We start from the raw sequence: 54,989 nt of genomic DNA, 5'->3' as shown, positions 1-54,989 counted from the left end.
CCTTGCGCTGTCGGCGGTCGCAAGCGGCCGGCTGGTCGGTACCGTTCGGTTGTGGCACGTCAGCGCCGGGGGCAACCCCGCGCTGATGCTGGGGCCGCTGGCGGTGGATTCCACCTGCCGCGGCCTCGGTGTCGGCGCCGCGCTGATGGACCGCGCGATTTCGATCGCGCGGACGCGCGGCCATGGCGCGGTGATCCTGCTCGGCGATGCGCCCTATTACGCCCGCTTCGGCTTCTCGCCGGAGAGGATGAGCGAACTCGTGCTGCCCGGCCCGTTCGAGCGCGACCGGCTGCTCGGCCTCGAACTTGCCGAGGGCGCGCTCGACGGCGCCAGCGGCATGGTCACCGCGACCGGCGCATTGCTGCTCAAACGCAAGGCACGCGCATTGCGCGCCGTGCCGCAGGCCGCGTGACGGTTGCGATCATGGCCGAAAACCTTCCCACAACCAGCGACGTCGCGCGTCCAGTTCTGCGCAGCATCATCACCACCATCGTCCTGATCCTGATCTCGGTCATGATCGTCAGGGACATCTTCGTGCGACGCTGGAGCTCGCCGTCCGCTCCGGCAGCAGATACGACCCAGCACTCCCGCTGATCGCAAAACCGGAACCAAAGGTTGCGTGGGCGGGAAAATCCCGTAAACCCGCGCAAGTACCCGTATGTCCCGGAACGCTGAGAATAGGAGGTCCTGAATGTCCCGACGCCTGATTTCGACCGGCTCGCCTTTCGAGAAGACCGCCGGCTACAGCCGCGCCGTGATCGACGGCGATTTCGCCTTCGTCGCCGGAACCACCGGCTATGACTACACGACGATGACAATGCCTGAAGATGTCACGAGCCAGTCACGGAACTGTTTCAAGACCATCGAGGCCGCCCTGAAGGAAGGCGGCTTCGCGCTGGCCGACATCGTCCGCGCGACCTACTACCTGACGGATGCCAAGGACGCGGACGCCCACTTCGCGGTCTGCGGCGAGTTTCTCGGCGACATCCGCCCGGCCGCGACGCTCTTGATCGTCGCGGGACTCTTGAAGCCTGAGATGAAGGTCGAGATCGAAGTCACCGCGAAACGACGTACCGCCTGAACCACCAAACCTGTCCACCCGCTCGAGCCAATCTCCTGGAGATATTAGATGAGCCCCTCCTCGCAGATCCACGCCAAGATTTCCGGCCCCATTGTCATGATCGGCTTCGGCTCGATCGGCAAAGGCACGCTGCCTCTGATCGAGCGGCATTTCGATTATGACAAGTCGCGCTTCGTCATCATCGATCCGCATGAGGACGGCGAGCTCGCCAAGAAGCACGGCGTGCGCTTCATCAAGGATGGCGTCACCCGCGACAATTACCGCGAACTGCTGGTGCCACTGCTCACCGCCGGCGGCGGCCAGGGCTTCTGCGTCAATCTCTCGGTCGACACCTCCTCGGTCGACATCATGACGCTGTGCCGCGAGATCGGCGCGCTCTATGTCGACACCGTCATCGAGCCGTGGGCCGGCTTCTATTTCGACAAGAACATCGGCACCGAAGGGCGCTCGAACTACGCACTGCGCGAGACCCTGCTGGCCGCCAAGCGCAAGAACCCGGGCGGCGCCACAGCGGTCTCGACCTGCGGCGCCAATCCCGGCATGGTATCCTGGTTCGTCAAGCAGGCGCTGCTCGACATCGCCCGCGACACCGGCGTCGAATTCAACGAGCCGAAGAGCCGCGAGGGCTGGGGCCAGCTCGCCCATAAGCTCGGCGTCAAGGGCATCCATATCGCCGAGCGCGACACCCAGCGTTCGAAGAAGCCGAAGCCGATGAACGTCTTCGTCAACACCTGGTCGGTCGAGGGCTTCGTCTCCGAGGGCCTGCAGCCGGCCGAGCTCGGCTGGGGCACCCATGAGAAGTGGATGCCGGAGAACGGCCGCACGCACGCGCATGGCTGCCAGGCCGCGATCTATCTGCTGCAGCCCGGCGCCAACACTCGCGTGCGCTCCTGGTGCCCGACTCCAGGCGCGCAATACGGCTTCCTCGTCACCCATAACGAGTCGATCTCGATCGCGGATTACTTCACCGTGCGCGACGGCGAGAAGGTGATCTATCGCCCGACCTGCCACTACGCCTACCACCCGGCCAACGACGCCGTGCTGTCGCTGCACGAGATGTTCGGCGCTGCGGGGCGGATGCAGCCGAAATGGCACATCCTCGACGAGAACGAGATCGAGGACGGCATCGACGAGCTCGGCGTCCTGCTCTATGGCCACGCCAAGAACGCCTATTGGTACGGCTCGCAGCTCTCGATCGAGGAGACCCGCCGGATTGCACCCTACCAGAATGCAACCGGCATGCAGGTGTCCTCGGCAGTGCTCGCCGGCATGGTCTGGGCGTTGGAAAATCCGGAAGCCGGCATCGTCGAAGCCGACGAGCTGGATTTTCACCGCTGCCTGGAAATCCAGCGGCCGTATCTCGGCCCGGTGAAGGGTTTCTACACCGACTGGACCCCGCTGAACGACAGGCCGGGCCTGTTTGCCGAAGACATCGACACGTCCGATCCCTGGCAGTTCCGGAACGTGCTGGTGCGCTGACGCGCGCGCTCCTCTCGTCATTCCGGGGCGCGCGTAAGCGCGAGCTATGATGTGCAATTGCACATCAGAGAATCCATCGGGCCGCGGGCGCAGGCGGAGAAATCGATTCCGGGTTCGGCGCTGCGCGCCGCCCCGGAATGACGGAGGCTACTTTTGCGAGGCCGGAATTTATCTGCGGCCTTCAACGACCTCGCCATCTTCCTTCACGAAACGTCCGACCGGATTGTCCAAGAGGTCGATGACCGCCTCGGACGGCCGGCAAAGCCGCACGCCCTTCGGGGTAACCACGATGGGACGGTTGATCAGGATGGGATGCGCCAGCATGAAATCCAGCAATTCGTCGTCCGACCATTTGGGATCATCGAGGCCACGTTCCTTGTAGGGCGTGCCCTTCTCACGCAGCAGGGCGCGCGCCGGGATACCCATCGCAGCGATCAGCTCCTTGAGCTTCTCGCGCGACGGCGGCGTCTTGAGATATTCGACGATCGTGGGCTCGATGCCGCTCTGCCGGATCATGGCAAGCGTGTTGCGGGACGTGCCGCAATCCGGGTTGTGATAAATGGTGACGCTCATCTGGTTGTCTCCGCAATTGGGACCGGGCCGCGCGCCTGAGGTCGCCCGAGCAGCCAAATCATCAACAGCATGCCGGCGAACGCTCCGCACAGCTCGGCAAGTATGAAGCCGGGCAAATCTAGCGGGCGAATCCCTGCAAACGTGTTCGTCAGCGAACGCGCGATTGCCACGGCCGGATTGGCGAACGATGTCGAGGCGGTAAACCAGTACGCGGCCGTAATGTACAGGCCCACCAGCCAGGGAACGGCGGCGCGCTGAAAACGGATGCCGGCCAGTATCGTTGTGATCAGGCCAAAAGCTGCGACGGCCTCCGCGAACCATTGCGGTCCACCTGTCCGCGTTTTGGTGGAGAAATCAATCAACGGTAGGGCGAACATCAAATGCGCGGCCATCGTTCCGGCGATACCGCCTGCAATCTGCGCCATCACATACAGTGCAGCCTCGTTCGCCGGCAGTTCGCGTTTGCCGGTGAAGACAAGTGTTACGGCCGGGTTGAAGTGCGCTCCGGAGATCGGTCCGAGCACGCTGATCAGCACAACCAGGATTGCGCCGGTCGGCAACGTATTGCAGAGCAGCGCGAGAGCGACGTCCTTGGTCAGCGCCTCGGCCATGATGCCGGACCCGACCACGGTGGCGACGAGAATTCCGGTGCCCAACGCCTCAGCCCCAAGGCGCCGTGAAAGGTCGAAGGCCTCCATCAGCAGGCCCTTGGCGTTTGATGCATCGCGCCCGAGCGCACCGAGTTGCCGGTGCAGAGGAACAGAACCTTGTAGAGGTTGTCAGCCACGGGTTCGCTCCTTTCGCTTTGGAGAACAACAGGACTGCAGACTTTCGACGACCGGCGCGCAGACCTCCGGTCGTCCGTCGCAGCAATCCCGGAGGAGAAACACGGCGACGTCGCGAAACTCACCCAGGTTGGCGCGGTAGACGATTGAGCGACTATGCCGCTCGGAAGTCACGAGGCGCGCTCGGGTCAAAATCGACAGATGCGCCGACAGGGTGTTCGGCGGAACTTCCAGCAGGCGGGCAAGATCGCCAGCCGCGAGGCCGTCAGGCTCATGCCTGACCAACGTACGGAAGGCCTCCAGGCGGGTGGATTGCGAGAGCGCCGCAAGAGCCAAAACTGCTTGTTCCGTTTCCATATGTCCAGACTTATGGAAATATCAGACCAAGTCAACCTGATTCAGAACCCTGGAGACCGGAGGGTTGCTCGCTATTTCGAATGTACTAGAAATATAGTTTGACAAAGAGGCCAGTCGCGCTCATCCTTCCCGCCATGAAGCTCGACGACGCAGCAGCTCGCCTCGAAGCGCTGGGCAACCCGACCAGGTTGAAAATCTATCGCGCGCTGGTCCGCGCGGGACGTGCAGGCATGCCGGTCGGGCGCTTGCAGGAGCGGCTCAAGATTCCGGCGTCGACACTGTCGCACCACATCAAGGCGCTGGTCTCCGTCGGTCTGATCTCGCAGGTGCGCGAGGGCACGACACTGGCTTGCCACGCCGAATACGACACGATGCAGGGCTTGGTGGATTTCCTCGTTGCTGAATGCTGCATCGACGAGACCCAATGCAAAGACGCTCAGACGGCGGCCTGATTTTTTTGTCCGATTATTCGGTAATTCTAGAAGGTTGGGAGAAGCAAAATGAGCGCAGCAAAGACCGTCGCGATCATAGGAGCCGGACCCGTCGGCCTGGCGGCAGCCGCGCACGTGTTGGAGCGCGGCATGACGCCCGTCGTGCTCGAGTCCGGGCCAGAAGCGGGACATGCGGTCCGTCAATGGCAACACGTCCAGCTCTTTTCACCGTGGGAATACAACGTCGACCGGGCGGCCGCGCGGTTGCTGGCGCCAACAGGCTGGAATTCGCCGGACCCGCAGGTCTATCCGACCGGCGGCGAGCTCCTGGCGCAGTACCTGGTCCCACTCGCGACGCGCACACCCCTGAAAGACGTGATCCGCACATCGAGCCGCGTCACCGCCGTTTCCCGTGTCGGCTTCGACAAGGTGAGGACGAAAGGCCGGGAGGCGGCTCCGTTCGAGATACGCTACCAGAACGGCAAAGAACCCGAGACACTGCGCGCCGATGCCGTCATCGACGCCTCCGGAACGTGGGCCGCGCCGAATCCCGCCGGCGCCAATGGCCTGCCGGCGATCGGCGAACGCGAGGCACAAGCGAAGATCGCTTACGGCATGCCGGATGTCCTCGGGAGAGACCGTGAGCGCTACGCGGGCAAGACGATCGCCGTGCTGGGCGCCGGACACTCGGCGATCGGTACCCTGACCGAGCTGGCGACGCTGGCCCGTCAGGTGCCGGGCACCCGCCCGATCTGGCTGCTCCGGGGCAATGATCCGGCCAAGGCATTCGGGGGCGGCGCGAACGACAAGCTCGCTGCGCGCGGCGAGCTCGGCACCCACTTCGCATCGCTGGTCGCATCTGGTGAGGTACAGGTTGAGGCCGAATTTTCCGTCTCGGCGATCTCGCCGAGCGACGGCCGGCTTCGGATCGCGACGTCGTCAGCCTGCTGCGGACGCAGCGTCGTCGCCGACGAGCTGGTCATCGCAACCGGCTTCCGTCCGGACCTCTCCTTCCTCGGCGAGATTCGGCTCCGGCTCGATCCTGCGATCGAGGCGCCCGTCGCGCTCGCACCGCTGATCGATCCCAACGAGCACTCCTGCGGCACCGTGCGCCCGCATGGCGCGCGCGAACTGCAGCAGGACGATCCGGGCTTCTACCTCGCCGGCATGAAATCCTACGGCCGGGCGCCAACCTTCCTCATGATCACCGGCTACGAACAGGTGCGCTCGATCGCTGCCGACGTCGCCGGCGACAAGGAAGCCGCCGAGCACGTCGAACTCGAACTCCCCGAAACCGGCGTCTGCACACGCGGCGGCGTGGAGAGCGGTATCGCCGCATCCGGCTGCTGCGGAGGGCCGGCACCCAGCGGCATCGACGCCTGCTGCTCCGACGATGCGATCGCGAAGGTCGCCGGCAAGCCCGGCTGCGGCTGCTAGGGCCGCCGGCGTGAACGGACAACGCTTGCGGGTGGTTGCCGCGCTGGGGACCGCCCAGACGCTGGCCTGGGGATCGAGCTACTATCTGCCGGCGATCCTGGCAGACCCCATTGCCCACGATCTCGGAATTTCGACCAACTGGTTCTTCGCCGCCTTCTCGGCCTCGCTTGTGATCTCCGGATTATTGGGTCCACGCGTCGGCCGCCAGATCGACCGCGTCGGAGGGAGGCAGGTCCTCTGTATCTCGAACGTGGTTTTTGCAGGCGGGCTCGCATTGCTCGGCGGATCGGCCTCGGTGTGGATGATGTCGGTGGCCTGGCTCCTGCTGGGCATTGGCATGGGCCTCGGACTCTACGACGCGGCGTTCGGCGCGCTGGGGCGTATCTACGGCAGCGACGCGCGCGCCTCGATCACCGGCATCACGCTGATTGCCGGCTTTGCCAGCACGGTCGGCTGGCCGCTGAGTTCATTCGGGCTCGAGACGATCGGTTGGCGGGAAACCTGCTACGCCTGGGCGATCGCGCACATAGTGATCGGTCCCCCCCTCAATCTCGCGCTGCCCAGCACGGCAAAGCCGGTCCGCTCAGAAGGACCCGTGGCGAAGCCGCATATTACGATCGACCGCACCATGGTTCTGCTCTCATTCGCGTTCGCGGCCGCCTGGACGGTGACATCGGCGATGGCGGCGCATCTGCCGCGGATCGTCGAAGCATTCGGCGCGACGCCAGCGCAGGCAGTGTTTGCCGGCATGATGATCGGACCCGCGCAGGTCGCAGCCCGTGTGATGGAAGCGAGCCTTCTTAACCGTTTCCACCCGCTCGTCTCGACACGGCTTGCCTGCATCACTCATCCCATCGGAGCGTGCGTAATCGGTATTTTCGGCGGTGGTGCTGCCGGCGTCTTCGCTCTGCTACATGGGGCCGGCAATGGTATTCTGACCATTGCACGAGGAACGCTCCCATTGGCGGTTTTCGGACCGGAGAACTACGCCTATCGACTTGGATTGATCGGCGCACCATCCCGCATTTGCCAAGCATTGGCGCCCCTTGGATTCGGACTGCTCATAGATACCCTGGGCCGATCGATCGTGATCGTATCGGCCGGATTGAGTCTTTCGGCACTGATAGCGCTCTTGTCGCTCTCGCAATCTTCGGCGGTCAAAGCGTGATGATTTTTGTTCGAATCGGCGTGACCGCAGTCGTTCACCTCTCCCATAGGGAGAGGTCGGCGCGCAGCGCCGGGTGAGGGGTTACGGTTCCTCGATGAAGCTCATCCCCCTCACCCGGATCGCATCTCACGATGCTATCCGACCTCTCCCCGATGGGGAGAGGTAAGGCACTTCCAGCGTGGCGCCAACTCGACCTGATCTCATCACGCCTAAAGCGACAGCGCAGTCGCCCGTGGATAGCGCCACCTGATCGGTGATCCGTGACGCATTCCGGGCTGGCGCTGCGGCCAACGAGGTCATGCGCGGCCTTGCGCCGCGCATGCACGCTTCGCCTCGGTTGGCCAAGACGTGGATGGCCGGGTCAAGCCCGGCCATGACGAAGCCGAGGGTCTGGCGCGGTCTCCGGTCATTTCGCCATATAATCGAACGCCACCGTGCCGAGCCCGAGCGTCAGGTCCGCCTTGAAATGCAGGGCGGAGACGACCTCGCGGACCGGAAGCCGCGCGACGTCGCAAAGCGCGTGTGGAAACAGACCGAGGGCGGCGGGGCCGGTCCAGGCTTCCTTCAGCGTGATCTCTTCGAGATGGAAGCGCACGAGTTCGCAAATGCGCGGGCTGCCGTCGACATGCGGGATGATCTTCAGGATGAAGTTCGGCGCCTTCATGCCACTCAGCACGGCGTCATGATCGACCGGACGGTGCTTGTAGCCCATCGTGGCGGAAGCGCAGAGCACCGAGCCGTAGTGCAGCGTGCCGACCAGCACGTCGCTCTCGACCTCGATCTTTGGCCTCGCGAGCTTCTTCGGAAATCCCCAGAGCTCGCGCCCGCCGGCGATCGGCCCTTCGTCGTCCAGATACATCGCGTGGGTGTAAGCCCCCTCCTCCCCTTTGAAGCGAACCGGGATCACTTGGCCGGTCTCGGTGTAGTCGCCAAAGCCGGTGGAGTCGGGCATCCGGATGAATTCGTATTTCACCACGGGCTCGGCGACCTCGAGCGGCTCGGGCACCACGGCGGCGAGCGCTTCGGGATCGGTTCTGTAGGTGATGACGAAATATTCTCGGTTGAAGAAGCGATAGGGCCCCGGCGGAAACGCGGGGCTGGTGAGCGGCATCGAATAGGCACTTCGCCTGACATCGTCGATCTTCATCTGCTGGCCCCAAAGGTTGTTGGCGTGTCGTTGGCAGACCGCGATTATGCGGCGACAGAGCGACGCAGGCGAGACCGTAAAATCGGCAGGATCCGTTCAGGCCGATCCCGGGGAATGAGAGGACATCACTTTTTCTGGACCGGCGGAGCGGTCTTTTCCGCAGGCGCCGGTGGCAGCGCGGGCTGTGCACCGGTCTTCTGCGCGTCCGGGTCGGGACGTGCGGGTTCGGGCGCCGGCGTGGTCGGCCGCTCGCCGCCGGGCTTTGATTCGGCTGGCTTCGTCTGCGGCTCGGGCGGGGAAGGCTGCACTGGCGGCGTTGCCTGCGCCACCTCCTCGGATTGACGCGCTGCGATCTCCACCAGCGAAGCGACGGAAATCACAAGTCCGCCCACAAACAGGGCGGATGCGATCAGAATATCCTTCCGGTAGCTGCGCTGCCTGTCGGTCGCCATCTCGTTCTACCCGCGTCATTGTCTGCGGGTTCAACGATTCCAGCGAGACCTGGTTCCGCGCACGGGGCAACGGGAACTGTACCGACCTGGGGCGCGGGTGGCCCGAGCCACCGGACCCGGAAAAGAACGGCCTATTTTCCGAGCGACGGCGGCGGTGTTGCATCCGTGCGCGTGGGCAATATGGGATATTCGATCCTTGGCAATTGCCCGGTCAGCGAATTCAGGAACGCCACGATATCGTTCTCTTCCTTGTCAGTTAGCTTGGCACCAAGCTGAACTTCGCCCATCACGCCGACGGCTTGCTTCAAGCTCCAGACCTGGCCCGAGTGAAAGTACGGTGCTCGCAGGGCGACGTTGCGGAGAGGCGCGGCGCGAAACACGTACTCGTCACTCGCCGTCTTGGTGACCGCGAACCGGCCTTTGTCGCCGCTGGGCAACACGTCCGAACCCGGCTTTTCGATCACGCCGAACGGGAAGTAGTCCTGGCCGCCGATGTTGATGCCGTTGTGACAGGACGAGCACCCCTTGTCCATGAACAGCTTCAATCCCGCCTTCTGCTGCGCGCCGAGGGCGTTGGCATCCCCTTCAAGGTACTGATCGAAGGCCGCGGCCGGCGTAATCAGAGTCGCCTCAAACGCCTCGATCGCCTTGGCAAAGTTGTCGAAGGTAACTGGGGATGCTTCGTTGGGGAACGCCTTCCTGAACATCGCGACATAGTCGGGCATGGACGTCAGCGTCCTGATCACGTGATCGGGTGTCGCGTTCATTTCGACGCTCGCCTGCACAGGACCCTTCGCTTGCGCCTTGAGGTCTGCCGCGCGTCCGTCCCAGAACTGCGCCACATTGAACACCGCGTTATAGACCGTTGGCGCCCGGCGCGGACCCTTTTGCCAGCCGTGACCGACGGAGGTCGGACCGGCGTCGACGCCGCCGGTGCCAACGTTATGGCAGGTGTTACAACTGATGATCTCGCTTGCCGACAGGCGCGGATCAAAGAACAGCATCTTGCCGAGCTCGATCTTGTCGCGCGTGACGGCGTTGTTTTTGACAGCGGGGAGCACCGAAGGGATTGGTGTGAAGAGCTGCTTGGCAGCCTTCATGAGATCGTCATCAGCGACAGCTTGTGAAGAGGCCAGCATCGCAACAGCGACAGATAAGAACTTGCGCATAGTATCGAGCTCCCAACCACGACCAATGTTGGAATAGGTCCAAATGCACTCGCTCCTCATTGATCGGGATCAAACGGCTTGCTTCAGGTCGAAACCTGCAATGCTGCCGCTGTTCGCGGACGCTATTGCATGCTGTCGATCGACCGACCTACGCAACCAAGGCTGATCACAAGGGCCGGGGATCGCTGAGATCCACGACATTGTCCGCGTCGCCAAGGACGGATCTTCGGTGCGTGATGGCCAGCACCGTGACATCGCGAACCAGGGTACGAACGTGGTTCATGATGTCCCGCTCCGTCGCGTCATCGAGCGCGGAGCTCGCTTCGTCGAGGAAAAGAACGGACGGATTGCCATACAAAGCGCGGGCGATCGCGATGCGCTGGCGCTCCCCGCCCGACAGCTTCAGACCGCGTTCGCCGACCTTGGTCTCGAAGCCCTCCGGGAGCGCATCGATGAAAGACAGGATAGCCGCCTTATCCGAGACGTCGCGAAGCCGGGCCTCATCTCGCGGGCGACCCAGAATGATGTTGTCCGCAAGGCTTTCGTTGAGCAGCGCGACGTCCTGAGGCACGACCGCTATGGCGCAGTACCAGTCGGCGCGTGCGATGCGCAGGAGGTCGATGTCGTCGACCAGAATGCGACCTGAATGAGGCTCGATGGATTTCAGCGCGAGCTTGAAGATGGTTGACTTTCCGGAGCCGGTCTCGCCTACGATAAAGGTGATGGAGCCGCGGCTTGCCGTGAAGCTGATGCCATCGACCCCACGACCATTGCCGTAATCGTACCTGATATCGTCGAAGGTGATGCGTCCCTCTCGGGGGACAAAGGTCTCTGCATGCGGCGATTCATTCTCTTCCGGAGCCCGCCACATGTCCGCGAGCGGAATGAGTTGCGCTCGGGAACGCGCGAAAACGTCCATCGTCTGGGCGATCATCTCGAACGGCAGGTTGAGCTGGAGCAACAGGGCGTTGAACAGCACGATATCGCCGACCGTCATCGCTCCGGCCTGATGGCGAGGCAGCAACAGCAGGAAATTGACGGCGAATTGGATCGAGAGACCCAGGCCCAGCAGGGCCGACGAGCCGGCGCGACGGAATGTGTAAGCCCGCCAGCCATCCTTTACCGCGCGAGCCTTCTCGGTGAAGCGGCGGCTCATCCACGCATGACTGCCGAGATGACGCAACGTCTCCATCGCGTTCATCGCGTTGCCGACGAATCGAGCATTTTCCTGCGCAGCCGAGACGGCAGCGTCGAGAAGGGTCTGCGATCGACGCGTCGAGACGAATGTCATCCCGATCACGGCGGCGCCGTAGGCGGCGACGATCGCCACAACCTCGATGCTCAAGAGAGCGCCGAGGGTGACGAGCGTGAGCGCGATCTGCGTTGCGCCCGGAATGAACACGATCAGCGCGATGTGCATGATCGTCGTCAGCGCGCCACGCCCCTGGGCGCCGGCAGTCTGGATCTCGGCCGGGTTATGCTCGACGAAGAAGTCGGATCTTTTCCTCAAAATGCGTTCGAAGAACCGCGTGCTCACGATGAAGCCGAGGTTTTCGGCCGTCATCACCGACAGGTGTTGCACCGCGCGCTGCAGCGCCGAGGCAACGCCCACCAGCGCGGCGTAGAGCAGGAACGCCCACAGAAGGTCCGAGACAACAGTCTCTTTGGTCAGCCGGTCCACAAGGCGCGAGAACAGGTACGGCGCAGCGATGCCGCTGGCGCTCGACAGGAAGACGACCGCCGCCACCAGCGACAGCGCCCGCCAGTCGGATTTCCAGTAGGCATGGAAGATTTCGGCGATAGGGGCGTTGCTCGCGGGCTTGGTCATAAGTTTCTGATTTGCAGCGATTCACGCAAATTGCGGTTGGCCAATTCTGTCTCAGAGGCCATGACCGATCAACGATAGCGGCGACGGCTTTAGGAAAAAACGTAAACCCTCTACTCAATGGGAGCATGGTCGGGTACCCCAGTCCGCACTGAACACCCGCGAACGGTGTGAAGCTGCTCACATTGCTCGTGGGAGTTTCCTGCTAAATTGACGATGATCCATCCGATGCCGGAGGGCACGGCCATGCAAAGCACAGCTTGTTTGGAATGGATACAGCGTTGGCGTAAGCGGGGATCGCTTGTTGCTTTTGTGGCCTGCTGCAGCATCTGCCTGATCTCGGCCTCTGCCACGTGCGCTGCCCAGGCAACCTTCAAACCCGCCGATCAGCCTAACGGCACGCCATCGGAAGACCTGGCAGCAACCGCTGTCTTCATTGTCGACGCAAAAAAGTGCGAGAGGATGGCTTCCGACGCCTGGTCGGAACCTGAGGTATGGGCATGGCAACAAATCTGCCGGCATCTCAACGTCGATTTCGACGAGAAGGAAGCGAACGACTACGCGGACAGACAGGAGAAAAATTCACCCAAGCGCGATGCGGTGTACCGGCAGAAGCTTGAAGCTCTTCGAACGGAGAACAATAAGAACCCCGAGAAGCTGGCCACCGACGAATCGCGAACGCTGAGCGGCAAATTTCTGGCAATGATTTTCGGCGACCCTGAATTGAGGCGTCACACCTGGAACGTACCGCTCAGGTTGTTTGGGTTCAGTACCGACCGACTTGTTATCGACACCGCGGCGCTGAAATCGCTGGACATACGAAACGCATATGTCGAGAGGCTCGCAATCCAGAATACGACCATTGATGGCGATCTCAGGTTGGAGAACTCCCACTTGGCAAGCATCAAGATGCAATTGGTGGCGGCCAAGCATTTCCTGCTGAACAAGGTATCGGTTACCGCGAAGAAGGTCGGACCGGGCCATGCGGTTCCCGATCCGCCGCCATTGGATGTAGAGAAGCCGGATGGAGCACTGACGATTCATACGGCCCGGATCGACGACCGGATATCGATCCTGGAAGGGTCCTACGACGCGATCGACTTGAAGCGCGTGAAAGTTGGCGACCTGTTCATCCTTCAGCCTGACTGGAACCGCTCCAGGGACACCGATAGACCAGAGCTGAGCATCACCGAGTCCGTGGACCACGGGGTCTTCACCATTCAGACCAGCCCTACGGGGGCATCGCCTCAGCAGATCAAGCTCGACCAGTTCATCTTCGCCAATGCCTATTTCGGTCCGGACCCGATGCCGGTCATCCGCGCCATGGATGCATAGGCCGAAATCCGCACTCACGGTCGTCCCGACCTGGAACCGTATACGCTGATCGCCAAGTCATACGCGCAACGCGGCGAAACCCATAACTCAGACAAGATCCTGATTGCCAAGAACAACCAAGACTGGCACTGGGCGGACTTGGTATCGCTGGATTTTGTTGGCCTCACTTTCACATGGCTTGTCGCCGATTACGGCTTCCATCCGGAAGTGGGTTTCTTGTGGATCGCCGGATTCGTGCTGCTTGGCTGGGGGATCTTCTGGCACGCCTCCACTCGTCTGGCTGCAGGCTCGTACCAACCGAAGAGTCCTTTCCTGTTAGCTCTGGATTCAGTGATCCCGGGCATCCACTTGGACAAGAACCACCAAGATGTGCGCTATAATGGGTGGCCTCAGGGCATGCTCTATCTGCTCCGGATCCTTGGCGCCGTGCTGGTCTTCGTTGCCTTCAGCTATCTGCAGAAGAAGGTGCTAGGCTGACCGCGGGAAGTCGCTTCTTCCGTTCAAATCCACATCGTACATGCCTGCTTCGTTGGTGGCATGGAAGCACAGCCGTAGCCAAGTGAGACGCGCGCCTGCAGGTATCGAAGCGCGATTGTTTAGTTGAATTCTCGTGGATGACGGCAGCTTCCAAAGAACGAACGAAAGTCGAAGGTCAGACGCAATCGCTGTGGTCACATCGCGCCGTGCGCGGAGTTGTGTGCAGCCTTTCGCTTCTCAATCTGCGTGAAAAGCTAGATGGAATCTAAGCCCGCCGCATTGTGACCGCACCACGACCTCCTGTAGGTCGCGATCCCGGTAGCCGACAGAAGTCGGCTGGGGATTTTTGGGGCGACTGATCTGATGACGTGCGGGACTACACTTCACAAGAAAACCCTTCTGGCTGCAGCGAGCGCACTTGCGTTGCTGATTGATGGCGGAGACACAGCCGTTGCGCAGACGTCGCACGAGCTGCCGGCCGTGCAGGTGCATGCGCCAACGCCGCGCGCGGCGCGTCGTGTCGCACCGCGCCAAAATGCCGCAACTGCGCCGCGTGCGGCGGCTCCGCGCCCTGTCGAGCCTCGTGCGCGGACGACACCGCCGACCGGCATAATCGGCAGCCTGCCGCCATCTTATGCGGGCGGGCAGGTGGCTTCGGGCAGCCAGGTCGGCATGCTCGGCAATCGCAACGTGATGGACACGCCGTTCAACCAGACCAGCTACACCGCGCAGACAATCCAGGATCAGCAGGCGCGAAAGCTCGATGACGTGCTCGCCAACGATCCGTCGATCCGTTCCAACGTGCCGCGCGCCTACGGCTTCGACTTTGTGTCGATCCGCGGCTTCAATGTGCCGAGTTCGGCCTACGGCATCAACGGACTGTACGGCATCGCATCGGCTTTCTCGTTCTCGTCGCTGGCCGCGATCGAACGCGTCGAGGTGCTGAAGGGGCCGGGCGCGCTGCTGAGCGGCATGCCGCCGGACGGCGGCGTCGGCGGCAGCATCAATCTCGTTACCAAGCGCGCTGGCGATGATCCGATCGCGCAGCTCACCAACACCTATGCCTCGCGCTCGCAGTTCGGCACGCATTTCGACGTCGGTCGCCGGTTCGGCGAAGCGAGCGAATTCGGCGTCCGGTTCAACGGCAGCTATCGCAACGGCGATACCGAACTCGCCAACCAGAGCCAGGAGCTCGGGACCGCAGCGCTAGGCCTCGACTACCGCGGCGAGCGCGTCCGCCTATCCGCGGATGTCGGTTACGAGAAGAACAACGTCGACGCCATGACGCGCTTCGTGGTGTTAGGTCCGACGCTGACCGGCGTGCCGGTGCCGCCGGATGCACGCGCGAGCTTCATGCCAAGCTGGGGCTATTGGAACGGCGAAGGCAAATTCGGCCTCGTGCAGGGTGAGGTCGACATCACCGAGAACCTGACGGCCTATGCCCAGGCCGGCGTGGTGAAGGGCGAGACCAAGTATCTTTATTCGGATATCAGGGTCACCAACCTCAACGGCAATTTCGACGGTTCGCCACGACTGAACAGCCAGACCCGCGACCAGGCGGCGGTGCAGGCGGGCTTCCGTGCCTCGGTGGATACCGGGCCAATCCATCACGCGATCAATTTCAACGCGACGGGATCCGAAGGTGACGTCGGCATCATCAACACGACGGGCACGGCCTTCACGTCCAATCTCTATAGCCCGCGTCCGAGCCCGACGCCGCTGATCTCGGTGGGAGCACCGCCGAAAATCTCGTATACGCATCTGTCGAGCTTCGGCATTGCCGACATCATGTCGGTGGCAAACGGTCGCGTCCAGTTCACCGCGGGCGTGCGCCAGCAATATGTCGAGAGCCGCTCGTTCAGTGCAACGACCGGGCTGCAGACGTCCGGCTATGACACTTCGGCGACGACGCCGGCCTATGCGGTGGTGATCAAGCCGCTGGAGAACGTCTCCATCTATGCCAACTACATCGAAGGGCTCGAGGCCGGCACCGTGGTCGGCGCTCAGTATGCCAATGCCGGCCAGGTCCTGCCACCCTATCGGACCCGGCAATATGAAGTCGGCGCCAAGGTCGATTGGGGCCGGATAACGACGACCGTCAGCGCCTTCGACATCAACCGGCCGCTGCAGCTCGTCGATTTCGTCACCAACACGCTGACGCAATCCGGCGAGAGCCGCAACCGCGGCGTCGAGCTGAATGTCTTCGGTGAGGTCACGCCAGGCGTGCGGCTGCTGGGCGGCGTGATGTTCATCGATGCGCGTCAGGACAAGACCGAGCGCGGGCAGTTTGACGGCTACCGGACTTTCAGCGTGCCCGACACACAGCTCAATCTCGGCGGTGAGTGGGACGTGCCGTTCCTGCACGGCCTGACGCTGACGGGACGCGCGATCTATACCGGCAGCTTCTTCGCCGATCAGGCCAATACGCTGCTGGTCTCGGACTGGGCACGCTACGACGCGGGTGCGCGCTACACCTTTACGGCGCCGTGGAACAACAAGCCGGTGGTGGTGCGCTTCCAGGTCGAGAACCTGTTCGACAAGAACTACTGGCAGGGTGCGAACACCAACAGATACGTCTATCTCGGTGCGCCCAGAACCTATCTGGTCTCGACAACTTTCAACTTCTAGCGATGGCTGAACCAAATCATGTCTAACCGACGAACCGGAAAGCAGCTTGCCGTTGGTGCTCTGCTGATCGTCTTGCCCATGCTGTCTCATTGGGGAGCCGCGAGCGCGCAGACCGTCAACTCGTTCGAGGGCGACCGCGGACCAGGTCAGGCGGTGTGCAAATCGAACGGGGGGCCGATCCATTGTGATCGGGCGGAGATGGACGTTGCCGCGAGCGGCAAGCAGATCGTGCAGGTCACCTGGCAGAACATCAACGTGTATGACACTACGGGCAAGCTGTTGAAATCCACGCCGCTGGCCGCACTGATCCGCAGCGCCGGGCTCGACCCGAACCCGGCGAAAGGCGGCGGACCGTTCGAGCCGCATATCGTCTACAACGAGTTCATCGAGCGCTGGATCATCACCGTGACCTGCGCCAACGACTGCACGCTTGTGAGCGCCAGCGCCGACGCGACGGATTCGTGGGGCGGCACCTACCTGTCCTGCCTGCAGGGCGGCCCCTGCCTCGACCGCAATCCCGGCATCAAGCTGGGCTACGACAAGAACGGTGTGTACATCTGCGGAGGCCACGTCGGCGACGACAATCCGAGCACGGTGCCGGGCGTGTCCTACGACTGCTTTGCAGTGCCGCCGGATGAGATCAAGGCGATCGCGCAAGGCACAGCGCCAACCCATATCAACCGTGGCCACAACCTGCCGCTCGACATCGTCCCTGCGGTTGACCACGATCGATCGAAGGCACCATCGGCTCCGGCGTTCTTTGCCAACAAGAGCTGCGACCACGCGGCGCAATACTCCTGCCAGCGCTCGACCAATTTCTCGTTTCACTGGATCGTGAACACCTTCAGGTGGAATGGCGCCACCGGCACCTACAATGCCGGCGGCGCCCAGCAGGTGATCAAGACCGATATCGGCTCGAAGGAGAACAAGTGGGTCTACAACACGCCGTGCTGCGGCCAGACCATGTCGATCCCGCAGGCCGGCAGCGACGTCACCCTTCGCGCCGCAACCAGCCACCGCCTGATGAATGTCGTCCAGCACGGCTCGCACCTGTATGGCGTCCTCGGGTCCGGGCCATGCACTGACTCCTGCGGGGCGCAGGGCGCTGATGCCAACAATTTGCTGATCTGGGTGGACCTCGATTGCTCGCAGCCGGCCGCCTGCGTGGTCAGCCAGACGGCAAAGATTGCCAGCCCTGACAATCACCTGGAGTTTGGCACGATTGGCGTGGACGATGCAGGGAACCTGGGCATCGTCGGCACGTCCTCAAGCGCGCGCGCAAACCTGTCGGTCCTGCTCTGGACCCGCCGCCAGGACGATCCGGCCAACACGTTCACCGGCCCGACGACGATCGTCGCGGGCACGCATCCCTACACTTGCGCGAATGAGAGGAACGTGAGCCCGATGGGGAATTCGGTCGGCATCCTGACCGCGCTCGACCCGGTGGACCGCAAGACATTGTGGGCGACCCAGCAGTGGGCCAATGATGCCACTCCCTGCGTCTGGAACACACGCATCGTCGGCTACAAGGTCGCGCCGGAGAAGCGCTGACGACCGAGGCTCCCATCGGCTGTGTTGACTTTCCAGATGGCGTGGCGCACCCCGCCACCTGGCGCTGCGGCTCCCATTGGAACTTTCTCCCGCGCGGCCGTTTTTAGTGGTCCGGCGTGGTGGGTTAGTGCGCATGGCACTAAGTGCACCTCGCCTCCGTCTCTGGGAAGGAGCTTTCCCGCGATGGAGCATGAGACCAGGATTGAAAATCGACTGCTGGCCGCGCTGCCGCAAGCGGACTTGGATTTGCTTGCGCCCCATTTCCGGAACGTGTCGCTCAAACGCGACGCCGTCCTGGCGCGATCGGGCGATCTGATTGAACAGATCTATTTCCCTTCCAGCGGGCTGGTCGCGCACGTTATGGACATGCCGAACGGACAAACGGTCACCACCGCGATCGTCGGCAAAGAGGGCGCGGTAAACATCCTCACGGCGCTCGGGCCGGCCCGCTCGCCGATGACGATGGTGGTTCGGATCGCCGGAACTGCTTTGCAGCTCTCTCCGGCACGCTTCCATGCGGCGCTCGAGCACAGCCACGCCCTCAAGGCCGCCGTCAATAGGCTCAACAGGGCCCTGATAGTGCAGCTCCAGCATGTTGCGGCTTGCAATGCGCTGCACTCAGTCGAAGCCCGGTTGGCCCATTGGCTGCTGCACATCCACGACCGGACCGAAAGCGACATGCTGCCGCTGACGCAGGAGACGCTTTCGGAGTTGCTGGGCGTGCGACGAACGACGGTGACCCATGTCGTATCCAAGCTCCGCGCGTCGGGAGCGATCAGGTCCAATCGGCGAAGCTCGATCGAAATCGACAGGCCGCGGCTCGAAGCAGCGGCATGCGACTGCTACCAGATCATGCGCAGCAGGATCGAGCGTATCGTTTCGACAAACGAGATGACGCCGCGCGGTCACTCCTGGCCAGTGCATGAAAGGCCGCGCGCGCACACCCCGCTACCGACCGCCGAGAACGGAGCGCAGCACCGCGCGCACGCCCACGGAGCGGCCGCTCACCGTGCAAGGCACCGTTGAGGAACGGTTAGCTAGTGGCCAGCCTTAGCACACGCTCCTCACTCTTTCGTCCGTCTCGTAAACCCACGCTTCCTTGGCAAACCATTCATGGTTGGTCTGGCAGATCGAGCAATAGGTGCGCGCGAAGAACACCGTACTGCATCGAAACTTCTCGCGATCGGCTTTCATGCCCGTAGGGATCGCGCGTCCCGTCTGCGGGCATTTGATCATGACGATACCCATCTTGGTCCTCCCTCAATGTCCCGAGTTGCTGCATCAGCAGCATTCCGCGGGCCATCGGCTGGACTCCGCCTCTTCTCGTGGGAGGCGCTTTTCGTCCAGCCGATTCTCGGTGGTGCTTAAGAGAAGTTCGATCTAGGGACCTGTCCGCAGCACCCTGGCAAGACTCTTCCTGATAGGCTCGGCAGTCTCCTTCGCCACTTCCTGAGTGAGCTCCCACAGTTCCTTGTTCTGAGCGGAGGTGACCTCAAAATTCTTGCGGCCATGCGTGGCCGATAGCTGGATGATCTCCGGCAGCGACTTCGTCCCCATCAGATGTGTGAGAAATTCAAGAGCGGAGCTGGTGTTCGCGCCCGAGATCTCGATCAACTTGGCCACGTAGTCGGCGGCGCCTTTCGCGTTGGTCGAGCAGGCTTCCTTGAGGATGTCGGCGATCTCGCCAGAAGCGGCCTTCATCTTTTCGCAATTTTCCTTCGCCCGCAGCATGCTTTGCTCGGCGATGTTCTGATACACTCCCGGTATCGCGAACAGCGGCATGTCGAATCCGCGTTTCGCGTCAGCACCGGCAGTCGGATTGGCATTCATTTCATTCGAGTATGCATCATTCACGGGTTGTAATCCTTTCAAGCGAGACTGGAACCAGCGGCAGTTCGATACGCAATCCCGGCTCTCTCGAAGCGAGCGTGCCACGAACGAGCCGGGAAGGATTTCCCAGATGTCGGACCGGACGGAGTTGTCGCGCCGTGCCCCCATCTACCGGACTATGCTCGACCAGCGCCGAGACTTCGGTTCGCTTTCTGACTCTCGAAACGTTTTTCGTAGGTAGCGACCGCCTCGCTCCGTAGGTCCATACGGCGCAAGTCTCCGGCGTATGAAGCGCGCCGCCTGACGGGGATTGTGTTCACGGCAAAAGAGCGGCCGAGCAACCAGCCGCTCCCTCCTTTTTTTGCGCCGAGTGACCCGGTGGTACGCAATCGCTGCTACCGCCCCGAGCCCATCGCGCTTGTCCTCAGCGACTGACAGGTGCAGCCTAACCCAGGACCAATGTCCTTACTCGGGCATCCAATGATTGGATTCACACGGCCGCCGTGCGACGCCGGGGTCATCGAGGCGACACCGGCTTTTGACGCTGCCCTGTCACAGAGACGCAAGTGGCTGACGCTCGCGGCGGCCGTCATTGGGTCCAGCATGGCTCTCCTCGACGGTTCTGTCGTGAACATCGCGTTACCCGCGATCCAACAGGCGCTGAATGCAGATGCGGCTGCGACACAGTGGATCGTCAACGCCTACCTGCTGCTGCTTGGTGCGCTCGTGCTGATCGGAGGCTCAGCGGCCGATCTCTACGGCCGACGCCGGATTTTTGTTATCGGCATCGCGGTCTTCACCGCCGCCTCCATCGTCTGCGGGCTCTCACCGAATATCATGGTGCTTATCGTCAGCCGTGCGGTTCAAGGTCTTGGCGCCGCGCTGTTAACGCCGGCCAGTCTGGCGATGTTAGGAGCGACGTTCGGCAAGGATGAACGGATCCGGGCAATCGGGATATGGGCGGGCGCAGGTGCACTGATGATGGCGGCCGGTCCGATGTTGGGCGGCTGGCTGGTCGACCAGGTATCGTGGCGGGCGATCTTTCTCCTCAATGTCCCGCTCGCCATTGCCGCGGCCGGACTTGCGCTTCGCTTCGGCTGCGAAAGCAGCGATCCCCGGGCGAAGCAACTCGACTGGAGCGGCGCCGCCTCAGTCGCGATTGGCCTTGCTGCGATGACATGGTCCCTCAGCGCCATTCCGGCGTCGGGATTTCGCGACAAGACAGTGCTGGTTGCCCTGGGAGTGGGAGCCGGTTTCCTGGCTTCGTTCGTCGTGATTGAAGCCCGTCTCCATGAGCGGGCGATGATGCCGTTGTCGCTCTATCAATCTCGCGATTTTTCAGCAACTAATGCGTTGACGCTGTTGCTCTACTTCGCGCTCGGAGGTGCGCTCTATTATCTGCCGTTCGGCCTGATCCGCGTCGGTGGCTACTCGGCGACCCAGGCCGGCGCGGCGTTGCTGCCTTTTGCCCTGATCATGGGATTCGGGGCGTCATTCGCCGGGACCATTGCTGACCGTTGGGGGCCGCGGCTGTTGCTCACTGTCGGGCCCATCGTCGCAGCCTGCGGATTTACGATACTTGCCTTTGTCGATCTCAGGCAGCCTTATTGGATTAGCGTATTTCCGTCGATGGTCCTGCTGGGCGTGGGGATGTCGATCACGGTTCCACCGCTGACGTCGACTGTGATGGCAGCCGCCGGCGAAGCCCACGCCGGGATTGCTTCGGGCATCAACAACGCGGTCGCTCGCGTTGGCGGCCTGCTCGCGGTTGCGGCACTCGGGGTGGTGTTCTTTGCAAACTTCTTGCATGATCTTGTCGGAGCAACGCCCGCGCAAGCCAACGAGGCCCTGAATGCCGTGATGTCCGGACAGGCGGACGCTCATGCAGGGGCAATAGCCGCATTCGAGCGGGCGCTGAGCACGATCATGCTGGTGCCCGCAAGCTGCGCCGCACTTGCCGGCCTCGCCGGTTGGGTGTGGATCGCGCCGCGCCCCGAGCGTGCAGGCACCTGACACAACCCCGCAGCCAGGCTGCAGTTCGACGCCCTAATCGGCTGTGTTGACTTCCCAGGTGGCGTGGCGGACGCCGGCCTGACGCTGCAGGTCCACCGCGACGGCATTGAGCTCATTGGGATTGACTGACGTGCTGACCAGCGTCGCCACGATCTCCAGGAGATCGTCACCGATCTCCTGGAGATCGATATCAGCAACCGGGTAGCTGGCGGCCTCGAGCTTCTCGACCAATTGGTCGCGCATGGCCGGCAAGGCGTCGCTGGAGACCGCGAGCTTGAAATAGTAGGTCGCCTCCGATGCCTGCTCGTCGAGCGGGATGCGGTTGATGGCATTCACCAGCGGCCGCAGCAGCGTGTTGCCGGCGAGGATGAAGAAGGTGAGCGCTGCGGCCTGCGCCTCCATGTCGGCGCCGGCGCAAGAGCCGACCGCGGCTGATGTCCACAAGGTCGCCGCCGTGTTGAGCCCGCGCACATCCATGCCCTGCTTCATGATGACACCGGCGCCGAGGAAGCCGATGCCCGACACGACATAGGCGATCACCCGCACGGCGCCGTCTGCGCCCGCCAGCCGCATCGCGAGGTCGACGAACGCGGCCGCTCCGACCGCGACCAGCACATTGGTGCGCAGGCCCGCGGTGCGCTGGCGATATTGCCGCTCGGCGCCGATCAGCGTGCCCAGCACAAAGGCTGTGGTCAGGCTTATCAGCGTGTCGAAGAAATCAGCGAGTTGGAAGGTCGTCAGAAACCGCATAGCCCCTCAATACGGCTTGGACACGACAGGTGATTAAAACTCCAACAGACCCCCGTCGCCGTCTTCGTCCGCGAATGCCAATAGCGTACCTTTGGCGTTCCACGCCACCGCGGAGATTGGCACGCCCTTGTTTTGGCGGAGCAGGATTTCGGCCCCGTCCTCCATCCGCACCATCAATACGGTGCCGTCGCTATAGCCGGCCGCCAGTATGTCGTCCTTCGGGTGGCAGGCGACGACCGCGACGCGCGCCTGCAACGGCGCCAGCATCGCCGGCTGCTTGCCCATCGGGCCATCCTTGCTGTTGAAGGGCCAGATGATGACGGTGTCGGCCCCTGAGGTAGCAAGCCCCTTGCCGCCGGCGCTCCACGACATCGACCGCACCCGGCCGGGATAGCCGCTCATCCGCATGTGCCTGTTGTCGGCGAGCCGCCAGCCATGCAGCGCCGGCTCATGCATCGCGGTGACCAGGAATTTGTTGTCAGGGCTGAAGGTGACGGCGTGATGCGAGCCCGCCCATTCCAGGAATTCCGGCTTGGCCGCCATGTTGGGAAACCACAGCGTCGCGCCGCCATAATGGGCGATTGCGAGCCGGAGGCCCTTTGGCGCAAAGGCAAGACCGCCGACGGTGGACGGCGCATCGAAGGATTTTTCCTCGCCCTTGGCCGGACGCACGAACGCGGTCTTGCCCACCGACCACGCCACCGCGCCATCGGAATGCAGCGCCACGGCATCGATCCAGCGCCGCTTCTGGTCGGTCGCCAAGGTCGAGACCTCGCCTTTGGCATTGAGCGCGACCAGCTTGCCATCGTCACCGCCCATGACGATCCGCTCGCCATCCGAGACAGAGCAGAGGATCGCGCCGCCATGCACCGGCGTCTGCGAGACTTCGCCCTCCCCGCCGACGACGGCGACATTCTCCTCGGCGCCGATGAAGTGGGCGGTGTCGCCAAGGAAATGCACTGATGTGACGGCCATGCCGAGCGGCACTGGCCGTACCTGATCGGTCATCGAAGCGATGGAGGGCACCTCGCCCGGGTCGAACTCGCTCATCACGAGACGATGCAGCGCTCAAAGCCGTCGCGGATCGCCTGCTCCGGCAATTCGCGGCCGATGAAGACCAGCCGGCTCTCGCGCAGCTCGTCCTCCTTCCACTTCCGCTGATGGTCGCCTTCCAGCATCATGTGGACGCCCTGGAACACGTAACGGTCGTCGTCGCCGGCGAAGGCGAGGATGCCCTTGGAGCGCAGGATCTTCTGGCCCTCGGTCGCCACCAGGTTCTGCAGCCACGGCATGAATTTCGTGGGGTCGAGCGCCTTGTCGGTGCGCAGCGACAGCGATTGCATCTCCTCGTCGTGGTAGTGCTTCATGCCATGGCCATGATCATGGTGGTGATGATGGTCGTGGCCATGGTGATGATGATCATGGTCATGATCGTCGGCTTCCAGGAAATCCGGTTCGATGTCGAGGATGCGGTCGAGATCGAAGGCGCCCCGCTCTAGCACGTCGGCCAGTTCCACCTTGCAGCGCTCGGTCCGATGCAGCTTGGCGTAAGGGTTGATACCGCGGATGCGGGCCTCGACCTCGGCGAGCTCGGGCTTTGAGACGAGGTCGGTCTTATTCAGCACGATGACGTCGGCGAACGCGATCTGGTTCTTGGCCTCGGGCGCATCCTTCAGCCGGTCGCTGAGCCATTTGGCATCGGCCACGGTGACGACGGCATCGAGCCGGGCGTTCTTCTGCACGTCCTCGTCGACGAAGAAGGTCTGCGCCACCGGCGCCGGGTCGGCGAGGCCCGTGGTCTCGACGATGATGGCGTCGAACTTGCCTTTGCGCTTCATCAGGCCGTCCATGATGCGGACGAGGTCGCCGCGAACGGTGCAGCAGATGCAACCGTTGTTCATCTCGAACACTTCCTCGTCGGCCCCGATGATCAGGTCGTTGTCGATGCCGATCTCGCCGAATTCGTTGACGATGACCGCGTATTTCTTGCCGTGGTTCTCGGACAGGATGCGGTTGAGCAGCGTGGTCTTGCCGGCGCCGAGATAGCCCGTCAGCACGGTCACAGGGATCTTTAGCGAAGAAGGTTCTGGCATGGCGACTCCGGGGGCGGAACTAAAGATCGCGCTGCCCGGGCCGGCAGGGAGGGCCCCCGCCCTAGTGGCCGAGCGCGCTGGTCAGGGCCTTTATATTGTGCCTTACCATGGCAATGTAAGTGGGGGCCTCGCCCTTTTCGGCAGTGAGACTGTCCGAATAGAGGGTCCCGCCGATCCTGGCCCCGGTCTCCTCAGCGATCCGCTGGATCAGGCGGGGATCGCTGACATTTTCGAGAAAAATCGCCGGAATTTTCGCCTTTTTGATCTGGGTGATGATCCCTGCGATATCGCGGGCGCTGGGCTCGGATTCGGTCGAGACCCCTACGGGGGCAATGAACTCGATACCGTAGGCGGCCGCAAAATAGCCGAAGGCGCGGTGGGTCGAGATCACCTTACGGCGCGCCTCCGGGATGGTGGCGACCGCCTGCCGCGCTTCTCTGTCCAGCGCGTCGAGCTCTGCCAGATAGCTTTCCGCATTGGTGCGGAAGGCGGCGGCGTTCGCAGGCGCAGCGGCCACAAGCGCGTCGCGGATATTGGCGACATAGATCTTTGCATTAGCAACGGACTGCCAGGCATGAGGATCGGGCGCCGAGCCGAGCTTGAGCGGCGCAATGCCGTCCGTCACGGTGATGATGGCCGCTTTGCCGCCGGCGGATTGCACCAGCCGCGGCAGCCAGCCCTCCATCCCGAGCCCGTTGATGAAGAGCAGCTTCGCTTCCGCGACCTTTCTGGCGTCCGCCGGCGTCGGCCGGTACACGTGCGCATCGCCCTCGGGGCCAACCAGCGCCGCGACATTGACCTTGTCGCCTCCAACGTTGCGGACCAAGTCGGCGAGGATCGAGAAGCTGGCGACCACGTTGAGGCGCTCTTGCGCGCGCGCCGGACCTACAAGCGTGACGAGCGCGAGCAGCGCAAGCCAGAACCACCGTCGCATCGCCGCTAGGCCTCCAGATGCCGGCCGGGAAACATCTGGCGGACCAGTCCGCCGACATTGCCGAACAGGAGCGAGACCAGATAGAGCCCGGCCGCGACCAGAATGATCGCGGGGCCCGAGGGAATCCGCGTCTGGAACGACAACACCAGCCCGGCATAGCCCGAAAGGATCGCGCTTGCGACCGCGATGCAGATCATGCCGGTGATGTCGCGCGACCAGAACCGCGCGATGCCGGCCGGCAGGATCATCAATCCGACGCCGAGCAACGTGCCGAGCGCATGAAAGCCGTTGACGAGGTTGACCACGACCAGCGCCAGGAACGCCAGATGCGCCGGCGCGCCGGCGCGGCTGACCGTGCGCAGGAACACCGGATCGACGCATTCGATCACCAGCGGGCGGTAGATCACCGCGAGCACGAGCAGCGTGATGGTGGCGTTGAAGGTGATGACCAGCAGAGTCTGGTTGTCCATCGCGAGAATGTCGCCGAACAGCACATGCAGGAGGTCGATATTGGTGCCCTTGATCGAAACAATGGTGACGCCGAGCGCCAGCGAGACCAGGTAGAAGGTAGCGAGCGAGGCGTCCTCCTTCAGCTCCGTGTTGCGGGCGACGAGGCCGGCGAGCAGCGCCACCGTAAATCCCGCGGCCAGGCCGCCAACCGTCATCGCGAACAGATTGAGCCCGGAGAGCAGGAAGCCGATCGCCGCCCCCGGCAGGATCGCATGCGCCATGGCATCGCCGACCAGGCTCATCCGCCGCAGCATCAGGAACACGCCGATCGGCGCGGCGCCGAGCGAGAGCGCGACCACGGCGGCAAGCGCGCGGCGCATGAACTCGAACTCGGTGAAGGGCGCGATCAGCGCGTCAGTGAGCATGGCTTCAGGCGACGCGCGAGGTGTCCACGGCACAGGCGGCGGCGCGGTCGTCGAAGGCTTCGCACATCCGCATCGCCACCGTGAGATTATCAGGCGTCAGCACTTCGGCGGTCGGCCCCCACGCCACCGGCCCGCGCGCGAGCAGCAGCGTTTCCGGGAAATTGGCGCGCACCATGTCGAGGTCGTGCAATGCCGCCAGCACCGTGCGTCCCTGGCCGTGCCAACGCTTGACCAATGCCAGCAGGTCGGCGGTGGTCTTGGCGTCGATGGCGTTGAAGGGTTCGTCGAGCACGATCAATCGCGCATTCTGTAGCAGCACCCGTGCGAACAGCATGCGCTGCATCTGGCCGCCGGAGAGCGTGCCGATCGGACGGTTCTCGAACCCGTTGAGCCCGACCGCGGCGATTGCGGCGAGGATCTTCTCGCGCGCGTCCTTGCCGATGCCGCCGAACAGGCCGATGCCGCGCCACAGGCCGGTGCCGACAAAGTCAAACACCGAGATCGGGAAACTGCGGTCGATCTCGGCCGACTGCGGCAGATAGGCGATGTCCCTGTGGTCGAGGCCGCCGAGGTCGATCGCACCGGAGAGCGGCTTCAGGATGCCGGTGATGCCTCGCAAGAGCGTCGACTTGCCGGCGCCGTTCGGGCCGATCATTGCGAGCAGCGCGCCGGAGGCGACGTCGCCGTTCAGATGATGCACCGCCGGGTGGCGGTCATAGCCGAGCGTGACGTTGCGGAATTGCACTTGCGCGCGCATCGCTCACCTCATCGCCAGCAGCACGAAGGCCCACAGGCCGGCACAGACCGCGAGCGCCGCGGCAAGGCGTGCGACGACCGTCATGCGCAGGATCGACCAAGTCGCCGCCTGCGCCGGATGCGGCGTTGCCGGACCATGGCTGTGGACGATATGGTCGTGGCCGTGTCCATGGACGTGGTCGTGGGTATGGGGATGTGCGTGAGCCATTTCGCGGGAACGTTACATTATAACATTACGCGAGTCCACCTGATCGATGGTTCACGGTTTGCCGATCGCCATCGCGATGGCGGCGGCCAGGAAGGGAAACGGCACCGAGACCGCGGCGCGGAACCAGACGAAGCGGGCCGGCATGAACGGTATCTCCCACAGGATCACCCTTTGGAAGGCGAACAGCGCCCAGGCGACGACATAGGCGATCACCTGGGGTGGCCCGCCGCCGGCCTTCAGCGCCACCGCGCCGATGGAAAAACCGACCACCGGCCCGCCCGGCGTCGCTGCGCCCGCGATGACGGCAGTCGCGACGCCGAGCCAGCCGCTGTCGGGCCCGAGCCAGCCGGTGATGATCTCCTGCGGGATCACGGCGGCGATATAGCCCGACCCGACCACGCCGATCGCGATCCGCGGCATGATATTGGCGAATTCGAGCGAGCCTTCGCGCAACGACGACACCAGCACGGTGCGTCCGCGCCGCCAGGCGATGAAGCCGACGCCGGCGACCGAACCCCACAGCAGGATGTCGATCAGGAGCGCCGCGCTCATTCCGGCGCGCCGTTCGGATAGATGCGGGCATAGACGAAGCGGCCGAAGGCGCCGGCGAGCACCGGCAGCGGCAGCGAGATCACGATCCGCCACAGCGTGAACTCGGTGCCCATGATCGGCAGTTCCCAGGCCACCGCGCGGCCGTAACCGATCAGGGTCCAGCTCACCACCATCGCGATCGTCGCGCCGAAATCGGCGCCAACGGTCAGCAGCGCCGCCGCCACCGGATAGGCGGTGAAGGGACCGCCCGGCAGGATCGCGCCGAAGGCGGTGCCGATCAGCAGGCCTTTCAATCCCGACTTCGGTCCGAGCGAGCGCGAGACTTTTTCGTGCGGCAGAATTTCCGCGATGAACGCGCCGAGCAGGCAGCCCGCGAGCACGCGCGGCAGGATCCCGCCGAACAGCGAGAGGTCGTGGGTGAGGATCTCGATCACGCCGTCAGCGCCGTCGCGCCGATAGACCAGGCCGGCGCAGATGAGGACCAGCACAAGGATTGAGATCATCGACCAGCCGATCGGCTTGCGCACACGGCCGGGAGGCGACTCGGCCTCCGCGGCGTCATCGGCCGGCGGCGGATCCTTTAGCGGTGCATCTGACAAGGCAATGGGGCCAGGGCGGGGTGAGAATGTCCATCCTGCTTAGTCCCGTCACAAAGGTGACGCAAACGGAAGCTGGCCACGCATCCATGCGCGCGCAGGCTATGGCCATGCGCGGTTGCGGCGCCCTCTCCATTTGTCATTCCGGGGCGATGCCAACGGGTCCGCGCGAAGCGCGGCCTGATGACAGGCTCCGCATCGAGCCCGGAATCCATTTCACAGCCTGTGCATGTGGCCCGTGGATTCCGGGTTCGCGCTTCGCGCGCCCCGGAATGACGGAGAGATCATGTGAGGTGGCGGACGATGGCGAGGCCGGCGAACAAGCCAGCGATCGAGAGCACGACCGAGCCGAGCACGTAGAATGCCGCGAGCCCGAGTTCGCCGCGTTCGTAGAGCAGCGCGGCGTCTAGCGAGAAGGCGGAGAAGGTGGTGTAGCCGCCGAGGATGCCGGTCATCAGGAACAGCCGCCAGGCCTGCGATGCCTCGCCCTTGAAGGCGAGATAGCCCGCGATCAGGCCCATCACGGTCGAACCGGTGATGTTGATGATGAAGGTGCCGTAGGGAAAATCGGTGCCGAGGCTGCGCGCGCAGGCGAGATTGATGAAATGGCGCAGCATTGCGCCGAGGCCGCCGCCGAAGAAGACCAGAAAATAGCTTGCTGCCGTTCCCACCACTGCCCCGCTGGTGTGCCGTCGAGAGGGACTATCACCTCTCCTTGAACGATGTGCGCACTCACAGTCTCTCCCTTGAGACGGTGCCCGCGTGGAGAGATGATCCCTCCCCGGTTCGCATTGCGCTTCGCTACATGCGAACCGACCCTCCCCTTTCGGGGGAGGGTCGGGAAAGCCGCATCCGGAACGACGGCCTAAACCGTCACACCTTGCCGAACAGCTCGTCGACGTAGTCCCAGTTGACGAGGTTGTCGACGAACGCCTTCAGATAGTCCGGACGGCGGTTGCGATAGTCGATGTAGTAGGAGTGCTCCCAGACGTCGACGCCCAGGATCGGCACCGCGCCATGGACCAGCGGGTTCTCGCCGTTCGGCGTCTTGGAGATTTCGAGCTTGCCGCCCTTGACCTGCAGCCAGGCCCAGCCGGAGCCGAACTGACCGACGCCGGCGGCGGCGAAATCGGCCTTGAACTTCTCGAAGCCGCCGAGGTCCTCGTTGATCTTCTTCTCGAGACGGCCCGGCAGCTTGCTGCCGCCGCCATTCGGCTTCATCCACTTCCAGAAGTGAATGTGGTTGTAGTGCTGGCCGGCATTGTTGAAGACGGCCGCGTTCTTGTTGTACGAGCCCTTCACGATCTCCTCGAGGGACTTGCCTTCGAATTCGGTGCCTTTGATCGCGTTGTTGCCGTTGGTCACGTAAGCCTGATGATGCTTGTCGTGATGGTACTCCAGCGTTTCCTTCGACATGTAGGGCGCGAGGGCATCGTGGGCGTAGGGGAGGTCGGGTAGCGTGAAAGTCATGGTGTGATGTCCAACATGAGGGGAGACGACACTAACGGAGACCTCTTATAGAAGGTTCCATCACACTTAAACACCGCATTTTCGGCGCAGGCATGCAGGCCGTGCAGGCGATTCGCAGAACGTCAGCGCAACGAACCAACTCCAAAATAGTGTTGGGAATGAAATGCTTAAGATCAACTCCGAGCGGCAGGGTGCGGACGGAGGTGCGTTTTCCCGTTTGTGCGAGTAAGATCGCGCCAATGGAATGCAAGGGCCCGCTAATGCAAGGACCCGCTCAAGTGAGCATCGAGATCGAAGTCCTCAACGGCGATGCTTCCTGGAAGACGGTCGAGCCGCTGTTTCGGGCGGTCTGGCCGCGCGAGGTGGTCGAGAAATTGCCGTGGGGCCATATCAAGTGGGCCGGTGCCGACCTGCGCGTCTTGCTCGACGCGCCCGAGGGCGGCGTCGGCTGCCACGTCGGCATCCATTTCCGCACCATCACCTGGAACGGACACCGGATCCATATTGGCGGCATCGGCGGGGTTGCGACCCGCGAGGACTGCCGGCGCCGCGGCTATGCCTCGATCGCGCTCAATGCCGCGGTCGAGACCGTGCGCGCCAATGAAGCGGCGCGCTTCATGCTGCTGTTCTGTGAGCCGCACAATTTCGCGTTCTACCAGGCGCGGGGCTGGCGGCCCTTCACCGGCGAGGTCTATTGCGAGCAGCCGGGCGGACGCGTCCGCTTCGAGGCGATGACACCGTTCGTGTTCGACATCAAGCGCGCGCCTGATACGGGGACCATCGACCTATGCGGCCTGCCGTGGTGATCTCTGCATAGGTTATCCTGGCCTGCGCCGTCCGTAAGATGCGGGGCATCATCTTCACACAATCTTCAGGGCGAGACGCAGTGACAGATGCGCATCACTGGGGCAAATGATCGCGCGCCGACGCACGGAAGTGAGATTGCACAAAGCCGATTTGTTGCTATGCAGGCGTGCCTTTTTGGGGAACGAATCATGGCTTGCAGATCAGCTCTCATCGCAGCGGTGCTGGCGGTATTACTGGCCGCACCGACGGCGCGCGCGCAAAACGCGGCCGATCCATCCGGCGTCTGGCAGACGCAGGCGGGCGACGCCCGCGTCAAGGTCAGCAAATGCGGCGGCGGGATTTGCGGCGTGATCGTCTCCCTGCGCGAGCCGATCGATCCCGCAACCGGCAAGCCGCAGGTCGACAACAAGAATCCGAATCCGTCGCTCACCACCCGTCCGATCATCGGGCTGCCGCTGTTTTCGGGCATGCGCCCGGCCGGCGGCAAGTGGACCGGTCAGATCTACAACGCCGACGACGGCGGCACCTATGCGAGCAGCATTTCGCTCGCCGGCCCCGACACGCTACGGGTCGAAGGCTGCGTCGGCGCGCTGTGCGGCGGCGAAAGCTGGACGCGGGTCGGGCGCTAACTCTTCAGATCTGCATCGCCTTCATGGCTGACGCGGCGGAGGCGTAGCCGCCGCGGGCGCCGTCGATGAAGTGCACGTGGTCGCTGCGCATCGCCGACGGCGTGAAGCAGGTCATCATCGCAGCATCCTGCCGGTGCAGGCCGTAACGCACGACGCCGTTGGCCGCGGCCTGCGCGAGACGTTCGGCGAGCGCCTGCGCCAACTCCTCGCTGCAGTCGAGGATCATCCGCAATCCGTCGTCATATTTGCGGAAGTCGGAATTGTCGACCACCTGCTGCATATAGTCCTTCGCCGCGAACTTGCCGATTTTGAGCTCGAAGCGCATGACCGTGTAGACCCACAACGTGCTGACGAACACCAGCACGCGCCGCGCGAAGAGCGGACCGCCGCGCTTGGTGCGCGCCTCGAAATCGAGGCCCTGCGGCGGCCAGCGCAGCGCCGGCCCGCCCGACGGCACCGGACGGCCAGCATCCGGGCTCTGCTCGGCGAGAGCGATGACGTCCTCGATCACCTTGCGGAACGCGTGGGGATCGCCGCCCTTCGTCGGCACCACCAGCACGGACAGGATGACGCCGCGGGCGGAAGGGATCTCCTCGAAGCGGCAGGAGAGCCCGCTGAGATCGGGCTGAGTGCCCGGCGGCGCCGGCGCGACAGCAAATTCACCCCGCTTCATCGCGGCTTCCGCGAAGCCAAGCCCGCCACCGGAGAACATCGCGTAGGAAAGATTGGTCGACGGTCCGAAGCGCGCGACGCGCACATCAAGTCCTTGCGCACGGACTGCTTCGATCGGCACCAGCGCCACGCGCATGATGAGGTCGAGATCGTCCCTCACCCAGGTCGCGGTCGCCGCCAGCGCCTCGCGCGCGGCGTCGACATCGGCGGGCGCGACCGCAAAGCTCGCGCCATCGCCGCCGAACACGAAGGGAAATTCGCGGCCACTGAGTGCATTGGTGACGGCGGCGATGACGGCCGCGCCCGCCATGTTGACGGCCTTGTAGCGCTTTGCGGCAATCGCCTTGGTCGATTCCACGATGTCGGCGACGCCGATGGTCCAATCATCAGGCAAAGGCGAATACAGCGACGGCTCCATCAGGCGGCTAAAGCCGCGGAACACCGGAATGCCGCCGTAGAAGATCTCGCTGCCGCCTGCCGCCGCCATGGACCGCTCCGCTTTCGGCCCTGTCTAGCAGATACGGCCGGTCTTGGGATCGGTTGCGTAGAACCGCACACCGTCATGGCCGGGCTTGTCCCGGCCATCCACGTGAGCGCCGCCTCCCAGAAAGGAAGACGTGGATGCCCGGGACGAGCCCGGGCATGACGGAGCAACAGTGCGCGTTACGCTTTCGCCAATCCGCGCAGCACGAGCTGGTTGAGACGGCCGGCAAAGGCGGCCGGGTCCTCCGGCAGTTCGCCTTCGAGAATCTGCGCCTGCTCGAGCAGAAGCAGCGACAAATCCCTCGCCGCGTCCTTTTCGCGCGTGATCGCGGCGACCACCGGATGGCGCAGATTGACCTCGAGGATCGGCTTGGTCACCGCACCGCGGTTCTGCTGCGCGAGCAGTCGCTCCAGCATGCGGTCGCGGCCGCCGCCGACCAGGCACGAAGCGCTCGAGGTCAATCGCTGCGAGGCGCGGACGTCGGCAACGCGCTCGCCGAGCGCTTCCTTGATCGCGGCGATCGTCGTGGCTTCATCTGCCGCCGGCTCGTCCTTCTTCTCGTCCGCCTTGTCGTCGACGAACGGGATCAGGCTGAAATCGACGTCGCCCTGGCTCAGCGACTTCAGCGGCTTGCCGCCGAAATCGATCGGCGCCGAGGTCCAGAACGCATCCACGGGATCGGTGAGCAGGAGCACCTCGACGCCGCGCGCCTGCGCGGCCTCCAGCTTCGGGTTCGACTTCAACCGCTCGATGCTCTCGCCCGTGAGGTAGTAGATGTCGGTCTGGTTCGGCCTGATAGCCTCAACATATTGCTTGAGCGAACGGTTCTCGCCCGCGGTGGTCGTAAAGCGCGCCAGGCCGAGCAGCTTCTCGCGCCGCTCGTAATCCTCCCACAGGCCCTCCTTGAGGACCGGGCCGAACGCGTCCCAGATCTTGGCGAACGCGTCCTGCTCCTTATCCGCCAATCGCTCGAGTTCGCCGATGACGCGGCCGGTCACGGCATTGCGGATTTGCGCGAGTTGCGGGTTGTTCTGCAGCATCTCGCGGGAAATGTTGAGCGGCAGATCCTCGCTGTCGATCACGCCGCGAATGAAGCGCAGATACGCGGGCAGAAGATCGGCATCGTCGGCGATGAAGACGCGGCGGACATAGAGCTTCACCCTGCCCTTGCGCGCCGGCTCGAACAGGTCGAACGGCTTTGTCGACGGCGCAAACAGCAGCACGGCATAGGACTGCCGGCCCTCGGCACGATAATGCAGCGTCATCGCCGGCTCGTCGAAGGCGCCGGCGATCGATTTGTAGGCTTCCTTGTAATCCTCCGCCGACAGCTCCGATTTCGACCGCTGCCACAGCGCGCTCGCGGAATTGATCTGGCTTGGCTCGCCCTCCTCCGGCACCAGTTCGATCGGGAACTGGATGTTATCAGAATAGGCGCGGACGATGCGCTCGATCTCATAGGTCTCGAGATATTTCGCGGCGTCCTTCTTCAAATGCAGCACGATCTCGGTGCCGCGGGTGACGCGCTTGGCATCCTCCTCGCTGGCGGGCGCGATCTTGAAGCCGCTGCCGCCCGACGAGGTCCAGGTCCAGACCTCATCGCTCCCGGCGCGGCGGCTGATCACGACGATCCTGTCGGCGACCATGAAGGCGGCATAGAAGCCGACGCCGAACTGGCCGATCAAATTGCCGCCGTCCTTGGCCTCGGTGAGCCGCGCCAGGAACGACTTGGTGCCGGAGCGCGCGATGGTGCCGAGATTGTCGATCAGCTCCTGCCGGTCCATGCCGATGCCGCTGTCGATCACGGACAAGGTATCGGCCTTCTTGTCCGGCCTGATCCAGATTTTCGGCGGCGCACCATCGGCGATCAGGTCCGGCGCGGCAATCGCCTCATAACGCAGCTTGTCGCAGGCATCGGAGGCGTTGGAGATCAATTCGCGCAGGAAGATATCGGTTTCCGAATAGACCGAATGCACCATCAGGTGCAGGAGCTCGGCAACCTCGGCCTGGAACGGCTGGGATTCGGGGGAGGTCGTGGTGGCAGTCATTGCTGGGCTCAGGTGAAACCAATAGGGGGTAGGAAACTCCAGATATAGCGCAGCCATCTCCGCCCGCAAGATTTGCCGCGACGGCAGCGGGATGATCCGACCGCGGCATTGCGCTATGTCGTTGAACCTACTATAAATATGACCACTGTAGTCACACGAGGCAACATGCGCAAGATTCAGCTGAAAGACGCAAAGGCGAAATTGTCCGCCGTCGTCGATCAGGCCACGCGGGGCAAGCCGTCCGTCATTACCCGCCACGGGCGACCGGAGGCGGTCATCCTCGGCTTTGAGGATTGGGAACGGCTGTCGCGCGTACCCTCCTTCGGCCGTCTCTTGATGTCCGCGCCGATCGAAGCCGGTGACTTGCCCGAGCGTAACCAGGCGCCCTCCCGCGACAGCGGCCTGTGACGCGCTATCTGGTCGATACCAATATCATTTCGGCTGTGGCACCCACGTCGGCGGTGACGCCGCAGCAGCTTGTTGCCTGGATGGATTCTCATTCGCTTGCTTTGTTTCTATCGGCCGTCACTGTGGCCGAGATCGCCGATGGCATCGCCAAGGCCAAGCGCGAGGGTGCCAAGCGGAAGGCCTCCGGGCTCTCGGATTGGTTGCGAACCGTGCTGCATCTCTATGGTGATCGGGTGCTCCCGTTTGATACGCCGACGGCGGAGATCGCTGGCCAGCTGACTGATCTTGCACGCAGCCGTGGGCATGCTCCAGGCTTTGCAGATGTCGCGATTGCCGCAACAGCTCATTGGCACAAACTGACGCTCCTAACCCGGAATGTTCGCCATTTTGCGCCTATGGACGTCACCGTCATCGATCCATTCCAGGAGCTGCCTCCAGCCAAATAGATCGCTATCAATTTCTCAGGCGAGAGCCCTCCCTTTCACGCCTCACCCAGTGATCGCCGCAAGATAGCGCGCGACCGACACATCGAACGCCGCCTTCGCATCGTGCTCAATGTTACGTCCCCACCAGGCGCCATAAATGCGATCGAACGCAAGTGGCGCGATCGCCTCAGCGATACGGCGCACGGCGACAGCATTCAGCGGCGTGTAGTTCGGATAGGAGTACATGAAGCTAACGTGACGGCGATCCATCGCCACCTGCGCGACATCGCCGGCCAGGAGCGCGCCGCTGCCGTCCGCCCCCGTGCGCCAATGCAGCACGGTGGCGCCGGCGAAATGACCGCCGGCGCGGACCAGCCGAAGATCGTCCGATATCGCGAGTTCCTCCCCCCGCCACGGCACGATCGACGGATGCGGCCGCGTGATCCATTGCGCATCGTCCCCATGCAGATAGACCGGCGCGTTGCCGAACGCTTCGCTCCAGTCGGCCAGCGCCCCATAATAATGCGGATGCGATATCGCGATCGCCTTCAGTCCGCCGCGCGACCTGACGTAGTCGATCGCCTCGCGCGTCGCGAGCGGGATGCAGTCCCACATCACAAGAGCTTCGCCATCGGGGACCAGCAACGCACGCTGGCCGATCGCCAAGCGCGGCTCGACCGCGGTGCCAACGAGCCCAAGATCGTCGCGCCAGACGACATGATGGCGTTTGGCCAGTTCCTCGCGGCTGAGCCAGACCTGTCCGTTCCAGTTCACGAACTGCCGCTCGTCCTCGCAGATCCGGCAAGACGGCGGCGGATTGGTACTGTCGGAAAACTGCGCGCCGCATTGTTCGCAAGTCCAGGTTGGCATGAGGGTGACTCCATTTGGAGGCCCAAGATAGCATGCAATGCGGCGGTTCTATCTCGCCTATATCGACTTCCGCTGCGTCTATCCGCCTGAACCCAAAGCATCGTGATGAGTGCAGCAAAACAAAAGCCCGCCAGAGGCGGGCTTTCACGATGGTCAATCAGAAACGATCAGTGCTTGGAGCCAAGACTGACGATGACGCCGGTCGGTTCAGGCTCGTGCGGCATCAAATTCGTCAGGGTGTCGTCGCTCCAATGGGCGAGGTTCACGATCTTGCCGATCTGTGTGTCCGTCTCCGTGGACTCGCTCGGCTCAAGTACGTTGAGCCCGTTGGTGTCAAGGAAGTAGGTGTGATCACCGAACAAGCGGTTCAACTGGGCGACCGCCGGATGATCGTCGGGAAGGCAGTGAGCATCGAATTGGCTCAAGGCCCGCTCGACCTGCGTTGAGTTCAGTCTCATGTTCCTCGCTCCTCTGGATTGGAGGGTTGCACCGCGCAACGGCCTAAGCCGGACGCGGCCGCCTGCATTCGCGGGACAGCCATCCCGCCAACACGACGACGCACTGGAGCTTCACTTGTGCCGCCGCTGGATGATTTTCTTCGAATTGCCATCCTGTCGCCGGCTCTTCGCCAAATACGATCCGTTTCGACCGCGTTTCAACGAACGTGAAGTGCGGGACATTGGGTCCGAGCCCGCCTATTCAACCCCGCGCTCGCATTAAATTCGTGGGTTCCCAAGGTTCATTCCTCGGGAACAGGATGCAACCTCGCCAATTCGTCGAGCGAAAGCGCGGCTTCGCGTTCCGTCAACGTAAAGCGCACGATCACATCCTGACGGGCGACCTGCCCCCAAAGTCCCTCCGTAGACCACTTTTGCGGCACGGGTCCACGCGGACCTTCGATCCAGACGAAGTACCACTGTGTCATGACAAGCGCCTCGCCTTAAGCGATGCGCAATTATAGCGCGTTCCGCCGCAGGGATCGAACCCGGCCACCAAGCTCAAGCGGCCACCGGACTCACATGAACAAGCGCGCGAGGTAAGTCAGACCGACGACGAGCCCGATCAGCCCGATGGTGATGCAGATCACGATCAGCCCGGCTTGCTCAAACACACGGTCGCGCATGGGCGCAAAGCTCCTGCTCAATGCGAAACCCGCAACACAGTCAGCGCTCGCGTTCGGCGATCCGGCGTTTGAAATTCGATGGTCTGGCCGACTGATAGGCCGATCAGCGCGGCACCGACCGGAGTCAGCACCGAAATGCGCTTGCGCGAGATGTCGGCCTCGTGCGGATAGACCAGCACCACCTCCCTCGCCGCACCGGTGCTGTCGTCACGATAGTCGACCTGCGAGCCCATGCGGACGACGTTTCGCAAATCGGCATCGTCAGGCGCGATAGTCGCTCGCTCCATCTCGCGCGCAAGGAAATAGGCCACGCGCGGAAAAAGCTCCATGCTTGAGTTGGCAAGTCCGCTCAGCCGCTGCTTCTCCTCCGTTGTCACCCGGATCGGCGGCAGATTGGGTTCGGTATTCTTACTCATTGTTGTCACCTTTGTTCAGGCAGCCGTTGGCCCTGGGTCGTCGTCGATCGCGCCATCTTTTTTCCGGACCACAGGCGCACGGAACAGCGGCACGACATTCGACTCGGCTTGCTTCACACTTTCGCGCGTGCGCTCGAGGCGGCGATCATCGGATGCGGTGTGGAAGGTCTCTGACGGAGGCGGCACGGCACGTTCCTTCTGTTCAAAGTAAATCGGGCTCCTGCACGGAAGCCACGAACTCGAGATATCGATGAGAACAGAACCCGGACGGCTCGATCGGCCGTCCGGCTAAGTGCCTGCGTGCAGGCGGCCGGCGTGCAGACAGAAGCGCGCGACGCGCGGATCGATGTCGACAACGTATGTCATAATGCACTCAACATAGCCCCACATGGCACCGTCGCCATTGCGGCGAAAGCGCGCACCTCGCCCGACGACGTGCAATTGCGTGCCTTTGCGCGCGATCGAAACCTCCCAGGGGACCGCCGATCGCAGTATCGCTAGCGCCGCTCGCTGGGTCTTTCCGTTCGTGGTGTTTCTGCTGCTGCCTGCTGCGCCATTTCCGAGGCAATCGCCTGCGCCATCCGCAAATGACCCAGGACGGTTGGCAGAAGGTCTGACGCAAGATCCTTCAGTTCAGCGTTCTCCCCTGAACCGATCTCGTACTCCAGAAGCTGAGCAGTCTTCTGATGGTCGATGATTTGTCCTTCGATGTAGGCGCGATCGAATTGAGGACCGCTGAGCTGCTCCAACTTCGCACGCGTGGCTTTGTGTTCTTCGTCGAGTTTGTCGGGCGCTGCAATCCCGTTCGCTTTTGCGAGTGCTGAAAGCCGATCATTGGCAGCACTGTGATCGCGAACCATGCGTTGTGCAAATTCCGTCACGGCGCGGCTCGCCCCTTGCTGCGCCGCGAATCTGCCAAGATCCACTTCGGCCAATCCTCCGGTTGCTGCGGCATTGATGAAGGCGCGATCCGCTTGATTGGCTTGGCGCGGCGCCGGCACACCCGGAGCAGATTGTCTCGTTCCCGGCGGCATGCCGCCGGGGTTACCCGGCGCGGGGCTCACGGGATTGGTCGACTGGCCGAAAGCCGCCGGAGAAAGAAATGCAATCGCGATCGCTAAGAGCGTTAGAAGACGCATCACTCAATCTCCTTTTGCGACTCGCTGGGATAACTGCCGGCACGCGACTGGCATCACAGCGTCAGCATGTACGCCACCAGCGAATCCTTCTCCTCCTGCGTCAGCTTCAAGCCGAGCACCAGATTGAAGAACTCGACGGTGTCGGCGAGCGTTAGCAAGCGCCCGTCGTGCATATAGGGCGGCGAGTCCTTGATGCCGCGCAGGGTGAAGGTCTTGATCGGTCCATCAGCCAATGCGACGAGACCATTGACGGTCTGACCGACATTGTAGAAGCGCTCGAGCTTCAGGTCGTGCATATTGTTGTCAAGGAATGACGTCTGCGGCACGTGGCACTGTGCGCATTGTCCCTTGCCCAGAAATACCCTTTCTCCCTCGAGTTCCTGCTGTGTCGCCTTGCTGGGATCGAGCCGGCTCAGTGGATCGAGCTTTGGCGCAGGCGGGAAATCGATGATGTTCTGCATCTGCGCCATCATCGGGACCTGATCGAATCGGTCGGGCAGGTGCACGCCTTTCCGCTGGGCGCTGACGTGATCGCCGTTGAAATAGGCCGTCCGCTGCTCGAACTGCGTGAAGTCCTCGATCGAGCGCAGCGACCGTTTCGAACCATGAATTTGCTGGTTGAACATGCCGCGAAGGCTGACCGTATCGAGGCGGAAGCGGGCCGCCTGAGGGCGCACATCAGGCGTCTGGTGGAAGGCCGCGTTAGTGTGGAAATTCGCATGACAGTCGAGGCAGGTGACGCCAAGGCTTTGGTCTGCGCTCTTGCGATCTTCCGTCTGGTTGAACTCTTCCTGCGGGAACGGCGTCAGCAACAGGCGCATTCCCTCCATCTGCACGGGCGTGATGATGCCGATCATCAGTTGATAGTAGTTCTTTATCGTCAGGAGCTGGCCGTGTGAGACATCACCCAGTTCCGGATGGCTGGTCAGAAAGATCGGCGGCGGAAACTCCGGCGTGAATTGGTCGGGGAGATCGAAATCAACATCGAAGCGCCTGATGTTCCGCGATTCCTGCCGGTTGATTTCGTCGATTTGCTGGTTCGGGAAAACCTGGCCGCCGGTCGCCTGCTTGACATGCGGCAGCGGCATGAAACCGGCCGGCAGCAGTCCGCGCTGCCTTATCTCGTCCGGACTCATCGCCGACAGACTGTCCCAGGTTACTCCTGCCGGCAGCCTGATGCGCACTCCGTCCTGCACGGGCTTTCGGCCGCCCGACATCATCACATTCGCGATCGGCCGGTTCGAGAGGTCGTAGCGCTGCTCCAACAGGGCCTGCTGGCGCTGCATGACCTGCGATTTCTGCGCCTCATCTAGCGCCTTCACCACATCAAGCGGCTGCGTCGGAAGCGGCCTGTAGGTCGCGTCTGGGGGCAGAGGATCGGCCAATGCAGCGACTGCAATCAAGCTCGCTACGGTCAGTGCGGCCGCAATTTTCGGGTATTTCGACATGAGCGACCTCCGGTTCGGAGCACGCACCAGAAGTGCCGATGCAGGACCTACGCAGATGCGGAGCGCAACGCGATCGAATTTGCTTCGTTCCTACATTCCCTGATGTTTGATCATTCCGGGAGCTCAAGCCACGGCGGTCAGGCGTGCCCTCTTGGTCAGGTTGCTGGGTCACTTGACGTCAGTTGATGATCTGGCCGCTTCAACCGGCTCGCATTGCGCCAACACTGCACATGTTACCGTCGGTGCTGCTTGACAATCGAAAACAGCTCAGACTATGTAATGTTATAACATTACATATGGATGCCCCAATGCCCTCTGCCGGGCGAAAATTCCTCGAGTTGCAAAGGCTGTTCGATCTCCATGCAAAAACTGCCCGTCACCGTCTTGTCCGGCTTCCTCGGGGCTGGAAAGACAACTTTGCTGAACCATGTGCTCAACAACCGGCACGGCCTGAAGGTGGCCGTGATTGTGAACGACATGAGCGAGGTGAACATCGATGCGGACCTCGTCCGCGATGGCGGTGCGAATCTTTCCCGGACGAACGAGAAACTGGTTGAGATGACCAACGGGTGCATCTGCTGCACCCTGCGCGACGACCTGCTGAGGGAAGTGCGCGCGCTGGCTGAAGGCGGAAAGTTCGATTACCTGCTGATCGAATCGACCGGCATCTCCGAACCGCTGCCGATTGCGGCCACATTTGATTTCCGGACCGAGCACGGCGAGAGCCTGTCCGATGTCGCGCGGCTCGACACGATGGTCACGGTCGTCGATGCCGTGAACCTGTTGAGGGACTATTCCTCCACCGATTTCCTTAGCGAGCGCGGCGAGGCCCTCGACAACGACCGGCGCACGCTGGTCGATTTGCTTGTCGAGCAGATCGAATTTGCCGATGTCGTCGTGCTGAACAAGGTGGATGACGCAACACCCGTGCAGCGCGATGCTGCACGCAAGATCATCCGGGCGCTCAATCCTGAAGCCGAGATCCTGGAAGCCAATCACAGCAAGGTCCCATTCGACCAGATCCTCGACACCGGCCGCTTCGATTTTCAGAAGGCGCAACAGCATCCGCTGTGGTTCAAGGAATTATACGGCTTTGCCGACCATGTGCCGGAGAGCGAAGAATACGGCATCAAGAGCTTCGTCTATCGTGCGCGGCGGCCGTTTGAGCCGACGAAATTTCATCACTTCCTTCATGACGCCTGGCCAGGCGTCATTCGCGCCAAGGGGCATTTCTGGATTGCCACGCGTCCGCAGTGGGTCGGTGAGATGAGCCAGGCCGGCGCCATCACCAAGACCGAGGCCTTGGGATTCTGGTGGGCGGCGATACCGCGCGAACGGTGGCCACGGGATCCCGAGTGGCAGCGAATATTGAAGAAGAGCTGGAACGATCTCTATGGAGATCGCCGGCAAGAACTCGTCTTCATCGGCACCGCTATGGATGAAGCCGCGATCCGTGCACGGCTCGACGCGTGCCTTGTGAAAGGAAAGCAGGGGATGGATACGCAGGCCTGGGCCGGCCTGCCCGATCCGTTTCCGGTGTGGAAACGCGCCAACGACGCGGCCTGACGCGCCAGAGCCCTTCATAGAGTTCAGGATGCGCCGGAACGCCGTTCGCGTGCCAATAGTTCGCGCTTGCGCTGGACGCCCCAGCGATAGCCGGAGATCGAGCCGTCCTTCTTGATGACGCGGTGACACGGCACGAGGACTGCAACAGGATTGCAGGCAATCGCCTCGGTCACCTCGCGCGCGTCGCGGGTACCGAGTTTGGCCGCCAGGGCGCCGTAGTTGGTCGTTTCCCCGACGGGTATTGCACGCAGCATCGACCAGACTTCGATTTCATACGGCGTCCCGCGCAAGTCGAGCGGAATCGCGGGATCGAAACCCGGCGCTTCGATCACGTGTTGCACCTTCTCCAGCACATCGGTCAATTCCTGCTCGCTTCCAATGATGTCGGCCTCCGGGAAGCGGAGGCGCAATGCGTCCTCCACCCCGGAATGATTCGTGCTGAATTCGAGGGCGACGAGCCCCTTGCCCGACATCGCCACCATGAAATCGCCGAGGGAACTGTTCCCCCATGCAAAGCGAATGACTTCGCGCATCTTGCGCTCCTGCGAATTTCTTTCTGGCGAGACGATAGAAGACAGCGATAGCGTTGGCCGATCCGGTCCTTGCTTTCAAATCGAAAAACGACAGCAACAAGATCGCGTCTGCCGCGCCGCTAGGTCGCGTCGTGAAAAATAATCCCGACGGTGTGCCGCATGCCGGAACGCACGCGACTCACGCCGTGACGAAGGCTCACGCGGTAATTGCCCTTCGATCCCTGCACCGGCCGGTTATGGACCGCGAAGGCCACTGCGTCGCCCTGCCGGAGCGGCACGACTTCGACGCGACTTTGCATGCGCGGCCGCTGCTCGGTCAGAACGAACTCGCCACCGGCGAAGTCCGTGCCGGGTTGCGAGAGCAGAATCGCGACCTGGATCGGGAATGCGAGATCGCCGTAGAGATCCTGATGGAGGCAGTTGAAATCACCAGGGACGTATTGCAGCAGAAGCGGCGTCGGGCGCGTCTGGCCGGCGTCGTGGCATTGCTTGAGGAACGAGGCGTGATCGCCTGGATAGCGCTCGCTTATTCCCATCCGGGCATTCCATTCATTGGCAACGCCTGCAAGGCGCGGGTAGAGCACGGTTCGCAAGGAGCCGATGAGGTCGGGCAGCGGGTATTTGAAGTAGCGATACTCGCCCTTGCCGAAGCCGTGCCGCGCCATGTGGATATGACTTCGGAAATGGCTCTCGTCGGGATAGAGGCTTGCGATGGTGCGGCATTCCTCAGGTGAAAGCAGCTTGGGCAAGACGGCGCAGCCGTAGTTGTCGAGCTCACCTGCGAGCACCTGCCAGTCGTAAGCGGCCACCCGTGCCTCTGCGGACGCAACCGCGGGGGCACGGGTGATGGTGGACGAACGGACTGTCATGAGATCGTTCCTTATCAGTTTCTGCGCTATGATCGAAAATGCTCCGTCAGCTCACGCGATGCGGATGATTGTCATCTTCGCGAGAAGATAGGTTTCGCCGGTGCGAAAGCGGAGCCGGATATCTCCGTTCTCGAGCATCTGCCATTCTGCATGGCCGTCGGTGACGAGCCGGCGGAAATAGGCCATCACGCGAGCCTTCGCCGGATCGGCGTGAACAAGGGCTGCGATCGCATCGGGCATTGTCCTGCGGCGGCGGCCCTTCTCGCGCTTCGTCTTTGCGTCGAATGCACCCCGAGGAAACATCGTCTGAAGCGTTCCTTCCGCCAGTCGATCGGCGTCGGCGATCACCAGCGACGTCAATAGGCACGCATCGACCACCTCAATGATCGAGTAAGTGCACGAGATCGCGACCGGGACACTCCGAATATTGCTTTCAAACTCGCAGACACAGGCCGGAACGTGCGTCTGAAGGTCAAGGCGGCGGCGATGTTCATGTACCTTCCGAGGATTCCCGGTCGAGCAAAGCCCGCTTGCGTTCGATGCCCCACGCGTAGCCGGAGAGCGAGCCATCTTTCCGAACGACGCGATGGCAGGGAATGGCGATGGCAAGCTTGTTCGCCGCGCAAGCACCGGCCACCGCGCGCACCGCCTTGGGGGAGCCGATACGCTGTGCGATTTCGGCATAGGACACCGCTTCGCCGACTGGGATCTCCTGCAGAGCCCGCCACACCCGCTGCTGGAAGGCGGTGCCGCGGACGTCGAGGGGAAGGTTCAGGCCGATCGCCGGCGCTTCGACAAAGCCGACGACCCGGGCAACCAGCGCTTCATAGTCGTGATCACCGCCAATGAGATGCGCGTTCGGAAAACGATCCTGGAGATTGCGGACGAGTTCGTCCGGATCGTCGCCCAGGAGGATCGCAGCCACGCCCTTCGTGCTCGAGGCAACGAGGATCGCGCCGAGAGATGTCTGCCCGACAGCGAACTTGATCTCCTCGTTGGTGCCCCCGGCGCGATACTGCGATGGCGTCATGCCGAGCATGTCCGTCGACTTCTCGTAGAAGCGTCCGCTCGAATTGAAGCCAGCGTCGTAGATCGCCTCGGTGACGGAGTTGCCCGAGGCCAATCCCCGGCGAACCTTCCCGGCACGATGGCCGGCGGCGTATTCCTTCGGCGTCAGCCCGGTCGTGGCCTTGAACACGCGATGGAAATAGCTCGGACTCCGGCCGATCGCTGCGGCCAATTGCTCCAGCGAAGGTTCTTCCTCGCTCTCCTCGATGATCCGGCACACCTTCGCCACCAGGGCCGCGTTCTCGGCTTCGGTCGAAAGGCCTTCCGGATTGCAACGCTGGCAAGGCCGGAAACCTGTCGCCCTGGCGCTTTCCAGACTGTCGTGGAGCTGCACGTTCCTGGGATTGGGAACGCGCGAAGGGCAGGACGGCCGGCAATAGACGCCTGTCGTTGCGACCGAGTACCAGAGATGGCCATCGGCCGTCTTGTCACCCGCGACAATGCGTGCCCATCGCGGATCATCCACCACCGACGTGGGCGTTGACTTCGGGGTCCTGGCGGGCGTCGCAGTCATCTTCTTTCTCATATGGTGTTGGATCGATGATGCCGCCAATTCCCCGCCGACGCACTCCGATCCTTGCTTTCGAATTCGATTGCTCATGCCGGCAACGGGATCAGCGGGAACACAGGCTTGACGAGTTCCGGGGATGGCCTGAAGCAACAAGGCCCGCACGTGCGTGCGGACCTTATTTGATGGCCGGGCGTGGGCCGCCTAGGCCGCCTTCAGCAGCCCAAGCTGGGTGAGCGCGGTCACGCCGTCGTCGAGACCGATTTCCTCGACGATCTTGCCGTCGATCACCTTCAGCACCGTGGTGCCGGTGAAATGCATCTTGCGGCCCGTTGCAGCCGGCAGGCCGCCGACCAGGAAATCGTTGAAGGCCGGCCCCTTATGGGTGCCGCCACCTTCCCATTGGCCGACGACGTAATCGCCTTCGGCGATCAGGTCCGCAGTGCCCCAGAAATTGAGATCGGGGAATGCAGCACGGAAATCGGTCATGAACGCCTTGATATCGGCGCGGCCGCGGCGAGGCTCATGCAGCGAATATTTGAGCAGCATGTCGGGCGCGGCGATCTCGTCGATAACAGCAAGATTGACGTCCTTGCCCCAGAACTCCGTGAACCAGCGGCCGACAACGGCCTTGTTATCCTCTTCCTTGCTCATTGGAATGGCTCCTTGTGTCTCGTGATGATCACCGAGGTCGGGTGGTGATCTGAACGAGGCTTACGCTTGACCAAAGGAAGCCGAACTCCGGTTCTTGCGCTGAAATCGAAACGGCGGAGCCGCCGGCGCGATGTGGGCGGAGATCACGGCCGGCATAGATCAGCCGTTCCGCCTTCGCAGTCCGGCAAGCTGGGATGGAAGAAGACCGTAGGTCTTGCGATATATCTCAGCAAAGCGCCCCATATGCGTGAAGCCCCATTTCAGGGCGACTTCGGAGACAGGCAGGATGTTGTCCGAAGATGTAAGCTCCAGATGTGCGGCTTCCAGCCTGATGCGACGCAAGTAGGTAACCGGCGTTGCACCGTAGTGCGCTTGGAAAGCGGTCTGCAACGTCCGTACGCTGATACCCGCTGCGGCTGCGGCGTCGCTCATGGTAAAGGGCCGATGAATGTTGGAATGCATGTAATCGACCGCCCGCCGAAGGTGGCGCATGGTTGATTCAGATGGCTCCCGCAATTTGCCTGATGTCAGTCTCTCAAGCACCAGCAGGAGCAAGGATTCGCTCAGCAGCGCCATTGCGATGGGGGAGCGCCCCTGAAGATCCTCATCAAGAACGGCGGACACGACCGCTTGCGCGGAGTGATAAAGTGATTGCGTCGTCGTCTCCGTCAGATGATGGAGCATCAGAGGCGTAAGATCCTGAACAGAGAGCTTTTCATCGAATGTGGAAAGCGCCCGCATCAATTCCGGGCGTTCGAACCGGAGCCCTCTCGTTGCATGAGCTCCCTTGGTCGAGATTCGGCTTGGCGCGTCTGTCAGATGTGTAAACAGAGATCCTGGAAGCGCTCGGCAGGCACCGTACCTGCCAATTGCAGCAACAGCGCCAATGACAGGCTGCGAGACATGCAAGGTCTCCGCTGACTCGTTGAGTGTTATTTCGTAGCCGTGGCTACCCTGCACTCGCCAGCAGGTCAGGCCGTTGACCGCAGCGAAGTTGGCTCGCCACGAAAATTGTCGCCCGGCCTTCTCCGGCTCCGCCGAAACATCCGGCAGGAATATCGAGAGACAGTCAAGGTACTTATCGAAACCAACCCCGCGCTTGTCTTGGGACGCAACACGCAAAAACGAACTCATAATTCCGAGCAGGCCATACCGCAATTGTTTCGCGATTAATCGAAATTCTCCGGTTAAGCAACGCGGTGCCACGAGGCGTCAATTTTAACGGTGGCTATCCAATTCGCGCGAGATATGGCCAAAAGGCGAATCGCCCGTGCGTCGGTAACACCTCATTCAGCAACGCTGCATACGCATGAGTACATGGCAGATGACGTGAACAGCGCTCCTGCTTATGTCCGCCTACATCCCGGGAAATGTTGGCAACATCACGATCACAAGCGCGCGGATGCAGCTTGGACAGGGACGCGACTCTCTCTGTTCATCTCAAGCCGACAAGCCATCAAACGAACGATGGCGGCAGCAGGAGGAATGAGGTGGATGTTCGCAACATTGCAAGCTCCGTTGCCTCCCCGTCGCTCGCGCAGGTACCAGCGCACCAAAAGACAGCCGCGATAATTTACGAACAGGCGAGACCGCCAGGAAAGTGAATCGCATGATCGAGGCCGCCACGACAGTCCGACAACTTCATATCGCCCTCATAACCGAGACGCCGGAACGGACAAGACCGCTGGCATCCATACTCAGTCAAACCTGCGACGTTCATTTGCTGCCGCCGGCGATTGACCCTCTTGTCATCGATGATTTCGCTTCTTGCGTCGTTCTTGACGTTGATCTTTCGTCAACGCAGGTGATCCGAGCGCTTCGTCCCACTCGTCAAGCAATCCTGGCACGTTCGCTGCCCAGCCTCCTCGTTATCGACAAGAGCATTGGAGAACTCGCGCTTGCCGAAAGCATACGTCGCGCAAGGACATTCGGCGTACGCAACTACATCCATCATCCATTCGATGCCGATGAAGTGCTGCGGATATTTGCTCCAATGCATGACGCGCGCGCCAAGTCAGAAGCACCATCGCGCAACAAAATCGTATTGCGGGGCGTTTTCGCTGCTCATCGCGCGCTGGCGCAGACAATCGAGGCGCCGCACAACGAGAGCTCATTTCCATTCGAAACTCTCGAAGCCAACACCCCGCTGATCCTGGAGGCGCTCGACGTCTGGGGAATTGGTCCCTGGATGGAAACGGTGCGGAGGCATCATGGCGGCACCTACAGGCACAGCCTGCTCGTGACCGGTTTCGCCGTTGCGTTCGCACAGAAGCTGAAGATGCGTCCCAAAGACCAACAACGCATCGCGCACGCCGCGCTGCTGCACGACGTCGGAAAATCGTTCATTCCAATTGATATTCTCGACAAGCCGGGAAAATTGACCGACCATGAGATGGAGCAGATAAGACAACATCCCCGGTACGGATATGACCTGCTCACGCAACAGGGCGGCTTTCCGGCTGAGATCCTCGATTGCGTGCTTCATCACCACGAGTTGCTCGATGGATCGGGTTATCCCGACCGGCTTCGCACCGGGCAGATTGCAGATCTCGTACGCGTTATCACAATTGCCGATATTTTTTCCGCACTGGTCGAAGATCGACCTTACCGCCAATCGCTGCCGCCAACGAACGCCTTCAGGATAATGCAGGATATGGGAAACAAGCTCGACGGCGATCTACTCAACGCGTTCCGCCCTGTCGTCGAGGATGCGGCGTGAGGTACGGATCCCCCGGGCTCTCATCGAAGAACATCTTCGGCGAGCGCACGTGACGGATGACGTGTGTCGCCACGCCGGTTTTGTGGGCGCACGTACATGATGACGGCTTCCGGGAGCTCTGCTTTCACCTTCAGCGCGGCGACGAGCGCGTCTTCTCCATCCAGGACGACATGGTCTGTTTTCCCCCTTAGCTTAAACCCGACGGTAAACTGCATCCCGAAATCTCCACTCGTGTGCCGCTACGCTGTCCTTGGCCATTGCCGTTCTCCTTCGCTGCGAAGCGATGGGAGCTACGCCATTGGCGTGAAAAATATGACCCGGAGCAGATGCGTGTAGTCGGACTCGAACACCATGATCGCCACGAATACCAGCACCAGCCCCGGCGGTAGCAGGATGGCATAGACCAAGGCCAACCGTTCCCAGGCCATGTGCATGAAGACGGCGACGATCAGACCGGCCTTCAAAACCATGAACAGCAGGATCAGCGACCATCTGAGATGGCCGTGGAGGCCGAAATAGTCGACGAGAAAGGAGCAGGTGCTAAGGACGAACAGCCATCCCCAGACCACGAGATAGAGCTTGATCGGGTGCTGCTGGCCCTTTGCTTGGGCGGCTCCCGGCGCATGGGCCTCATGGGCGTGAACGTGCAGCGAAGGTTGTTGGCCTTCCACATGTATCGCGGCTTCTGTCATGCGCCAACCTCACCAAAGATAGAAAAGGGCAAAGATGAACACCCACACAAGATCGACGAAGTGCCAGTACAGGCCGGTGATTTCGACGATCTCGTAGTACCCTTTGCGGCTTGTGAAAAAGCCGCGCCTTTCGACATCGAAGTCTCCCCGCAAGACCTTTCGTGCGATGGCGATCAGGAAAATCACACCGATGGTCACGTGGGTGCCGTGGAAGCCGGTGATCATGAAGAAGCTGGCGCCGAACTGCGCCGCGCCCCACGGGTTGCCCCAGGGCCGGACGCCCTCCATGATCAGCTTGGTCCACTCGAAGGCTTGCATTCCGACGAACGTGGCGCCGAATGCAGCGGTGACCAGCATCAAGGCTGCGGTTCTGACGCGATCGCGGCGGTAACCGAAATTGACCGCCATCGCCATCGTGCCGCTGCTGCTGATCAGGATGAAGGTCATGATCGCGATCAGGATGAGCGGGATGTGCTGGCCGCCGATATTGAGGGCAAAGACTTCGCTGGGGTTCGGCCACGGCACTGTCGTGGACATTCGCGCCGTCATGTACGACAGCAGGAAGCAACTGAAGATGAAGGTGTCGCTCAGGAGGAAGATCCACATCATGGCCTTCCCCCAGGAGACGTTCTTGAATGCCCGCTGATCCGAGGACCAGTCGGCAACGATCCCTCGCCACCCCGCCAGCCGCACGGGCGATGCTCCGATGTTTGTCAGCGCAGTCTCTGCCATCGATCCCTGCCCTCCCTAACTGAGCAACTGGCGACAGATGTCGACGAAATTATCTGTCCAGCCCGTCAGCAGACCGAGCAAGACCAGCCAGACCAGCAGCAGGAAATGCCAATAGATAGCGCAGAGCTCCACGCTCGCGCGCACCTTTGCGACCTCAGCGCCACGCCACACTTTGGCGATCGTTCTGCCGAGCGCCACGAGACCGCCCATCAGATGCAGCCCATGCACCGCGGTGATCAGATAGAAAAAAGAATTCGCTGGGTTGGACGCGACGAAATACCCGGCGGCATTCAACTGTCGCCACGCCAGAAGCTGCCCAACCAGGAATGTAACGGCGCATGCTCCGCCAGTGCAGAGGCCGACGCCGACACTGTCCATGTCGCCGCGGCGCGCGGCCATGTACGCCCATTGCAGCGCGACGCTGCTCAATACCAGCACGCCCGTGTTGAACCACAGCAGCGCCGGCACCGGCAGCGTCCGCCAGTCCACCATGTTCATGCGCATGGAGTAAGCGCTGATGAACAGCGCGAACAGCGAGCCGACCACCGCGAGAAACACCCCCAATCCGATCTTCGCCGCCTGCGACGACGATCCGCTCTCCTCGCGAAGATCGAAGATCACTCCTTCCTCCAGCCAGGGTTTTGCTGTCAGCCGTTGCTGCGAGAGCCACCATCCCGCAATTGCCGCTATTCCAGCCATGAACAGGATAATGGCGCTCACGGATGGGCCCCCTGCGGCGATAGTTTGGCTGGCGGTTCATTTTGCGGCACGAAGTCCCTGGCGGCGCCAGGTACGCTGTAGTCGTAGGCCCAGCGATAGACGATCGGGAGCTCCTTGCCCCAGTTGCCGTGCCCCGGCGGGGTCTCTGGTGTCTGCCATTCCAGCGACGCGGCTCCCCAGGGATTGCCGCCCGCCTCTTTCCCTTTGAACAGGCTCCAGATCAGATTGAATATGAAGACAAGCTGGGCAAAGCCGACAATCAGGGCTGCCACGCTCATGAACGCATTGAGGTCATGGGCAGAGGCCGGGATGAAGGCGGTTTCGCCGATATCGTGATAGCGGCGCGGCACGCCCAAGAGGCCGAGGTAGTGCATCGGGAAGAAAACCGCGTAAGCCCCGAGGAACGTGACCCAGAAGTGGAATCGTCCGAGCGCCTCATTGAGCATTCGTCCCGTGACTTTCGGATACCAATGATAGATCCCGCCGAACACGGCCATGATCGGTGCAATGCCCATCACCATGTGGAAGTGGGCGACAACAAACATCGTGTCCGACAGCGGAACGTCCACGACCACGTTGCCGAGAAACAGGCCGGTCAGCCCGCCATTTACGAACGTGATGATGAACGCCAGCGCGAACAGCATCGGGATGGTGAGATGAATATCGCCGCGCCAGAGGGTCAGCACCCAGTTGTAAACCTTGATCGCGGTCGGGATGGCGATGATGAGCGTCGTGGTGGCAAAGAAGAACCCGAAATACGGATTCATGCCGCTCACATACATGTGGTGCGCCCATACGACGAAGCTGAGAGCGCCGATTGCCACGATGGCCCAGACCATCATGCGATAGCCGAAGATGTTCTTCCGCGCGTGGGTGCTGATCAGATCGGAAATAATGCCGAAGGCCGGCAAGGCGACGATATAGACTTCGGGATGACCGAAGAACCAGAACAGGTGCTGGAACAGGATTGGGCTGCCGCCGCCATATTTCGTCAGCTCGCCCATCTCGACGAGGGTCGGCATGAAGAAGCTGGTGCCGAGGAGCCGGTCAAGCAGCAGCATCACCGAGGCGACGAACAGCGCCGGGAAGGCCAGCAGCGCCATGACGGTGGCGGTGAATATGCCCCACACCGTCAAGGGCATCCGCATCAACGTCATGCCGCGCGTGCGCGCTTGCAGCACCGTCACCACATAGTTGAGGCCGCCCATGGTGAAGCCGATAATGAACAGGATCAGAGAGGCCAGCATGAGAATGATGCCCCAGTCCTGCCCGGGAGTGCCGGAGAGAATCGCCTGCGGTGGATAGAGCGTCCAGCCGGCGCCGGTGGGCCCGCCAGGCACGAAGAAGGTCGAGACCAGCACCAGAACCGCGAGCAGGTAGACCCAATAGCTCAGCATGTTCACATAGGGGAACACCATGTCCCGGGCACCGACCATGAGCGGGATGAGGTAGTTGCCGAAGCCCCCGAGGAACAATGCGGTGAGCAGGTAGATCACCATGATCATGCCGTGCATGGTGATGAACTGGAGATATTGGTTGGCATCGATGAAGGAGAACGTGCCGGGAAATCCCAGTTGCAGTCGCATCAGCCACGACAGCACGAGCGCGACCATTCCGATCGCCATCGCCGTGATCGAATACTGGACGGCGATGACCTTGGCATCCTGCGAAAAAACGTACCTCGTCCACCAGCTCTTCGGATGATAGAGTTCGACCTCACCAACCTCAGCGGGCGGAACGCCTGCGATTGTGTCATACGGGACATCGACCATCGGAATTCCCTCCTTGGCCTTCCGTTCAGCGAGGAGTTCGCCTTACGATGGATGGCGCCTCCTCGGCGGTATGCTCATTCGCTGCCTGCCTTGTACGCCGCCTTCGCGACGTTGCGCTGGCCCGACAGCTCAGCGAATGTCCGCTGTTTCTCCAGCCACGCGTGATATTCTTTCTCTTCCTCGACGACGACCTTGCTGCGCATTTGCGCGTGCGCGGCGCCGCAGAGCTCTGCACAGAGGACCTCGAACGTTCCGGTGCGCGTGGGCATGAACCAGTAATAGGTCACCGAGCCCGGTATCATGTCCATCTTGGCCCGGAACTCGGGCACATAGAAATCATGCAGGACGTCAATTGAGCGGAGCAGCACCTTCACAGGCTTGCCGATCGCCAGGTGCAGATCGTCGTTTTGAACAACGATGTCGTCTTTTCCGTTCGGATCGTCGGGATTCAAGCCCATGGGATTGTCGGCACTGATAAGGCGGGCGTCAGTGGTCCCCAGCCGGCCGTCTTTTCCAGGAAGCCGGTAGCTCCATTGCCACTGCTGTCCCATGACCTCGACTTCGGTCGCACCGGCCGGGACGGTCACGAACTGGTGCCAGACGACCAGTCCGGGTGCCAACATCGCCGCGACGCCGATTGCTGTCCCGACGCTGAGCCACCATTCGAGCCGCTTGTTTTCAGGATTGTAGTCCGCCCGCCTTCCCTCCTTGTGGCGGAAGCGGAAGACGCAGTAGGCCATGAACGCGACGACCGCGACGAAGACCGCGCCGGTGATCCAGAATGTCAGGGTGATGGTGTCGTCGATGTAGCCCCAATTCGAGGCAAGCGGCGTCCACCACCACGGGCTGAAGAGGTGGAACACCACCGAGGCGATTGCGACCAAAAGCAGAATAATTGCTACAGCCATCCCTCATGCATCCTTGCCGCTAAAAGGCTGCGGATACGAACCGGAGGGCGGAGCTCACGTCTGTCGCGATGGCGGACTTTACATCCGCTGTCGTCGTGCCTCTTGCCTCGCCCATTCCACTGGTCGCGACGCGGATTGCACGCCACGACCGCAAGTCTCATCGGAGCTGGGGGCGTTGGATGAAGGATGGTACGCGTCGAGCCGGGCGTCAATAGTGGAGTATGCCGCGCCCCGCGTCAGCGGCGGCGCGCAAACCGTCAATTGTCGGACGGCAACCGTCGCCTGATAATGCGACGCAACAAGAGAGATTGTGCAACCGCACAATTCACCCAACCGTGAGCGCCATCTTGCTCTCATCTCCTTAAGCTCCTACACCATTGCGACAGGTGTCGCCCGGCAAAGCTCCTTCTCGCTGAATCTGGCTCGCCGGGCTCGATCGCGATTTCGGCGCATGAGGCGAATGTGCGCGAGTTGAAGGCCGCGCCGTTCCCCCTTGCGATCACGAGCAAGGAGACCGGAGCCATGGCCACTCAGTATTTTGCAAGACCTCACCTGCAATTCTTCGGCGTCTCCACCGCCTATGCCGTTCGCAGGATCAGCCTTTCGGACTTGCGCGACGCGCTGCGCCTGGGCTGGGAAGACTTCCAAGCGATACCAACTCACGCTGTCGTCCTGTGCGGAATTTATCCTGTTCTCGGTCTTGTGCTGTTCAGGCTGGTCCTTGGCTATTCGGTGCTGCCGCTGCTGTTTCCACTGGCGGCCGGTTTTGCGTTGATCGGCCCTTTTGCCGCGCTCGGCCTCTACGAACTCAGCCGCCGCCGCGAACGCGGCGAGGAACCCGCGGCATGGCATGCGATGCACGTGCTGAGCGCACCGTCCTTCGGCGCCATTCTCGGCCTCGGCGTGCTCCTGCTCGTTTTGTTCGGGGTCTGGATCGCCACCGCGGACGCTATCTACGTTGCCACGTTCGGCCACGCCGCGGCCGCCAGCATCCCTGATTTCGCAACGCGCGTGCTGACAACGCCGGAAGGCTGGTCGCTCATCATTATCGGCTGCGGCGTCGGCTTCCTGTTCGCCGTCGTGTCCCTGTGCGTCAGCGTCGTATCGTTTCCGTTGATGCTGGACAGACATGCCACCGCGATAGACGCCATCCGGACGTCGCTGCGGGCCGTGAAAGAGAACCCATTTGTGATGGCCGCATGGGGGCTGATCGTGGCGGCGCTGCTGGTGATCGGTTCGCTGCCGTTCTTCGTCGGCCTCGCTGTCGTGCTGCCGGTGCTCGGTCATGCCACCTGGCATCTTTATCGGAAGGTGGTCGAGCCCGACCCGAATCCCCCACAGGAGGAGCCTCGCACGCCGATAGGTCATCGCTACGCAGCAGATTTCCCGGCGTCGCTGTTCCCGTGGAGCCACGAACGCTAGCCGGAGCGCCCTTGAACCTGCCAGCCCGGCCGTTGGCGCCATTCAGGTCATCAAAAGAAATCCCCAGCGATCGGGTAAGATCGCTGGGGCTTGCTACCAACTTTGGTTGCGGGGACCTGCAACCATCTCAAATTATTAGTTGAGGCAACGGCTAGAGGGGCTGATCGGTCGGACGGAAGGGATAGAGCGAAACTCGAAGTGGCGGAGAGACGGTCAGTCAATCCCCGTTGAAAGACAAAGCCCTCTACGTCCGCTTTGTCCCGATAGCGACCAAGTTCGTGGGGCAACGCAGGATATCGCGATGGGCCAAAGGACTAAACCGCTCGCGCGGTAGGGAACCGGCTGGCAGCGGTGTCCAGACGATAGCGTAACAGGGCGTCCTGCCTTG

General features: G+C 62.2%; 60 protein-coding genes (1 of these 60 running past the window's edge). 20 read left to right on the top strand and 40 right to left on the bottom strand.

Features of this window, described 5'->3' with window-relative positions; genetic code table 11:
- The 4 genes from AC5ZG5_RS18335 to AC5ZG5_RS18320 all read left to right on the top strand — a co-directional run.
- Positions 1-412, top strand: partial view of a GNAT family N-acetyltransferase gene (locus tag AC5ZG5_RS18335; protein ID WP_130229441.1) — the 3' portion only. Its footprint begins 179 nt before the window's first position; the window shows 412 of its 591 coding nt (coding positions 180-591); its start codon lies off the left edge, out of view; it ends in the stop codon at positions 410-412.
- A gap of 11 nt (positions 413-423) precedes the next feature.
- Complete coding sequence (locus AC5ZG5_RS18330; RefSeq protein WP_456643258.1) at positions 424-594, top strand: hypothetical protein; 171 nt, start codon at positions 424-426, stop codon at positions 592-594.
- Between the two features lie 97 nt (positions 595-691).
- Entirely contained in the window at positions 692-1,081 is a 390-nt protein-coding gene (locus tag AC5ZG5_RS18325) for a RidA family protein (RefSeq protein ID WP_456643259.1), read from the top strand.
- Between the two features lie 48 nt (positions 1,082-1,129).
- Complete coding sequence (locus AC5ZG5_RS18320; protein ID WP_456643260.1) at positions 1,130-2,560, top strand: homospermidine synthase; 1,431 nt, start codon at positions 1,130-1,132, stop codon at positions 2,558-2,560.
- Positions 2,561-2,728: 168 nt separating this feature from the next.
- Here the strand turns inward: AC5ZG5_RS18320 and arsC are convergent, their stop codons facing one another.
- The 3 genes from arsC to AC5ZG5_RS18305 form a co-directional block, all read right to left on the bottom strand.
- Positions 2,729-3,133, bottom strand: coding sequence for an arsenate reductase (glutaredoxin) (gene arsC / locus AC5ZG5_RS18315; RefSeq protein ID WP_456643261.1), 405 nt, complete (start codon positions 3,131-3,133; stop codon positions 2,729-2,731).
- Complete coding sequence (locus AC5ZG5_RS18310) at positions 3,130-3,831, bottom strand: aquaporin (RefSeq protein WP_456643262.1); 702 nt, start codon at positions 3,829-3,831, stop codon at positions 3,130-3,132. The genes arsC and AC5ZG5_RS18310 overlap by 4 nt, the downstream gene beginning before the upstream one ends.
- Before the next feature lie 81 nt (positions 3,832-3,912).
- Positions 3,913-4,275 carry an ArsR/SmtB family transcription factor gene (locus AC5ZG5_RS18305; RefSeq protein ID WP_456643263.1) on the bottom strand — a complete coding sequence of 121 codons (363 nt, stop codon included), beginning with the start codon at positions 4,273-4,275 and terminating at the stop codon, positions 3,913-3,915.
- 134 nt (positions 4,276-4,409) lie between these two features.
- Between AC5ZG5_RS18305 and AC5ZG5_RS18300 the strand changes: the two genes are divergently transcribed.
- Genes AC5ZG5_RS18300 through AC5ZG5_RS18290 form a run of 3 tightly spaced genes read left to right on the top strand, consistent with a single transcriptional unit; the run spans position 4,410 to position 7,311 of the window.
- Positions 4,410-4,727, top strand: coding sequence for an ArsR/SmtB family transcription factor (locus tag AC5ZG5_RS18300; protein ID WP_456643264.1), 318 nt, complete (start codon positions 4,410-4,412; stop codon positions 4,725-4,727).
- Positions 4,728-4,775: 48 nt separating this feature from the next.
- Positions 4,776-6,143 carry an NAD(P)-binding domain-containing protein gene (locus AC5ZG5_RS18295; protein ID WP_456643265.1) on the top strand — a complete coding sequence of 456 codons (1,368 nt, stop codon included), beginning with the start codon at positions 4,776-4,778 and terminating at the stop codon, positions 6,141-6,143.
- A 10-nt stretch (positions 6,144-6,153) separates the two neighbouring features.
- Positions 6,154-7,311 (top strand): MFS transporter, encoded by a 1,158-nt coding sequence (locus AC5ZG5_RS18290; RefSeq protein WP_456643266.1) that lies wholly within the window; start codon positions 6,154-6,156, stop codon positions 7,309-7,311.
- 406 nt (positions 7,312-7,717) lie between these two features.
- On the opposite strand, the gene AC5ZG5_RS18285 is transcribed toward AC5ZG5_RS18290, so the two are convergent.
- The 4 genes from AC5ZG5_RS18285 to AC5ZG5_RS18270 form a co-directional block, all read right to left on the bottom strand.
- On the bottom strand, positions 7,718-8,458 hold the full coding sequence (locus AC5ZG5_RS18285; RefSeq protein ID WP_456643267.1) for an acetoacetate decarboxylase: 741 nt from the start codon (positions 8,456-8,458) through the stop codon (positions 7,718-7,720).
- Between the two features lie 125 nt (positions 8,459-8,583).
- Positions 8,584-8,910: a hypothetical protein gene (locus tag AC5ZG5_RS18280; RefSeq protein ID WP_456643268.1), complete on the bottom strand. Its 327-nt coding sequence runs from the start codon at positions 8,908-8,910 to the stop codon at positions 8,584-8,586.
- Positions 8,911-9,041: 131 nt separating this feature from the next.
- Positions 9,042-10,079: a cytochrome-c peroxidase gene (locus tag AC5ZG5_RS18275; RefSeq protein WP_456643269.1), complete on the bottom strand. Its 1,038-nt coding sequence runs from the start codon at positions 10,077-10,079 to the stop codon at positions 9,042-9,044.
- 166 nt (positions 10,080-10,245) lie between these two features.
- On the bottom strand, positions 10,246-11,907 hold the full coding sequence (locus tag AC5ZG5_RS18270; protein ID WP_456643270.1) for an ABC transporter ATP-binding protein: 1,662 nt from the start codon (positions 11,905-11,907) through the stop codon (positions 10,246-10,248).
- Positions 11,908-12,114: 207 nt separating this feature from the next.
- On the opposite strand from AC5ZG5_RS18270, the gene AC5ZG5_RS18265 reads away from it, so the two are divergent.
- From AC5ZG5_RS18265 to AC5ZG5_RS18245, 5 genes are all read left to right on the top strand, one after another.
- Positions 12,115-13,239, top strand: a complete 1,125-nt coding sequence (locus AC5ZG5_RS18265) for a hypothetical protein (RefSeq protein WP_456643271.1) — start codon at positions 12,115-12,117, stop codon at positions 13,237-13,239.
- A gap of 138 nt (positions 13,240-13,377) precedes the next feature.
- Entirely contained in the window at positions 13,378-13,716 is a 339-nt protein-coding gene (locus tag AC5ZG5_RS18260; RefSeq protein WP_456643272.1) for a hypothetical protein, read from the top strand.
- 363 nt (positions 13,717-14,079) lie between these two features.
- Positions 14,080-16,344: a TonB-dependent receptor gene (locus AC5ZG5_RS18255; RefSeq protein ID WP_456643273.1), complete on the top strand. Its 2,265-nt coding sequence runs from the start codon at positions 14,080-14,082 to the stop codon at positions 16,342-16,344.
- 18 nt (positions 16,345-16,362) lie between these two features.
- Complete coding sequence (locus tag AC5ZG5_RS18250; RefSeq protein ID WP_456643274.1) at positions 16,363-17,895, top strand: hypothetical protein; 1,533 nt, start codon at positions 16,363-16,365, stop codon at positions 17,893-17,895.
- A gap of 183 nt (positions 17,896-18,078) precedes the next feature.
- Positions 18,079-18,921, top strand: a complete 843-nt coding sequence (locus AC5ZG5_RS18245) for a Crp/Fnr family transcriptional regulator (RefSeq protein WP_063623366.1) — start codon at positions 18,079-18,081, stop codon at positions 18,919-18,921.
- A gap of 24 nt (positions 18,922-18,945) precedes the next feature.
- On the opposite strand, the gene AC5ZG5_RS18240 is transcribed toward AC5ZG5_RS18245, so the two are convergent.
- Entirely contained in the window at positions 18,946-19,143 is a 198-nt protein-coding gene (locus tag AC5ZG5_RS18240) for a hypothetical protein (protein ID WP_028163005.1), read from the bottom strand.
- 132 nt (positions 19,144-19,275) lie between these two features.
- Positions 19,276-19,893: a phasin gene (locus tag AC5ZG5_RS18235; RefSeq protein ID WP_456643275.1), complete on the bottom strand. Its 618-nt coding sequence runs from the start codon at positions 19,891-19,893 to the stop codon at positions 19,276-19,278.
- A gap of 291 nt (positions 19,894-20,184) precedes the next feature.
- Here AC5ZG5_RS18235 and AC5ZG5_RS18230 point away from each other — a divergent pair, with 291 nt between their 5' ends.
- Entirely contained in the window at positions 20,185-21,738 is a 1,554-nt protein-coding gene (locus AC5ZG5_RS18230) for an MFS transporter (protein ID WP_456671203.1), read from the top strand.
- Between the two features lie 33 nt (positions 21,739-21,771).
- On the opposite strand, the gene AC5ZG5_RS18225 is transcribed toward AC5ZG5_RS18230, so the two are convergent.
- From AC5ZG5_RS18225 to AC5ZG5_RS18175, 11 genes are all read right to left on the bottom strand, one after another.
- Positions 21,772-22,488, bottom strand: coding sequence for an MgtC/SapB family protein (locus AC5ZG5_RS18225; protein ID WP_456643277.1), 717 nt, complete (start codon positions 22,486-22,488; stop codon positions 21,772-21,774).
- Positions 22,489-22,521: 33 nt separating this feature from the next.
- Positions 22,522-23,538 carry a WD40 repeat domain-containing protein gene (locus tag AC5ZG5_RS18220; RefSeq protein ID WP_456643278.1) on the bottom strand — a complete coding sequence of 339 codons (1,017 nt, stop codon included), beginning with the start codon at positions 23,536-23,538 and terminating at the stop codon, positions 22,522-22,524.
- Positions 23,538-24,581 (bottom strand): CobW family GTP-binding protein, encoded by a 1,044-nt coding sequence (locus tag AC5ZG5_RS18215; protein WP_456643279.1) that lies wholly within the window; start codon positions 24,579-24,581, stop codon positions 23,538-23,540. The genes AC5ZG5_RS18220 and AC5ZG5_RS18215 overlap by 1 nt, the downstream gene beginning before the upstream one ends.
- Positions 24,582-24,642: 61 nt before the next feature.
- The gene (locus tag AC5ZG5_RS18210) at positions 24,643-25,515 is read right to left on the bottom strand and encodes a metal ABC transporter substrate-binding protein (protein ID WP_456643280.1); all 873 of its coding nucleotides are present in this window, start codon (positions 25,513-25,515) and stop codon (positions 24,643-24,645) included.
- 5 nt (positions 25,516-25,520) lie between these two features.
- Positions 25,521-26,390 (bottom strand): metal ABC transporter permease, encoded by an 870-nt coding sequence (locus AC5ZG5_RS18205; RefSeq protein WP_130229405.1) that lies wholly within the window; start codon positions 26,388-26,390, stop codon positions 25,521-25,523.
- A 4-nt stretch (positions 26,391-26,394) separates the two neighbouring features.
- Positions 26,395-27,147, bottom strand: a complete 753-nt coding sequence (locus AC5ZG5_RS18200) for a metal ABC transporter ATP-binding protein (protein ID WP_456643281.1) — start codon at positions 27,145-27,147, stop codon at positions 26,395-26,397.
- Positions 27,148-27,150: 3 nt separating this feature from the next.
- Positions 27,151-27,354 (bottom strand): hypothetical protein, encoded by a 204-nt coding sequence (locus tag AC5ZG5_RS18195; protein WP_456643282.1) that lies wholly within the window; start codon positions 27,352-27,354, stop codon positions 27,151-27,153.
- A 51-nt stretch (positions 27,355-27,405) separates the two neighbouring features.
- On the bottom strand, positions 27,406-27,906 hold the full coding sequence (locus AC5ZG5_RS18190) for a hypothetical protein (RefSeq protein WP_208823980.1): 501 nt from the start codon (positions 27,904-27,906) through the stop codon (positions 27,406-27,408).
- Positions 27,903-28,505, bottom strand: coding sequence for a permease (locus AC5ZG5_RS18185; protein ID WP_456643283.1), 603 nt, complete (start codon positions 28,503-28,505; stop codon positions 27,903-27,905). The genes AC5ZG5_RS18190 and AC5ZG5_RS18185 overlap by 4 nt, the downstream gene beginning before the upstream one ends.
- Positions 28,506-28,786: 281 nt before the next feature.
- Entirely contained in the window at positions 28,787-29,173 is a 387-nt protein-coding gene (gene crcB / locus AC5ZG5_RS18180; protein WP_028163017.1) for a fluoride efflux transporter CrcB, read from the bottom strand.
- A 202-nt stretch (positions 29,174-29,375) separates the two neighbouring features.
- Positions 29,376-29,972 (bottom strand): superoxide dismutase, encoded by a 597-nt coding sequence (locus tag AC5ZG5_RS18175; protein ID WP_130225396.1) that lies wholly within the window; start codon positions 29,970-29,972, stop codon positions 29,376-29,378.
- A 278-nt stretch (positions 29,973-30,250) separates the two neighbouring features.
- On the opposite strand from AC5ZG5_RS18175, the gene AC5ZG5_RS18170 reads away from it, so the two are divergent.
- Together AC5ZG5_RS18170 and AC5ZG5_RS18165 are read left to right on the top strand one after the other, a co-directional pair.
- The gene (locus AC5ZG5_RS18170; RefSeq protein ID WP_208823986.1) at positions 30,251-30,778 is read left to right on the top strand and encodes a GNAT family N-acetyltransferase; all 528 of its coding nucleotides are present in this window, start codon (positions 30,251-30,253) and stop codon (positions 30,776-30,778) included.
- Positions 30,779-30,967: 189 nt separating this feature from the next.
- Positions 30,968-31,408 carry a DUF2147 domain-containing protein gene (locus tag AC5ZG5_RS18165; RefSeq protein WP_028163020.1) on the top strand — a complete coding sequence of 147 codons (441 nt, stop codon included), beginning with the start codon at positions 30,968-30,970 and terminating at the stop codon, positions 31,406-31,408.
- Positions 31,409-31,412: 4 nt separating this feature from the next.
- Here the strand turns inward: AC5ZG5_RS18165 and AC5ZG5_RS18160 are convergent, their stop codons facing one another.
- Both AC5ZG5_RS18160 and htpG read right to left on the bottom strand, forming a co-directional pair.
- Positions 31,413-32,567, bottom strand: coding sequence for a DUF3095 domain-containing protein (locus AC5ZG5_RS18160; RefSeq protein ID WP_456643284.1), 1,155 nt, complete (start codon positions 32,565-32,567; stop codon positions 31,413-31,415).
- Positions 32,568-32,743: 176 nt separating this feature from the next.
- Positions 32,744-34,609 carry a molecular chaperone HtpG gene (gene htpG / locus AC5ZG5_RS18155; RefSeq protein ID WP_456643285.1) on the bottom strand — a complete coding sequence of 622 codons (1,866 nt, stop codon included), beginning with the start codon at positions 34,607-34,609 and terminating at the stop codon, positions 32,744-32,746.
- A gap of 165 nt (positions 34,610-34,774) precedes the next feature.
- Between htpG and AC5ZG5_RS18150 the strand changes: the two genes are divergently transcribed.
- Both AC5ZG5_RS18150 and AC5ZG5_RS18145 read left to right on the top strand, forming a co-directional pair.
- Positions 34,775-35,017 carry a type II toxin-antitoxin system Phd/YefM family antitoxin gene (locus AC5ZG5_RS18150; RefSeq protein WP_456643286.1) on the top strand — a complete coding sequence of 81 codons (243 nt, stop codon included), beginning with the start codon at positions 34,775-34,777 and terminating at the stop codon, positions 35,015-35,017.
- The gene (locus AC5ZG5_RS18145) at positions 35,014-35,463 is read left to right on the top strand and encodes a type II toxin-antitoxin system VapC family toxin (protein WP_456643287.1); all 450 of its coding nucleotides are present in this window, start codon (positions 35,014-35,016) and stop codon (positions 35,461-35,463) included. The genes AC5ZG5_RS18150 and AC5ZG5_RS18145 overlap by 4 nt, the downstream gene beginning before the upstream one ends.
- Before the next feature lie 42 nt (positions 35,464-35,505).
- Here AC5ZG5_RS18145 and AC5ZG5_RS18140 read toward each other — a convergent pair whose 3' ends face one another.
- From AC5ZG5_RS18140 to AC5ZG5_RS18115, 6 genes are all read right to left on the bottom strand, one after another.
- Complete coding sequence (locus AC5ZG5_RS18140) at positions 35,506-36,312, bottom strand: MBL fold metallo-hydrolase (RefSeq protein ID WP_456643288.1); 807 nt, start codon at positions 36,310-36,312, stop codon at positions 35,506-35,508.
- A 167-nt stretch (positions 36,313-36,479) separates the two neighbouring features.
- On the bottom strand, positions 36,480-36,770 hold the full coding sequence (locus tag AC5ZG5_RS18135; protein ID WP_456643289.1) for a hypothetical protein: 291 nt from the start codon (positions 36,768-36,770) through the stop codon (positions 36,480-36,482).
- A gap of 281 nt (positions 36,771-37,051) precedes the next feature.
- Positions 37,052-37,237, bottom strand: a complete 186-nt coding sequence (locus AC5ZG5_RS18130) for a hypothetical protein (protein ID WP_456643290.1) — start codon at positions 37,235-37,237, stop codon at positions 37,052-37,054.
- Between the two features lie 215 nt (positions 37,238-37,452).
- Entirely contained in the window at positions 37,453-37,851 is a 399-nt protein-coding gene (gene rnk / locus AC5ZG5_RS18125) for a nucleoside diphosphate kinase regulator (protein ID WP_456643291.1), read from the bottom strand.
- Between the two features lie 497 nt (positions 37,852-38,348).
- On the bottom strand, positions 38,349-38,990 hold the full coding sequence (locus tag AC5ZG5_RS18120; RefSeq protein ID WP_456643292.1) for a DUF4142 domain-containing protein: 642 nt from the start codon (positions 38,988-38,990) through the stop codon (positions 38,349-38,351).
- A 53-nt stretch (positions 38,991-39,043) separates the two neighbouring features.
- Complete coding sequence (locus tag AC5ZG5_RS18115) at positions 39,044-40,438, bottom strand: cytochrome B6 (RefSeq protein WP_456643293.1); 1,395 nt, start codon at positions 40,436-40,438, stop codon at positions 39,044-39,046.
- A gap of 360 nt (positions 40,439-40,798) precedes the next feature.
- Between AC5ZG5_RS18115 and zigA the strand changes: the two genes are divergently transcribed.
- Positions 40,799-42,004, top strand: coding sequence for a zinc metallochaperone GTPase ZigA (zigA, locus tag AC5ZG5_RS18110; RefSeq protein ID WP_130225407.1), 1,206 nt, complete (start codon positions 40,799-40,801; stop codon positions 42,002-42,004).
- Positions 42,005-42,027: 23 nt separating this feature from the next.
- On the opposite strand, the gene AC5ZG5_RS18105 is transcribed toward zigA, so the two are convergent.
- The 6 genes from AC5ZG5_RS18105 to AC5ZG5_RS18080 form a co-directional block, all read right to left on the bottom strand.
- Entirely contained in the window at positions 42,028-42,537 is a 510-nt protein-coding gene (locus AC5ZG5_RS18105; protein WP_456643294.1) for a methylated-DNA--[protein]-cysteine S-methyltransferase, read from the bottom strand.
- A 119-nt stretch (positions 42,538-42,656) separates the two neighbouring features.
- Positions 42,657-43,406, bottom strand: a complete 750-nt coding sequence (locus tag AC5ZG5_RS18100; protein WP_456643295.1) for a 2OG-Fe(II) oxygenase — start codon at positions 43,404-43,406, stop codon at positions 42,657-42,659.
- 51 nt (positions 43,407-43,457) lie between these two features.
- On the bottom strand, positions 43,458-43,784 hold the full coding sequence (locus AC5ZG5_RS18095; RefSeq protein ID WP_456643296.1) for a hypothetical protein: 327 nt from the start codon (positions 43,782-43,784) through the stop codon (positions 43,458-43,460).
- A 112-nt stretch (positions 43,785-43,896) separates the two neighbouring features.
- The gene (gene ada, locus AC5ZG5_RS18090; RefSeq protein WP_456643297.1) at positions 43,897-44,988 is read right to left on the bottom strand and encodes a bifunctional DNA-binding transcriptional regulator/O6-methylguanine-DNA methyltransferase Ada; all 1,092 of its coding nucleotides are present in this window, start codon (positions 44,986-44,988) and stop codon (positions 43,897-43,899) included.
- 198 nt (positions 44,989-45,186) lie between these two features.
- Positions 45,187-45,636 carry an ester cyclase gene (locus AC5ZG5_RS18085; protein ID WP_028163034.1) on the bottom strand — a complete coding sequence of 150 codons (450 nt, stop codon included), beginning with the start codon at positions 45,634-45,636 and terminating at the stop codon, positions 45,187-45,189.
- A 159-nt stretch (positions 45,637-45,795) separates the two neighbouring features.
- Positions 45,796-46,794: a helix-turn-helix domain-containing protein gene (locus AC5ZG5_RS18080; protein ID WP_456671201.1), complete on the bottom strand. Its 999-nt coding sequence runs from the start codon at positions 46,792-46,794 to the stop codon at positions 45,796-45,798.
- 451 nt (positions 46,795-47,245) lie between these two features.
- On the opposite strand from AC5ZG5_RS18080, the gene AC5ZG5_RS18075 reads away from it, so the two are divergent.
- On the top strand, positions 47,246-48,355 hold the full coding sequence (locus tag AC5ZG5_RS18075; protein WP_456643299.1) for an HD-GYP domain-containing protein: 1,110 nt from the start codon (positions 47,246-47,248) through the stop codon (positions 48,353-48,355).
- Between the two features lie 20 nt (positions 48,356-48,375).
- Here the strand turns inward: AC5ZG5_RS18075 and AC5ZG5_RS18070 are convergent, their stop codons facing one another.
- From AC5ZG5_RS18070 to AC5ZG5_RS18045, 6 genes are all read right to left on the bottom strand, one after another.
- Positions 48,376-48,570, bottom strand: a complete 195-nt coding sequence (locus tag AC5ZG5_RS18070; RefSeq protein WP_130225413.1) for a hypothetical protein — start codon at positions 48,568-48,570, stop codon at positions 48,376-48,378.
- A gap of 75 nt (positions 48,571-48,645) precedes the next feature.
- Positions 48,646-49,047, bottom strand: a complete 402-nt coding sequence (locus tag AC5ZG5_RS18065) for a cytochrome C oxidase subunit IV family protein (RefSeq protein WP_165435175.1) — start codon at positions 49,045-49,047, stop codon at positions 48,646-48,648.
- 9 nt (positions 49,048-49,056) lie between these two features.
- Entirely contained in the window at positions 49,057-49,779 is a 723-nt protein-coding gene (locus AC5ZG5_RS18060) for a heme-copper oxidase subunit III family protein (protein WP_456643300.1), read from the bottom strand.
- A 15-nt stretch (positions 49,780-49,794) separates the two neighbouring features.
- Positions 49,795-50,499, bottom strand: a complete 705-nt coding sequence (locus AC5ZG5_RS18055; RefSeq protein ID WP_456643301.1) for a cytochrome c oxidase subunit 3 — start codon at positions 50,497-50,499, stop codon at positions 49,795-49,797.
- Positions 50,496-52,271 (bottom strand): cytochrome c oxidase subunit I, encoded by a 1,776-nt coding sequence (gene ctaD / locus AC5ZG5_RS18050; protein ID WP_456643302.1) that lies wholly within the window; start codon positions 52,269-52,271, stop codon positions 50,496-50,498. Before ctaD ends, AC5ZG5_RS18055 begins: the two co-directional genes overlap by 4 nt.
- Positions 52,272-52,345: 74 nt before the next feature.
- On the bottom strand, positions 52,346-53,179 hold the full coding sequence (locus AC5ZG5_RS18045) for a cytochrome c oxidase subunit II (RefSeq protein ID WP_456643303.1): 834 nt from the start codon (positions 53,177-53,179) through the stop codon (positions 52,346-52,348).
- A gap of 522 nt (positions 53,180-53,701) precedes the next feature.
- On the opposite strand from AC5ZG5_RS18045, the gene AC5ZG5_RS18040 reads away from it, so the two are divergent.
- The gene (locus AC5ZG5_RS18040; protein WP_028163040.1) at positions 53,702-54,601 is read left to right on the top strand and encodes a DUF2189 domain-containing protein; all 900 of its coding nucleotides are present in this window, start codon (positions 53,702-53,704) and stop codon (positions 54,599-54,601) included.
- Positions 54,602-54,989 lie beyond the last annotated feature (388 nt).

This window comes from Bradyrhizobium sp. Ses1, assembly GCF_059512365.1.
The sequence above is the reverse complement of the archived record's forward strand: the minus strand, read 5'-3'. Positions and strand labels throughout refer to the sequence as shown.

Coding starts and splice junctions, on each gene's coding strand:
- AC5ZG5_RS18330 (WP_456643258.1), top strand. CDS start 424: ATGGCCGAAAACCTTCCCACAACCAGCGACGTCGCGCGTCCAGTTCTG.
- AC5ZG5_RS18325 (WP_456643259.1), top strand. CDS start 692: ATGTCCCGACGCCTGATTTCGACCGGCTCGCCTTTCGAGAAGACCGCC.
- AC5ZG5_RS18320 (WP_456643260.1), top strand. CDS start 1,130: ATGAGCCCCTCCTCGCAGATCCACGCCAAGATTTCCGGCCCCATTGTC.
- arsC (WP_456643261.1), bottom strand. CDS start 3,133: ATGAGCGTCACCATTTATCACAACCCGGATTGCGGCACGTCCCGCAAC.
- AC5ZG5_RS18310 (WP_456643262.1), bottom strand. CDS start 3,831: ATGGAGGCCTTCGACCTTTCACGGCGCCTTGGGGCTGAGGCGTTGGGC.
- AC5ZG5_RS18305 (WP_456643263.1), bottom strand. CDS start 4,275: ATGGAAACGGAACAAGCAGTTTTGGCTCTTGCGGCGCTCTCGCAATCC.
- AC5ZG5_RS18300 (WP_456643264.1), top strand. CDS start 4,410: ATGAAGCTCGACGACGCAGCAGCTCGCCTCGAAGCGCTGGGCAACCCG.
- AC5ZG5_RS18295 (WP_456643265.1), top strand. CDS start 4,776: ATGAGCGCAGCAAAGACCGTCGCGATCATAGGAGCCGGACCCGTCGGC.
- AC5ZG5_RS18285 (WP_456643267.1), bottom strand. CDS start 8,458: ATGAAGATCGACGATGTCAGGCGAAGTGCCTATTCGATGCCGCTCACC.
- AC5ZG5_RS18280 (WP_456643268.1), bottom strand. CDS start 8,910: ATGGCGACCGACAGGCAGCGCAGCTACCGGAAGGATATTCTGATCGCA.
- AC5ZG5_RS18275 (WP_456643269.1), bottom strand. CDS start 10,079: ATGCGCAAGTTCTTATCTGTCGCTGTTGCGATGCTGGCCTCTTCACAA.
- AC5ZG5_RS18270 (WP_456643270.1), bottom strand. CDS start 11,907: ATGACCAAGCCCGCGAGCAACGCCCCTATCGCCGAAATCTTCCATGCC.
- AC5ZG5_RS18255 (WP_456643273.1), top strand. CDS start 14,080: ATGACGTGCGGGACTACACTTCACAAGAAAACCCTTCTGGCTGCAGCG.
- AC5ZG5_RS18250 (WP_456643274.1), top strand. CDS start 16,363: ATGTCTAACCGACGAACCGGAAAGCAGCTTGCCGTTGGTGCTCTGCTG.
- AC5ZG5_RS18245 (WP_063623366.1), top strand. CDS start 18,079: ATGGAGCATGAGACCAGGATTGAAAATCGACTGCTGGCCGCGCTGCCG.
- AC5ZG5_RS18240 (WP_028163005.1), bottom strand. CDS start 19,143: ATGGGTATCGTCATGATCAAATGCCCGCAGACGGGACGCGCGATCCCT.
- AC5ZG5_RS18235 (WP_456643275.1), bottom strand. CDS start 19,893: ATGGGGGCACGGCGCGACAACTCCGTCCGGTCCGACATCTGGGAAATC.
- AC5ZG5_RS18230 (WP_456671203.1), top strand. CDS start 20,185: ATGTCCTTACTCGGGCATCCAATGATTGGATTCACACGGCCGCCGTGC.
- AC5ZG5_RS18225 (WP_456643277.1), bottom strand. CDS start 22,488: ATGCGGTTTCTGACGACCTTCCAACTCGCTGATTTCTTCGACACGCTG.
- AC5ZG5_RS18220 (WP_456643278.1), bottom strand. CDS start 23,538: ATGAGCGAGTTCGACCCGGGCGAGGTGCCCTCCATCGCTTCGATGACC.
- AC5ZG5_RS18215 (WP_456643279.1), bottom strand. CDS start 24,581: ATGCCAGAACCTTCTTCGCTAAAGATCCCTGTGACCGTGCTGACGGGC.
- AC5ZG5_RS18210 (WP_456643280.1), bottom strand. CDS start 25,515: ATGCGACGGTGGTTCTGGCTTGCGCTGCTCGCGCTCGTCACGCTTGTA.
- AC5ZG5_RS18205 (WP_130229405.1), bottom strand. CDS start 26,390: ATGCTCACTGACGCGCTGATCGCGCCCTTCACCGAGTTCGAGTTCATG.
- AC5ZG5_RS18200 (WP_456643281.1), bottom strand. CDS start 27,147: ATGCGCGCGCAAGTGCAATTCCGCAACGTCACGCTCGGCTATGACCGC.
- AC5ZG5_RS18195 (WP_456643282.1), bottom strand. CDS start 27,354: ATGGCTCACGCACATCCCCATACCCACGACCACGTCCATGGACACGGC.
- AC5ZG5_RS18190 (WP_208823980.1), bottom strand. CDS start 27,906: ATGAGCGCGGCGCTCCTGATCGACATCCTGCTGTGGGGTTCGGTCGCC.
- AC5ZG5_RS18175 (WP_130225396.1), bottom strand. CDS start 29,972: ATGACTTTCACGCTACCCGACCTCCCCTACGCCCACGATGCCCTCGCG.
- AC5ZG5_RS18165 (WP_028163020.1), top strand. CDS start 30,968: ATGGCTTGCAGATCAGCTCTCATCGCAGCGGTGCTGGCGGTATTACTG.
- AC5ZG5_RS18160 (WP_456643284.1), bottom strand. CDS start 32,567: ATGGCGGCGGCAGGCGGCAGCGAGATCTTCTACGGCGGCATTCCGGTG.
- htpG (WP_456643285.1), bottom strand. CDS start 34,609: ATGACTGCCACCACGACCTCCCCCGAATCCCAGCCGTTCCAGGCCGAG.
- AC5ZG5_RS18150 (WP_456643286.1), top strand. CDS start 34,775: ATGCGCAAGATTCAGCTGAAAGACGCAAAGGCGAAATTGTCCGCCGTC.
- AC5ZG5_RS18140 (WP_456643288.1), bottom strand. CDS start 36,312: ATGCCAACCTGGACTTGCGAACAATGCGGCGCGCAGTTTTCCGACAGT.
- AC5ZG5_RS18135 (WP_456643289.1), bottom strand. CDS start 36,770: ATGAGACTGAACTCAACGCAGGTCGAGCGGGCCTTGAGCCAATTCGAT.
- AC5ZG5_RS18130 (WP_456643290.1), bottom strand. CDS start 37,237: ATGACACAGTGGTACTTCGTCTGGATCGAAGGTCCGCGTGGACCCGTG.
- rnk (WP_456643291.1), bottom strand. CDS start 37,851: ATGAGTAAGAATACCGAACCCAATCTGCCGCCGATCCGGGTGACAACG.
- AC5ZG5_RS18120 (WP_456643292.1), bottom strand. CDS start 38,990: ATGCGTCTTCTAACGCTCTTAGCGATCGCGATTGCATTTCTTTCTCCG.
- AC5ZG5_RS18115 (WP_456643293.1), bottom strand. CDS start 40,438: ATGTCGAAATACCCGAAAATTGCGGCCGCACTGACCGTAGCGAGCTTG.
- zigA (WP_130225407.1), top strand. CDS start 40,799: ATGCAAAAACTGCCCGTCACCGTCTTGTCCGGCTTCCTCGGGGCTGGA.
- AC5ZG5_RS18105 (WP_456643294.1), bottom strand. CDS start 42,537: ATGCGCGAAGTCATTCGCTTTGCATGGGGGAACAGTTCCCTCGGCGAT.
- AC5ZG5_RS18100 (WP_456643295.1), bottom strand. CDS start 43,406: ATGACAGTCCGTTCGTCCACCATCACCCGTGCCCCCGCGGTTGCGTCC.
- ada (WP_456643297.1), bottom strand. CDS start 44,988: ATGACTGCGACGCCCGCCAGGACCCCGAAGTCAACGCCCACGTCGGTG.
- AC5ZG5_RS18085 (WP_028163034.1), bottom strand. CDS start 45,636: ATGAGCAAGGAAGAGGATAACAAGGCCGTTGTCGGCCGCTGGTTCACG.
- AC5ZG5_RS18075 (WP_456643299.1), top strand. CDS start 47,246: ATGATCGAGGCCGCCACGACAGTCCGACAACTTCATATCGCCCTCATA.
- AC5ZG5_RS18070 (WP_130225413.1), bottom strand. CDS start 48,570: ATGCAGTTTACCGTCGGGTTTAAGCTAAGGGGGAAAACAGACCATGTC.
- AC5ZG5_RS18065 (WP_165435175.1), bottom strand. CDS start 49,047: ATGACAGAAGCCGCGATACATGTGGAAGGCCAACAACCTTCGCTGCAC.
- AC5ZG5_RS18060 (WP_456643300.1), bottom strand. CDS start 49,779: ATGGCAGAGACTGCGCTGACAAACATCGGAGCATCGCCCGTGCGGCTG.
- ctaD (WP_456643302.1), bottom strand. CDS start 52,271: ATGGTCGATGTCCCGTATGACACAATCGCAGGCGTTCCGCCCGCTGAG.
- AC5ZG5_RS18045 (WP_456643303.1), bottom strand. CDS start 53,179: ATGGCTGTAGCAATTATTCTGCTTTTGGTCGCAATCGCCTCGGTGGTG.
- AC5ZG5_RS18040 (WP_028163040.1), top strand. CDS start 53,702: ATGGCCACTCAGTATTTTGCAAGACCTCACCTGCAATTCTTCGGCGTC.